Genomic DNA, 57,671 nt, shown 5'->3' with positions numbered 1-57,671 from the left:
TCAATGTGGGGGCGCCCGCGGCCCCTGGGGAGCGCCCTGGAGGGCACATTCCTGGACACCACTGGCCCCCCGCCCTCCCGGAACGAGGAGCAGCCAGGCGCTGATTTCCTGGCCTGGCCCGCTAGGCGCCGGGGGGCGTGCGCGGAAGTTCCGTGCCAAACACCACCTGGAGCAGGTCCATGAGCCCGGGCCAGGCCTCGGCGGCCAGCCACAAGCCCTCGGATTGGTGCTCGGCGGTCATGGCCAGGGAGGCCGAGTCGAACAGCCGGGCGGGCAGTACGCCCTCTTCGGGCAACGGCCCTTCCACTTGTAACACCTGACCGTCCCAACGAATGCCGGGGGGCAGCAGCCGCTCCGCCAACACCCGCATCGCGGCCCGGCCCGCCCCCGCGCGAAGTACGCCCATCATCAGCGACGAAGCCGTGCGGGACTCCTCCAGTTCCACCACGCCCGGCGTCTTCAACCACAGCCGGTAGCGCCCGGAGGCCAGCTCCACGCGCTCCAGCGCCGTCTCCACGCGCAGCTTCCAGCCGTGCACGGAGAAGCGGACGTCATAGACGTTCTCCCGCGCGGACCACTCCCGCAACTCGAAGTTCTTCAGCCGGGCCAGCAGCTGGCGCACCACGGTCTCCACGCGCGCATGCGACAGGCGCACCCGCTTGCGGCTCACGTCCACCGCCATGTCGTTGGCGAGCGCATTCGGCAATCGCTTCGCCCACTCCCGCGCCCCTTCCAGCATCTTCGCCGCCAGCGACTGACCCGACATCCGTGTCCTCCCGTGACGCCGCCTCCCTGGGCCCGGGGGCCTCGTACCGGCGGCCCAGCGTCGTGCGCGCAGCATGCACCGGATTCGGAGACCGCGCGCGTCCTGCTCGCAGGGCAGGCGGGCTGGCGCCGCCTGGCTGGCCCCGCGCCGCCTCCCCGGGGACGTGGACTTCACCTGGCCGCCTGCCCTCCCTGGGCACCCGCCAGCAGGGGCGGAAAGACGAGCGTCGGCGTGCCACAGCCCTCGGCGGTGGGGAAGAAGGTCAGGTCCGTCCCCACACCGCGCAGCGCGCGGAAGGTCTCCAGCACGGGGAGTTCCAGTTCCACCGGAGCAATGCGGCGCACGCGACGGCCGTCGCGCACCTCCCAGCCGCCCGCCACCAACGTAACGGTTCCGGGGCGCGGCATGGTGGTGAAGGTCTCCACGCGCGCGACGAGTTCCGTGTAGTGCGCGGGGAGCACGGCAAGCCCCCCAGGCACGAGGAAGGGATTCACGGCTTCGGGCGTGGGTGGTGACATGGTGGTGCGGAAGCCGCGCCCGTTGAGCGGCGCGCCGAGCCGCGATGCGGTGTCGGAGGCGTGAAGGAAGCCTCGCAGCACGCCCGCGTCGACCAGCGACAGCGTGTCCGTGGAGAGTCCTTCGTCATCCATGGATACGCGCCGCGTGCCCGTGGGGTGGTTCGGGTCGTCCACCACGCTCAGGACCGAGGGGAACAACTTGCGCCCCACGGCCCGGGCCAGCGCGGGTGTGGCCGCGGCCACGTCGCCCCGCAGCAACCAGATGAGCCCCGCCGCGAGCGGCGCGGCCACCGCCGGCCGCAGCACCAGGGGGAGGTCGCGGTCCAGCGACTCCGCGGGGCCCGTGAGGGCTTCCACCGCCTCCGCGAGTCGATGGCGCAGCGGAGCGATGACCGTGTCGTCCTCCGCTGTTTCGGGAAACGCCACCGCGTCCACCACGGCGCCTCGTGGCGTCTCACAGCGCACGAACAGTTCCTCGCGCCATTCCGTTCGAGCACGGCGCGCGCCACTCGCGCGCACCAGCGCGCGCCACGTGGACACCTGGGTGAGCAGCGCGGCCTGCACGACGCTGCCAGGAGGCACGGCGGTCTCGATGAAGTGTCTCATCCGGCGCGCCGCGCGCTCCGGCTGGAGCGGAGGAGGGCTCGAGACACTCGGGGAACCGCTCTGAGGTGGCAGCGCTGGCAGCGGACTCGCACGTCCTGAAGTGGCCTGCCTCGCGGTGCGCTCCAGGAGCAGCGGCAGCGCGCCTGCCTCACCCACCGGCGCGGTCTGCATCCCCTGCCGCGCGTCCCAGCTCACGCGCGCCATGGCATCCAGGGCCGCCCCCTGGTTGACGATGGAGCGCCCCGTCCCCGCGTCGTATTCGAACGACAGCCTGCGCTCCGCGGCGAGGAACAGCTCGGCCTGCGAGGGTGCGTGGTGCCGCGTGAAGGACTCCAGCGCTTCGCCAGCGGACGTCAGCCATTCGCGAGGCTGAAGGCCCGCAAATGCCGCCACCCCGCTGTCCTCCTCGGAACCGGAACCGCCCCGCATCCACTGCCTCCGCCGACACACGCTGGGACTGCTCGCGAGGATACCGGTCTCCATCCTCGCGTGGGGGCGCTCCGCGTCGTCGCGCGGAGTCCGCATCGGTGGTTCAACCGTCCGTCCGTGCGTGCACGCAATCCAGGCGCGTGCATGGGTCCGCCCCGCCGTCTGGCGTATGCTCCTGAACCTGTGCCCGCCGTTTCACGGTGGGCGTCACCGACGCCACGGCCAGCCCGCGTGGTGCCCGGCCGGAGGACACTCGCTTGGATTGGTTCGTGGAGCGGCGCGAAGTCACCGAGGTCCTCCTCCAGCGTTCCGGGCTCCGCGTCATCCCCCCCGTGCTCGACCAGGGCTGGTCCATGGGACAGGCCACCCCGGACAAGATGACCTGGCAATGGGCCCAGGTGGCCAGCCCCCGATGGAAGCACGGCCTCATGCCGGAGGCGCTGGCACACCAGGCCCGCCCCCTGTTCGACGCCGAGCCCCAGCTCGCGAGCGACGCGGAGGCCAGGGTGTCGCTCGTCCGCCAACTGGAGGCGACAGCGCGGGCGGCGGGCGCCCAGCACCTGGACGTGCTGCTGCGCGAAGTGGAGCGGCGCACGCTGTCCACCAGCGACGCGCACCAGAGAGAAGACCACCAGCGCCATGCCCTGCTCGAAGTGAAGGCCTTCCACGACACCGGCGCGGGCATGGCGGAGCTGTGGCGCTGCGCCGCCTGGCCGGACGTCACCGGGGCACGCACCGCGCTGCCCTCGTTGGAGGCGCTCGTGGAGGGCATGGCGCGGGAGCTGCGGGACACGACGCCCATGGTGCCCTGCCCCCGCGACGTGCTGCCCATCGTCTTTCCACCGGGCGCCGCCTCCGGCTGCTTCTTCCACGAGGTGTGCGGACATCCCCTGGAGGGAGACGTCGTCGCGCGCGGCGGCTCATACCTGGCGCGGAGGCTGGGGCAGCAGGTGGCTGGTGCGCACCTCAGCGTCTCGGACGACCCGACGGATGGCCACGGCGCGCTCGGCTTCGCCTGGGACGATGAAGGCCACGCCGCGCGCCCGGTGACACTCATCCGCGAGGGCCGGGTGGACGCGCCCCTGCTGGATGCTCGCAGCGCCGCCGCGCTGGGCCGCGTGCCCAACGGACACGGGCGGCGCGTCAGCTACCGGCACCCGCCCCTGCCTCGCATGGCCCACACGCGCGTGGACGCGCACCAGGGGCACCTGGAGGCGCTGATGGCGGACATTCCGCACGGGCTGCTGGTGCAGCACCTCACGCCCCGGCAGATGGACCTGCTGTCGGGCGACTTCAGCTTCTACATCGTGGAGGCGCGGGAGATTCGAAACGGACGGCCTGGGCGCCGCGTGGGCCCCGGCATCCTCCGGGGCAACGGGCTGGAGGCGCTGGCCGCCATCGACGCGGTGGGCGCTGACACGAAGAACCTCTTCGCCACGCGCGGCTGCCGGAAGCTGGACCACGGCCCGCTTCCGGTGTCCTTCGGGCAGCCCACGGTGCGCTTCCGCGGGCTCGCGGTGGAGCCCTCGCGGTGAGCGCCGTGGGCGCCAGGGTGCGTCACCCCTCCGGGTAGCAGAGGAAGCCGAAGTCCGGCGGCGGCGCGGGCTCCTCGTAGGGGTTCTCCTCCTCGGGCGGCGAGGCCTCCATGGCGAACAGGCGCGTGAAGGACACGCCCGGCGGCAGGCCCTCGACGAAGAAGGGAGGCACCTCCCAGGGCCGGCCCTCCTCCTCGTCCTCCAGGGTGTCCACGAAGCTCACCGTCAGCGCGCTCGGGGCGCCCGGTTGCACCACCAGGGCGTAGTAGCCCAGGCTGCTCATGCCGGCGGGGATGGCGAAGTAGCCCATCTCCGTCTGGCCCGGGAACGAGCCCGGCGGCGCCCAGTCAATGGCGTACAGCGTGCCCGCCGTCGTCTCCGCCGCGATGTCACCGCTGGGGAACAGGAACGCGTCCAGCACCGGGCTGGGCGAGTAGACCCACAGCAGCGCCACCGAGCGGCCCGACGAGGCATCCGCCAGGCTGGCCGGGGAGACGGACGTCCCCGTCTCCTCGGAAATCACCTGCGCCAGCGCGCCGAGCGCGCCTGCCTCGCCCACGATGGCCGGCGACTGGATGAGGCACTGCGTCCCGGTGGCCGCGATGGGCCGCAGGCTGGTGGTGGCGTAGTACGGCCCCGCGGGGATGGGCGCGTGGCCCTCCTCCTCCGGGAACATGTCGGCGGCCCCCACGGAGAGCCCGGGCGCGGGCTCGGCGCGCATGAGGTACGGCACCGTCGGGTCGGAGGGAATGCCCTCCGTCTGGAAGTTGCCCCAGGGCGGCATCGCGGGGCCGCTGGTGTCGACCACCTCGCCGGTGGGCCCCACCATGCTGACCTGCGCGCCCCACACGGACGCGCGCATCACCGTGGGCATGCCATACAGCAGCGCCGGCAGCGGCGGTCCGGCATCCGGGTCCTCCGGGTCGGGCGGCCACATGACGAAGGTATAGAACATCGCCTCCGGATCGAAGACGACGCCGGAGACGGGTACCCGCCGGGCGGGCAGGTCGGTGTAGGGCGCCTCGGCGTCCAGCTTGGGCGGAGGCGGTGCGCTGCTATCAGCGCACGCGCTCAGCACGGCGGCGGACAGGGTCGAGGCAATGAGAGAGCGAACCTTCATGGCGTTCCTCTGAGGGCTCAGCGGGGCGGGAGGATGTGCTCGGCCGGCGGCGTGGCGACGTGGCACGATTCGGCGCAGTTGCCGTAACCGTTGGGCGTGTTCTGCATGGGCTCGAAGCGAAGGTCGAAGTACTCCGTGCCGTGCGACGCCACGTGGCAGCCATTGCAGTTCATCAGGCTGGGCCACAGCGTGCTCTCCCGCGTCAGGTGACACATGGTGCAGTCACCCTTGTTCTGGTTGTACTTGCGCGAGCTGTTGTGGATGCGGTGGATGACGTCCGGCAGGTAGCCGTAGCCCTCCTCGATGTGGCACGTCTTGCACGCCTCCACGTGGTCCACGGACATGCCGTGGTGCACGTTGGAGAGCGAGTTCACCCCGTTGTGGCACACCTGGCAGTTGCCGACGCGGCCCGGGTACGTGGTGGGCTGGGCCTGGCCCACCTGGAAGAAGAAGGGGTCCAGCCGGTTGAGGCGCTCGCCCATGAAGGTGCGGTGCCCCTTGAGGATGATGGCGTAGGTGCCCGCCTTCGCGTTCGGCGGCAGCGTCACCGTGTAGTGCGTGGGCGGCTGGGCATCACCGCCGCCCGCGAGTTGGTGGGAGCCGGGCGGCAGGTAGAAGTGCGGCTCGCTGAAGAGCGGGAAGGAGAAGTACGGCAGCGTGTAGGAGCCGCGCGACACCTGCAGGTCCTGCAGCGGGCCCACCACCTTGAAGCCGGACTCCGAGGAGCTGGCCTCGCGGTAGGTCAGCAGCATCTCCTCGTTGAAGTACGCGAGGCCGTTGGAGGACTCGCCCATGTACTCGTTGTAGCTGGGCATCCGGTTGCGCGGATGCAGGCCGTTGCCGTCCCCGTCGCGCAGCGACACCATGAAGTCCACCGAGTCACCGGGCATGAAGTAGCTGCCGTTGGCCGGGCGGTTGACGCGCACCGCCTGCGTCAGGCCGAAGCCACAAGGCACCTGTTCGTCGGTGGCCAGCCCGCTCTCATCCAGCCGGTAGCAGGTGGCCGGACGCTCCGCCTCGGGGGTGAAGACGATGGGGAAGAGGAAGGGCTTGAGGGGCAGCAGGCTCCAGGTGACGCGGATGAGTCCCTCGCCGGAGAGCTGCGGCATGGTCAGCGTCTTGAACGGGTTGGTGGCGCCGGAGAAGGACGCCTTCACCATCGTCTTGTAGGTGGGCTCGGTGCCGTCCGGCAGCAGGCTCACCTCCGGGTCTCCCGGGAAGCGAGGCCGCGCCAGGTCCGCCACCAGCCAGCTGGCGCGCGTGCGGCCCGTGGTGGCGCTCTCACCCATGAAGTCACGGCGGCTGTAGGTCATGGAGGTGCGCACGGCGCCGTCCGCGTCGAGCACCTCGATGAGGAAGGTGTCGTCCAGCGAGCGCATCCACGCGGCGTTCTCGTAGTAGGTCTCGCGCTGGAAGGTGGAGTCGAAGTCGTTCGTCCACTCGTCCCGGCCCACCGTCACGCCCGACCAGTCCAGGTCCTTGAAGCGCGACTCCTTGCGCATCCAGAAGGACGGGGCGTGCTGGTTCTTGAAGTCGGTGTGGACGTCGGTGACGGCGTCCACCGCGGTGAACTCGCGGATGAAGTAGCTGACGCCCGGCGTCACCTCGAACCGCGCGGAGGGCGGCACCTGCTGGCCCATCCTGTTCATGGCCTCGCAGGTGGCCGGATAGTCCGGCAGGTCCAGCGAGCCGGCCGACACCGGCTCACCGCTGGGCAGGATGGCGCAGCCATTGAAGTACAGCAGGGACAGGGAGATGGCGCCGGAGGCCGAGCTCGAATACGGGTCGAACGCCCTCGCGCCGCGGCCACGGGTCCCTTCGGCGTCGCCGATGTTGAAGACGTCGCAGCCGGCGGAGCACACCAGCACGGACAGGAGCAGTCGCTTGAAAAGAGATTTCATGGGGGCACGCGTCACGCGCGACCCTGGGGGAAGGGCGCGCAACGATGGGCTTTCAGGGGACGCGCTGGGAGTCTACCGGACGCTCCCAGGTGGCGCCAGAATGGGTCATTTGCCAGACGCGGACGGCGCGGCGGGGGCCACGGCGGGCACCGTGCGCAGGTAACGGTAGAGGGCCTTGAGGTCCGCCTCCGCCAGTCCGGCGAAGAAACCCCAGGGCATGGTGAGCTTGTTCACCTGGCCCGCCCGCGCGGGCGCGGGTGCCAGGTCCTTGAAGGCGGTGAAGCGGGCGACGAAGGCCGCTTCGTCCACGGCGCCCAGTCCACGTGCATGCGGCGTGAGATTGGAGACGACTTCCGGGCCGTGCGGCGTGGGCAGCGGACGTCCTCCCACGAAGGGCGTGCCCGCCTCGTCCATGCCCGCGTGACACGCGGCGCACTGCGCCATGGTGGCCAGGTAGCGACCGCGAGAGACGTCATCCGCGGCGGGCTCCGGCACGGCTGTCTTCATGGGCGCCGCCATGTCCTTGTACTGCGCGTACACCTCGTCCGGGATGACCGAGCGGGCCGAAGCGCGCGGGGTGGCCGGGGCCTGACGCAGCCAGGCAATCACGGCATGGGCGTCCGCGTCCGACAGCTCGCGGTAGAGGAGGAACGGCATGAGTGGGAAGAGCGTCTTCCCATCGCGCCCGGTGCCGTCGCGCAGCGCGCGCATCAGCTCCTCATCCGTCCAGCGGCCGATGCCGTGCTCGGGATCGGAGGTGATGTTGGGCGCGCAGACGCGACCGGGCAGCTCCCAGGCCGGGTCGTCCCAGCAGGCGCCGGAGAGCGCGGGCCCGGAGGCGGGGCCTCCATACCGAGCCCAGTCGCGCGGCGTGTGGCAGGAGCCACAGGCGAGCACGTTCTCCACGAGGTACCGGCCCCGCTCCAGCTTCGCCGCGTCCGCGGACGCGGTGACGGGCGGGACGGCGGCAGCACGAGGTGCCGGCGCGGAGGCGGCCGGAGCCTTCGCGGGTGGCGGCGGCGATTCGTTGCGCTGGCAGGCGCTCAACGCCAGCAGCAGGAACAGGAGATGGGAGCGCATGGGGGTGTGGGTCCTCATTCCGGGGCGGGTCCGTCCACGGGCTTGCCCAGCCGCAGGGCGATGACGCGCCGGCGGTATTCGATGGGCAGGCGGTCTGCGGGCGTGTGGACCTCGCTGGCGAAGTCCAGGGGCTGGGCCCGGGGACGCACGCCCTCCAGCGTGCGCCGGTCCTGCTCCAGGATGGCCAGCTCACTCTTCACGAACATGTCCGGGAAGTGGTTGCGCAGCCGGGGGTGGTACGAGGCGAAGTAGAAGCACCGCATCTTCTCCTCAGAGAGCGGAGAGGCGATGGCGTAGACGGTGTGGACGTAGAAGAGCGTGGGCTTGAAGACCAGCTTCGCGGCGAAGGGCAGCGTCACGTCGTAGGTGAGCGTGGTGCGATCCACCCTGGGCGGCATGCCATCCGTCGCCGGAGCCAACGCCGGATAGACGATGCGCGCGCCGACGCCGGTGGCGCGCCGCTCCACTTCATAGGGAGGCACCTCCGGCTGCTCCGGGTTGCCGAAGGTGCCTTCGTGCACGAAGGACAGGTGCGCCACGTCCAGGACGACCTCAATCATCCGGCCCGCGGCGACGTCCCACTCCAGCACCGGCAGGGGCACGGTGGCCAGGGCGCCGTCCTCCAGCTCCGGCCACTCCGGCAGCGGCGCGGCGGGCTCCGGGGACAGGCAGACCCAGACGAGGCCATACCGCTCCGTGGCCTGGAAGGAGGAGACGCGTGCCCGGGCGGGAATGGGCGCGGCGGGCTGTGACGGCACCCGCACACAACGTCCGTCCGTGCCGTAGGTCCAGCCATGGAAGCCGCAGCGCAACCCCTCTGGGGTGACGACGCCCAGGCTGAGGTCGGCGCCCCGGTGTGCACATCGCCGGTGCGTCGCGGCCACGCCCGAGCCCGTCCGCCACAGCACCAGCTCCGTCCCCAGCAACTGCACGGGGAGCGGAACGGCCGTCAGCTCGCTGGAGAAGGCGACCGGGTGCCAGTACGGAGAGAAGGCGTCAACGTAGGAACGCACGACCCTTAAGCCAGCGCGAGCGGAGCAATCTTGCTCTCGATCTCCTCGAGCAGGAAGTCGATCTCCTCGATCTCATCCAGCTTCTCGGGCGCGGTGGAGACCTCGTTGTGCGCCGCCTCGGAAGTGGCGGGCTCGGAGTGGGCGGGCGCTGCGGACAGGGTCTCTTCCGAAGCCATGAGGCCTCCTGAGTCGGGGGTGGGGGCGCGATTGTGTCCGGCTGTCTGGGGGGCCTGTCAATCCGGAGTCCCCTTTCTTAAGAATTTTTCGACACATGTATCGCTGGTTGAGACTCGTATACGCTCAGGGGGCCCCTGCGATGATGCCCCCCTTGCCCGTTCGCGCCCTGGCCGCGGCCATCCTGTTCTGGAGTCTTGCCGCATCCGCCGAGCCCTGGAACGGCACGGAGCCGGGCACGACGACGCTCCAGCAGGTCCTGCTCTCCTTTGGCCCGCCCACCCGGCAGGTCCACGAGGACGGCGCGGTGGTGCTGACGTACCAGCGCAAGGCCGCGCCGGGAGGCACCCGGAGCACGCGCTTCCACTTCGACGCCCGGCAGGGCGTGCTGCGCCGCGTCGAGGTGGTGCCCACGAAGCCGCCGACGCAGGCCGGGCTCGTCGCGCTGTACGGCCCCGCGTGTGGCGCGGCGAAGTCCTCGGAGGGTGGTCCGGATTGTCACGAGGAGGAAGCCGCGCCCGCGCGCCAGCGCTGGTGGCACTACCGCGCGCGCGGGCTGAGCGTGCTCCTCGACAAGCAGCGGCGCGTGAAGTCGATGCGCTACACCGAGCCCCTGGCCTCCGCGAGCCCGACCCCGGCACGGGGCTCCATGGCTTCGGCCGGGAGTGAAGGCGCCACCATGCCGGCTGCGGCGGCGGCGCTCGATGTCCCGAGGGCGGCGCCCGCCACGGGGACGCTGCCGCCCGACACGGACTCCGCCTCCGGGCTCGCCACCGCCGCCGTGGACCCGAGCGGGGCCGGTGCGCCCGACGGTTTCGAGGACCTGCTGGACGCTCCCGCTCCCGCGCCTCCATCGGGCGCCATCGTGGAGGGCTGGCAGGGCCCGGAAGGCGAGGCCGCGGACCCCTGGCATGAGACGGCGCAGGAGCGTCAGCAGGACGTGCTCGCGGTGGGCGGCATCTACTTCCAGCGCGCGGAGCTGACGGGGCTGCGCTCCCAGGGGAAGACGTCGTACCAGCCCGTCCTGCCCGCGCTCGCGGACATCTACCTGGACGCGACGCCGTCGAAGCACGTGCGCGGCTTCATGATGGGTCGGCTGGCGTATGACCCGCTGTCCACGGAGGCGAACGGACCCGCCGCCGTGCTGGGCCAGATGTGGCTGAAGTTCGACGTCGCCCAGCGGCTGTTCGTCACCGCCGGGCGCCAGGAGATTCGCTGGGGCAGCTCGCAAATCTGGAACCCGACCGACTTCCTGCAGGCGCCCAACCCGGATCCACTCAACATCTTCGACCTGCGCACGGGCGTCGACATGGTCCGCCTCACGGTGCCGTGGGAGGCCATGGCCGCCAACCTGTCGCTCCTGGGCACGGCCAACGTGGAGGACGTCAGTGAGGACCTCCGGCGGGTGCGCTACGGCGGTGGCGTGCGCGCGGAGATGGCGGTGGGCACGGGCGAAATCGCCGCGACGGCGGTGTTCGACCAGTCGCGCCGGCCCCGGTACGGCCTGGACGCGACGATGGCCCTGGGCCTGCTGGACTTCAACGCCGAGGTGGCCTGGGTGGGCGACGGCAACACGCGGCTCTGGGCCCGCGATGGCGACAGCTTCGTGGAGCGCACGCTGGAGGGGCGCAAGCTGCTGGTCAGCGCGGGCGTATCGGCCACGTTCAACTTCGCCGAGCTCTACCGCGCCGTCATCCGGGTGGAGGGCTTCCACAACCCGCTGGGCTACGACGACCGCGCCTTCCTGCCCTGGCTGAGTTCGCAGGGGGACTTCCGGCCGCTCTTCCATGGCCGCTACTACGCACTGGGGCAGGTCAACATCGGCCGGCGCGGCGTGTCCCAGCTGTCGCTCATCTTCACCACCATCGCCAACGTGCAGGATGCGTCGTACCTGTCACGGCTGGCCTTCAACTCCTCGCCCTTCGACATCCGGGACATCTTCGTCCAGACCTTCGTCGAGGTGCCCTACGGCGAACGTGGCAGCGAGTTCCGCTTCGAGAGCATCCCCGCGGACCCCACCGTTTCCGGTTCGGGGCTGGGCGTCTTCCGCGCGGGCGTGAGCCTCTACGTTCGCATCTAGCCCACCGGGCCTTCCGGAATCCGACTTCATGACCTCGCGATCCGACTCCGACTCCCTCGCCGCCGCGAAGCGCGAGCAATTGCGCAAGTTGCTGGAGCAGCGCAAGAACCCCAGCGCGGGGAGCGCCGCGCCCTCCTCGCCACAGCGGAACGTGGTGGGCCCCTCGCGCCGCCCGGCGGGGACGGCCGACGTGCTGTCGCCCGCGCAGGAGCGCATGTGGTTCCTGCACCAGCTCCGCCCGGACACCGCGACCTACGTGGTGCCATGGGCCGCGATGCTGGAGTCCCCCGTGGACGCGGGCGCGCTCGACGCGGCGCTGCGAGCCCTGCTGTCGCGCCACCCCCTGCTGCGAGCCCGCTTCCCCGCCGAGGGCGGCCGTCCCCAGGTGCGCTACCTGGACCTGCCCGAGCGCGTCCTCGACGTGGAGGATGCGACGGGCGCGAGCGAGGCCCAGCTGTCTCGCAGGCTGCGCGAAGAAGCCTCCCGGCCGTTCGACCTGGAGCAGGGGCCGCTGTACCGCTTCCGGCTGCTGAACCTCTCCAGCCAGCGGCAGGTGCTGGTCCTGGTGTTCCACCACCTGGTCACCGACGGCGCGTCCATCAACGTGTTGATGCGCGAGCTGGGTGTGCTTCATGCCGCGCACGCCCGAGGTGAAGTCCCCGCGCTGACGGCGCTCCCGCTGGAGTACGCGGATGCCGCCGCCTGGCAGCACACGCCCGACGCCGCCGCGAATGAACCGGAGCTGATGGCCTTCTGGAAGCGGCAGCTCGAAGGCGCCGTGCAGGGGCTGGAGCTGCCCACCGACAAGCTTCGGCCCGTGCGGCGGTCGGACCGGGGGGCGCTGACGGAGCGCATCGCCCTCCCCTCCTCGCTCGTGGGCGCGCTGCGCGCATTTAGCCGGGAACGGCAGGTGTCGCCGTTCATGACGCTGTACGCGACCTTCGCGGCGCTGCTGTACCGGTACTCGCGGCAGGACGACTTCTGCGTCGGCACGCCGGTCTCCGGGCGCACGCACCCGTCCCTGGAGGGGCTGGTCGGTCTGTTCGTCAACACGGTGGTGCTGCGCACGCGCGTCACCGCGGCGGATGCCTTCACCGCGCTGCTCGACCAGGTCCGCGCCACCACGCTGGATGCGCTGGGCCACCAGGCCCTCCCCTTCGAGCGGTTGGTGCAGGCCCTGGGCGTGGAGCGGAGCCTCAGCCACTCCCCGCTGTTCCAGGTGATGTTCGACCTGTACCGCGTGGAGCATTCCCTGGCGGGCGCCTTCCCGGAGGCCCGCGACCTCCCCATGGACACGGGCGCGTGCGAGTTCGACCTGCACGTCACGCTCTTCGAGAGCGCGTCCGGCTTCGAGCTGTTCGCCCGCTACAGCACCGACCTCTTCGAGGCCGCCACGGTGCGGCGGATGCTGGGCCACTACCTCCAGTTCCTCGCGCATGCGCTGCGCGCGCCGGACACGCGCGTGGATGCGCTGTCGCTGCTGCCTGATGCGGAGTGCGCCCGCGTGCTGGCGGATTCGAACCCGCCGCGCCGGCCCTTCCCGCTGGAAGCCGCCTTCCCCGAGCACTTCTCCGCTCAAGCCGCGCGCACGCCGGACCAGGTGGCCCTGGCGTCCTCCAGCGCACGGTGGACCTACGCGGAGCTGGAAGCCCACACCAACCGCGCCGCGCGACAATTGGTGGCTCAGGGTGTCGGCCTGGAGTCCGTGGTCGCCGTGCTCGGGCGCCGCAGCGAAGCCACCGTGCGCGCGCTGCTGTCGATTCACAAGGCGGGGGGCGCGTACCTTCCGCTGGACGCGCAGCTCCCCGCGGCTCGGCTGGCCCGCCTCCTGGAGGAGAGCCGCGCGCCGTTCGTGCTCCCACTGGGCATGGACGAGGCCCTGCTATCGGAGGTGCTCGCGGGCGTGCCCGAAGCCCGGCGGCCTCGGGTGCTTTCGCTGGAGGGGCTCGAGTCGCAGAGCGCGGAGCGGCTGTTGCCGCGTGCCACGCCGGACTCGCTGGCCTACGTCCTCTTCACCTCCGGCTCCACCGGCACGCCCAAGGGCGTCATGGTGGACCACCGCGGCATGCTCAACCACCTGCTGGGCATGCGCGAGGCACTGGGCCTGGACGGGTATGACGTCGTGGCCCAGATTGCCGCGCTCAGCTTCGACATCTCCATCTGGCAGATGTTGGGCGCGCTGCCCGGTGGCGGCACCACGTACCTCATCGAAGACGACGTGATGAGGGACCCGCCCCGGCTCGCCGACGCGCTGGAGCAAGGCCGCGCCACCGTCATGGAGATGGTGCCCTCCGTCCTCCAGGCCATCCTGGAGGGCGCGCGTCCGGAGCAGGACTTCCCGGACATGCGCTGGGTGGTGCTCGGCGGCGAGCCCGTGCCACCCGCGCTGTGTCGTGCCTGGCTGGAGCGCTGCCCCGGCTGCCGGATGGCGGACGCCTACGGCCCGACGGAGAGCTCGGACGTCGCCAGCCTCCACTTCATCAACGAGGCCCCTGAAGGCAGCTTCACCCCCATCGGCACGCCCAAGGCCAACATGGAGGTGTACGTGCTGGACGACGCCCTCCAGCCTGTTCCGGTCGGCGTCGTGGGCGAGTTGTACCTGGGCGGCCTGGGCGTGGCCCGTGGGTACGTGGGACGCGCGGACCTCACCGCCGAGCGCTTCGTTCCACACCCTTTCAGCGCCACGCCGGGCGCCCGCCTCTACCGCTCGGGAGACCTGGGGCGCTGGCTGCCGGACGGCGTGCTCCAGTTCGTCTCTCGCGCCGACCTGCAGGTGAAGGTGCGCGGCATGCGCATCGAGCTAGGCGAAGTCGAAGCCGCCCTCGCCTCGCTCCCTGGCGTCCGCTCCGCCGCCGTCACCGTCCAGCGACGCGGGCCCTCCGACTCCTGGCTCGCCGCATGGGTCGTCCCCGCTTCTCCCGACGCCGACGTCCACTCCCTTCAGGCCGCCCTCGCTCGTCTCCTCCCCGCCTTCATGCTTCCCTCTCGCTGGGTCCTTCGGGCCCAGCTTCCTCTCACCTCCACCGGCAAGCTCGACCGCAAGGCCCTCGCCGCGCTTCCTCTCGACGAGGCACCTTCCCTCTCCGACGGTGGGCCTCCTCGCGGCCCCCTCGAGGAGCTCCTCGCTCAGCTCTTCTGCCAGGTCCTCGGCATCGAGCGCATCGAGCGGGAGGCCAGCTTCTTCCACCTCGGTGGCCATTCGCTCTCCGCCACCCGACTGGTGGCCCGCGTCCGCCACTCCCTGGGCGTCCAGCTTCCCCTCTCCTCCCTCTTCGCCTCACCTTCTGTCGCGGGCCTCGCGCGGGAAGTCGCGTCGCTTCAGCGAGACACCTCCTCGCTTCCGCCTCCGTCCCCTTCTGACTCGGCGCCTTCGCTCTCCCAGGCCCAGGAGCGGCTCTGGTTCATCCATCAGCTCCAGCCGGGTTCGGGCGCCTACCACATCCCTCAAGCCGTCGAGCTTCGCGGCACGGTGAGCGCCGACGCGCTGGATGCGGCGGTGCGATGGCTGCTGGAGCGCCATCCCGTGCTGCGCACCACCGTGGTTTCACAGCAGGGACAGGCGCGCGTCGAGGTGTCCTCCATTCCCGCGCGTGTGCTTCAAATGGAAGCGCTGCGCGCGGCCCCCGAGGCACTGGCGCTTCGGCTTCAGCAGGAGTCGTGGCGACCCTTCTCGCTGGAGCAGGGACCGCTGTACCGCTTTCTGCTGCTCGACGTAGGGGAGGACCGGCACGTGCTGCTGGCCGTGTTCCATCACCTGGTGGTGGACGGCCTCTCGCTGGACATCCTGCTGCGCGAGCTGGGTGAGGCCTATGCCGCGTTCCAGCAAGGGCATGCGCCCACGCTGGCCCCGGTGGCGCTGCACTACGCGGACGTGGCCAGTTGGCAGCGCTCCGCGCCTGTCCATGCGCGCGACACGGCCCAGCTCGACTACTGGAAGCAGCGGCTCTCCGGCACGCCGGAGCTGCTCCAACTGCCCACCGACAAGCCGCGCCCCGCAGTCCTCACGCACCAGGGCGCCTCCACGGGGACCCACGCACTGCCTGCCGCGCTGACGGACACCGTGCAGCGCGCTTGCCGTGAACACGAAGCCACGCCGTTCATGGTGCTGTACGCCGCATTCGCCGCGCTGCTGTACCGGTACTCTCAACAGGACGACTTCTGCGTCGGCACGCCCGTCTCCGGCCGCACCCACCCTTCACTCGAAGGTGTCGTGGGACTGCTCGCCAACACCGTGCCTCTGCGCACGCAGGTGGATGCGTCCACCTCCTTCGCTTCGCTCCTTGCCCAGGTCCGCGCCACCACGCTGGATGCGCTCTCTCATCAGGACGTGCCCTTCGAGCAGTTGGTCCATGCGCTCGGAGTGGAGCGCAGCCTCAGTCATGCGCCCCTGTACCAGGTGATGTTCGACCTGCACCGGGTGCAGGGTTCGCTCGCAGGCGCATTCGCGGGGCTGGATGCGCGTCCGGTCCCCGTCGACATTCGCGCCAGCCCGTTCGACCTCGCGTTGAGCGTCATCGAGCAGGCAGGGAGCTTCGAGCTCTTCCTCCGCTACAGCGGCGAGCTGTTCGAGCCGGAGACCGCTCAACGGATGATTGAGCACTATCAGCGCCTGCTCACCCAGGCGCTGGCCGAACCGCATCTGCCGCTGGCGCGGCTGTCCTTGCTGTCGTCCGACGAGCAGGCGCTGGTGCTTCGCCATGCCCGTCCCGCGCCGCTGGCTTTCGACCTGGATACCTGCCTGCCCGAGCGCATCAGCGCCCATGCGCGAAACACGCCCGAACGGCTGGCGCTTGCCTCCGCCGACGCGCAGTGGACCTATGCCCAACTGGAGGCCCTGAGTCTTCGCGCCGCGCGCACGCTGCGCGCCCAGGGCGTTGGGCACGAGTCCGTGGTGGCCGTCCTCGGCCGCCGCTCCGAGGCCACTGTTCGCGCGCTGCTGTCGCTGCACAAGGCCGGCGCCGCCTACCTCCCGCTGGACGCGCAACTGCCCGCGGCGCGCCTCGTACGGCTGCTGATGGAGAGCCGCGCGCCCTTCGTCCTTCCCCTGGGCCCCGTCGAGGCGCTGCTCACCGAGGTGCTCGCGGAGATACCGCTCGAGCATCGGCCGCGCGTGCTGACGCTCCAGAACCTGGACGCCGAGTCTGACGCGCCGTTGCCTTCCTTCACGACGCCGGACTCGCTGGCCTACGTCCTCTTCACCTCCGGCTCCACTGGCACGCCCAAGGGCGTCATGGTGGACCACCGCGGCATGCTCAACCACCTGCTGGGCATGCAGCACTCGCTGCAACTTGGCGCGTCCGACGTCCTCGCTCAGACGGCGCCGCTCTCCTTTGACATCTCCATCTGGCAGATGCTGGGAGCGCTGGCCGCCGGAGGGACGACCTCCGTCGTGGATGACGACGTGGTGCGTGAGCCCGCCCGGCTCATCGCGGCCTTGCAGCAAGCGGGGGCCACCACCGTGGAGCTGGTGCCTTCGCTGCTCCAGGCCCTGCTCGAAGAGCCTGGAGAGGCGCCACTGCCCGCCCTTCGCCAGATGCTCACCATTGGCGAGGCCCTGCCGCCTTCGACCTGCCGTGCGTGGTTCGAGCGCCACCCCGGCCTGCCATTGGTCAACGCCTACGGCCCCGCCGAGTGCGCGGACACCGCCACCCTCTGGCGCATGCAGGCATCGCCCGCGAGCGCCAGCACGCCCATCGGCACACCCAAGGCCAACATGGAGGTGTACGTCCTGGACGACGCGCTCCAGCCGCTGCCTCCGGGTGTCCCGGGTGAGCTCTACATCGGCGGCACGGGCGTCGGTCGCGGCTACGTGGGACGCGCGGACCTCACCGCCGAGCGCTTCATCCCGCATCCCTTCAGCACCACGCCGGGCGCCCGCCTCTACCGGACGGGAGACCGGGGCCGCTGGAATGCCGACGGAACACTGGGCTTCCTGGGCCGCGTCGACTTCCAGGTGAAGGTGCGCGGCATGCGCATCGAGCTGGGCGAGGTCGAAGCCGCCCTCGCCTCGCTCCCTGGCGTCCGCTCCGCCGCCGTCACCGTCCAGCGACGAGGGCCCTCCGACTCCTGGCTCGCCGCCTGGGTCGTCCCCGCTTCTCCCGACACCGACGTCCACTCCCTTCAGGCCGCCCTCGCTCGTCTCCTCCCGGCCTTCATGCTTCCCTCTCGCTGGGTCCTTCGGGCCCAGCTTCCTCTCACCTCCACCGGCAAGCTCGACCGCAAGGCCCTCGCCACGCTTCCTCTCGACGAGGCACCTTCCCTCTCCGACGGTGGGCCTCCTCGCGGCCCCCTCGAGGAGCTCCTCGCTCAGCTCTTCTGCCAGGTCCTCGGCATCGAGCGCATCGAGCGGGAGGCCAGCTTCTTCCACCTCGGTGGCCATTCGCTCTCCGCCACCCGGCTGGTAGCCCGCGTCCGCCACTCCCTGGGCGTCCAGCTTCCCCTCTCCTCCCTCTTCACCTCCCCTTCCGTCGCCGGCCTCGCGCGGGAAGTCGCTTCGCTTCAGCGAGATACCTCCTCGCTTCCGCTTCCGTCCCCTTCTGACTCGGCGCCTTCGCTCTCCCAGGCTCAGGAGCGGCTCTGGTTCATCCATCAGCTCCAGCCGGACTCCGGAGCTCATGTCGTCGGACAGGCCGCGGAGTGGACGGGCTCAGTGGACGTGGCCGCGCTGGATGCGGCGGCGCGGTGGTTGCTGGAGCGCCATCCGGTGCTGCGCACCACCGTGTCCTCACGACAGGGTCAGCCGCAGGCGAGCGTGTCCCCGGTCCCCGCCAGCGTGCTCCAGGTGGAGCCCCTGGCGCCGGGTGCGGACGCCCAGGCCCGTCAGGCTCGGCGCCTGACGGAAGAAGGCAATCGGCCGTTCGATGTGGAGCACGGTCCGCTGTATCGATTCCTGCTGCTCGAAGCCGAGCAAGCGCGGCATGTGCTGGTCGTCGTTTTCCACCACCTGGTGAGCGACGCGCTGTCCGCGGGCCTGCTCATGCGCGAACTGGGCGAGGCGTATGCCGCCTTCCAGCAGGGCCATGCGCCCACGCTGGCTCCGGTGGCCCTGCACTACGCGGACGTGGCCAGTTGGCAGCGCTCCGAGCCTGTCCGCGCTCGCGACACGGCCCAGCTCGACTACTGGAAGCAGCGGCTCTCCGATGCGCCGGAGCTGCTCCAACTCCCCACCGACAAGCCGCGCCCCCCCGTCCTCACGCACCGGGGCGACAACACCGGCTACCATCCGCTGCCGCCGTCTCTCTCCGAGAGCCTGCGAGCGTTGTGCCGGCAACAGCAGGTCACGCCGTTCATGGTGCTGTACGCCGCGTTCGCCGCGCTGCTGTACCGCTACTCCCAGCAGGACGACTTCTGCGTCGGCACGCCCGTCTCCGGCCGCACCCACCCTTCACTCGAAGGCGTCGTGGGACTGCTCGCCAACACCGTGCCTCTGCGCACGCAGGTGGACGCGTCCACCTCCTTCGCCTCGCTCCTTGCCCAGGTCCGCGCCACCACGCTGGATGCGCTCTCTCATCAGGACGTGCCCTTCGAGCAACTGGTGCGCGCCGTGGGCGTGGAGCGCAGCCCGGGGCACGCGCCGCTCGTGCAGGTGATGTTCGACCTGCATCGCACCGAGCTGTCCGCCGCCAGTGGCTTCCATGCCCTGGGTGCACGGCGCGTCCCCATCGAGACGTGGACGTGCGAGGTCGACCTCTTCCTCACCGCCATCGAGGTGGGCGAGGGCTTCGAGGTCTACTTCCAGTACAGCACCGACCTGTTCGAGCCCGGCACCGTGGAGCGGCTGCGCAACCACTACGTGCAGCTCCTGGCCCACGCGGTGGCCGCGCCTCGCACGTCCGTGGGTGAATTGTCCCTGCTCTCCGCCACCGAACACGAGCAGGTGCTCCAAGGCTTCAACGCCACCGAGCGCCCCTTCGACTCGGAGGGGACCATCGTGTCCCTCATCGAGGCCCAGGTGGCCCGCACGCCGGACGCGCCAGCGGTGGTGGCGCCGGAAGGCACGCTCACGTTCCGGGAGCTGTACACCCGGGCGTCGAGGCTCGCGGCACACCTGACCGCCTCGGGCGCGGGGCCCGAAGCCGTGGTGGGCCTGTGCCTGGAGCGCTCACTGGACGCGGTGGTGTCCCTGGTCGCCATCTTCATCAGTGGCGCGGGCTGCCTCCCCCTGGAGGCGTCGCATCCACCCGCTCGCCGCGCGGCGCTGCTGCGCCAGGCCCGTGCACGGCTCGTTGTCAGCCGCCCGGGACTCTTCGCGGGCGTGGAGCCTGGGGTTCCCCTCGTGTCGCCCGACGTGCGTGGAGACGTGGTGGCCGTCCCCCGCCCCCCGCGCGCCGAGCACCTCGCCTATCTGCTCTACACGTCCGGCTCCACTGGCGAGCCCAAGGGCGTGGAGCTCACCCACCGCAACGTCGTCCACTGCTTCGCGGCGTTCGACACGTACTACGCCACACTGCCGGGAGACTGCTGGGCGTCGTCGGGAAGCCTGTCCTTCGACATCCACCTGGAGGAGCTGCTCTTCAGCATCACCCGTGGCGCGCGCACCGTGTTGCGCGAAGTGGGCCCCCTGGGCCTGGGCCGCGACATCCTCGGCCACGGCATCACCCACGTCGTCATCACGCCGTCCTCGCTGGCCACCGCGCTGGAGGAGCCCGGCGCGGTGGAGGCGTTCCGCTCGCTCAAGGTGCTCGTGACGGGCGGCGAGGTGCTGCCAGACCCGTTGGTGCGGCAGCTCGCGCTCACCCACACGCGGCTGGTCAACACCTATGGCCCCACGGAGACGAGCATCAACGTCGCGGCGGAAATCACGCTGCCCGACCGTCCCGTGCGCCTGGGCCGTCCGCTGGACCGGTGCCGGCTGTACGTCCTGGATGCGAACGGCGCTCCGGTGCCGCCGGGAGTCCCCGGCGAGCTCTACATCGGCGGCACCTGCCTGGGCCGTGGCTACCGCGACCGGCCGGACCTCACCGCCGAGCGCTTCATCCCAGACGCCTTCTCCGGCAGGGAGGGTGACCGCCTGTACCGCACGGGTGACCGGGTGCGGTGGAACGGGGATGGCTCGCTCGGCTTCCTGGGGCGCACCGACTTCCAGGTGAAGGTGCGCGGCGTCCGCGTGGAGCTGGAGGAAGTGGAGGCCGCCCTCCTGCGCCAGCCCGGTGTGAGGCAGGCATCGGTGGTGGTGCGCGGCGCTCAGCGAGATGCACGCCTGGAGGCGTTCCTCGTTCTGGAAGACACGGCTGCCGGCGTCGAGTCCCGGCTCCGCGAAGGGCTGTCGCGCGCGCTGCCAGAGGCCCTGGTGCCCTCGCGCTTCACGGTGCTGACCGCCCTGCCGATGACGACCAGTGGCAAGGTGGACCGCAAGGCACTGGCGGCCCTGCCCATCCCGGACATCGAGCCGGAGGCCGCGCCCGAAGCGCGTCCCCGTGGCGCCGTCGAGGAGCTGCTCGCCCTGCTGTTCTGCCAGGTGCTGGGCCTGCCGCAGGTGCGGCGCGAGGACGACTTCTTCCACATCGGAGGTCACTCGCTGGCCGCCACGCGGCTGGTGGCGCGAGTGCGACAGGCGTTCGACGTGGAGTTCCCGCTCCAGGCGTTCTTCACCGAGCCCACCGTCGCGGGCCTCGCGCGCGAGTTGGAGACGCGACGTGACGGCGCGGCCCCGCTCCCCGCGCCCGTGCCACGTCCAGCGGACGCCGCGTTGGTCCTGTCTCCCACGCAGGAGCGACTGTGGTTCGTGCAGCAGCTCCATCCGGGCACCAGCGCCTATCACCTCGCGGAGGCGGTGGAGCTGGACGGTCCTCTGGACGTGGCGGCGATGGAAGACGCCTTGCGCTGGCTGGTGACGAGGCATCCGGTGCTGCGGCTCGCCGTGCCGGCGCGCGACGGCCTTCCGGCGCCCGTGCTGTGCCCCGCGCCTCCTCGCGTCCTGGAAGTGGAAGAAGCGCCGTCCGCGGCGCAGTGGGCCCGGGACGCGGTTCACGCGTCCTTCGACCTGGCGCGCGGCCCGCTCTATCGATTCCGGCTGCTGCGCACGGCGCCGGAGCAGCACGTCCTGCTGCTCGCCTTCCATCACCTCGTGGTGGACGGGCTGTCGCTGGACGTCCTGGTGCGCGAGCTGGGCGAAGCCTACGCGGCGTTCCATCAACGCCGCACGCCCACGCTGCCGACGCCCCGGCTGGAGCATGCGGACATCGCCGCGTGGCTGCGCACCCCTCCTGCTCGGGAACGGGACGAGGCTCAGCTCGCCTACTGGAAGCAGAAGCTCGAAGGCGTGCCCGGCCTTCTGCGGCTCACCCCGGACAAGCCTCGGCCCGCATCGCCACTGCTGACGGGCGCCATCACCCAGGGCCACGCCCTGTCCGCCGACACGGTGCGCGCGCTCCAGGCCTTCTGCCGCGAGCACCAGGCGACGCCGTACATGGTGCTGCTGTCCGCGTTCTCGGCGCTGCTCCATCGCTACTCCGGCCAGGAGGACTTCTGCGTCGGCACGCCTGTCTCCGGGCGCACGCATCCAGCGCTGGAGGGTGTGGTCGGGCTGATGCTCAACACCGTGGCGCTGCGCACGCCCGTGGCGCCGGATGCGTCCTTCGCCTCGCTGGTGGCCGGCGTGCGCGCCACCACGCTGGAAGCGCTGGCGCACCAGGACGTTCCGCTGGACCGGGTCGTCCAGGCCTTGGGCGTGGAGCGCTCCGCCGGGCACTCGCCGCTGTTCCAGGTGATGTTCGACCTGGTGCGCGCGGACCGCACGCTGGCGGACGCCTTCCCGGACCTGCGCGCCCGGCCGCTCCAGCCGGAGCTGCTCACCAGTCCGTTCGACCTGTCGCTGTGGGTCGCTGAATCCTCCACCGGCTACACCCTGGCGCTGCGCTACGGCACCGAGCTGTTCGAGCCCACCACCGCACAGCGACTCATGGGACATTACGTCCGGTTGCTCGAGCACGCGCTGGAAGCGCCGGACACCGCGGTGGCCGCGCTGGAGCTGCTGCCCGCGAATGAGCGAGTGCACCTGCTCCGGACGTGGAACGACACGGGCGCGGACTTCCCGCGCGAGCACACCGTCCATGCGCTGTTCGAGGCCCAGGCCGCGCGCGCGCCGGATGCCCCCGCCGTCCTGCACGACGGGGACGTGATGACCTACGGCCAACTGGATGCACGTGCCAACCAGCTCGCGCGGTACCTGCGGCGGATGGGCGTCCGGAGCCAGACGCTGGTGGGCCTGTGCCTCCGCCGTTCCGTGGACATGGTCGTGGCGGTGCTCGGCGTGCTGAAGGCGGGAGGCGCCTATGTTCCGATGGATGCGTCCCAGCCACCTGCCCGGCTGAGCTTCCTGCTGGAGGACACCGGCGCGCCCGTGCTCGTCACCGAGGACGCGGTGGCGGACACGCTGCCCGTCTCGCAGGCGCTCGTGCTGTGCCTGGACTCCGAATGGGAGCGCACCGCCGGGCGTGAGTCGGACGCGACGCTCGAATCCGCCGCTTCGGCGGAGGACCTCGCCTACCTCATCTACACCTCCGGCAGCACCGGGCGGCCCAAGGGCGTCATGGTGGAGCACCGGGGCGTGGTGAACTACCTGCACTGGGCCCGGAAGGCGTATGCCGTCGATGACGGCGCGGGCGCCCCCGTTCATTCCTCACTGGCCTTCGACCTCACCATCACCAGCCTGCTGCTGCCGCTCACCGCGGGCAGGCCCGTGACGCTCGTTCCGGAAGAGGACGGCGTGGACGGCCTGGCCACCGCGCTCCGCACGAGCGCGGACTTCAGCCTGGTGAAGCTGACGCCTGCGCACCTGCAGATGCTGGCCGCACAGCTTCCGCCCGAGGCGCGCGCGGGCCATACCCGCGCCTTCGTCATCGGTGGCGAGGCGCTCACCTCCGCCACCGTGGAGCCCTGGCGGCAGCACGCGCCGGGCACGCGGCTCATCAACGAGTACGGCCCCACGGAGACGGTGGTGGGCTGCTGCGTCTACACCGTGGAGGCAGACACGCCGGTGGAAGGCGCGGTGCCCATTGGCCGCCCCATCGCCAACACGCGCCTCTATGTCCTGGACGCCGCCCTCAGGCCGGTGCCCGCGGGTGTCCCTGGCGAGCTCTACATCGGAGGCGAAGGCGTCGCGCGTGGGTATTGGCGCAGGCCCGAGCTCACCGCCGAGCGCTTCGTGCCAGACCCGTTCTCCTCCGTTCCGGGCGCGCGGATGTACCGCACCGGCGACCGGGTGCGTCTGCGTCCGTCGAACGTGCTGGAGTACCTGGGCCGCGTGGACTTCCAGGTGAAGGTGCGTGGCCACCGCGTGGAGCCGGGCGAGGTGGAGGCCGCGCTCATCGAGCTGCCGGGTGTCGCTGCCGCGGTGGTGGTCCTCCGTGAGGACGGCACCACGGGCCCCCGGCTGGTGGGCTACGTCACCGGCCACGACGAGGTGCCAGAGACGGAGCCCCTGCGCGCATCACTGGCACAGCGGCTTCCCGCACACATGGTGCCCTCCGCGCTCGTCGCGCTGGCTCGGCTTCCGCTGACGGCCAATGGCAAGGTGGACCGGGAGGCACTGCCCGCGCCGGAAGCCCCCGCGGCGTCGGACGAGGACTTCGTTTCGCCGTCCACACCCACCGAGCACGCCCTGGCTCAGCTCTGGGAGGAGCTGCTGGGCGTGCAGCGAGTGGGTGCCCGGGACGACTTTTTTGAGTTGGGAGGCCACTCGCTGTTGTCCGTCCAGCTCGCCTCGCGTGTCCGGGAGCGGTTGGGCGTCGAGCTGCCCGTGGCCACGCTGTTCGCCACGCCCACACTGGCGGCGCTCGCGGCCCGTATCGATGCGTCCCCCAAGGTCTCGGAGCGTGTGGAGTCCATGCCCCAGGCGCGGCCGGAGCGCATCCCCGCGTCGCTGGTGCAGGAGCGCCTCTGGTACGCGATGCAGCTCCCGGAGGCGCCGCCCTTCGTCGTCGTCGCCGCGCTGGTGCTCGACGGCACGCTGGACGTCGCGTGTCTGGAGGCCGCCCTGGAAGCCGTGCTGGAGCGCAACGCCACGCTGCGCACCACCTTCCGACTGGAGCACGGAGCCGTCTTCACCCAGGAGCATCCCGTCATCCGGCCGGTGCTCGTGCAGACGGACCTGTCCCACCTGTCCGCCGCTGAGGCCCTGGACGCCGCGCGCGCCATCGCCACCCGGCATGACCGCGAGCCCTTCGCCGTGGACCAGGGCCCGCTGTACCGCTTCGAACTGGCACGGCTGGACGCCCATGGCACGCGCCATGTGCTCGTCGCGTCCATGAGCCATCTGGTCAACGACGGCATCGGGATGGGGGCCTTCCTGGAGGAACTCGCTCAGGCCTGGGCCGGAACCACAGCCCACGCGCGCACCACGCCGCTGCTGCCTCCGGCGGCGCGGACGTATGCGGACTTCGCGCTCTGGCAGCGGAGCCCCAAGCACCTGCTCGAAGTGGATGCCGCCGTGGCCTCATGGAAGGCCGCGCTGGCACACGCGCCGTCCGTCCTCGACCTGCCGCTGGACTTCCCTCGCCGCGCGCCCGCGCTGAACGCGAACATGCGGCCGGAGCCCCTGTCCCTCGACTCCGAGGCGATGTCGGCGCTCCACGCGCTGGCCCGCCGCGAGGGCGTGTCTCCCTTCACCGCGGTGCTCGCGCTGATGCAGCTGTGGCTGCACCGCCTCAGCTCACAGCCGCACGTCGTCGTCGCGTCACCCTTCTCGGGCCGCGTGCTGCCGGGCGCCGAGCGGCAGGTGGGCTACTTCGCCAACGTGCTGCCGCTGTGCACCGAGGTGGCGGGCACGCCGTCCTTCCGCGCGCTCCTGCGCCGCGCCTGGGACGTGGTGGGGCACGCCACGGCGAGCCAGGAAGTCCCCTTCAAGCGCATCGCGGACGCGGTGCAGCCGGATGCGCCTCGCACCGCCCCGCCGCTGGCCCAGGCCCTGCTGCTGCTGGACAGCCCCGCATCCCTGTCCTTCAACGGACTGGGGACCACGTACCTGGACGGCGAGAGCATCTTCCCCGCCTACGACGTGGTGCTGCACCTCATCGAACGGCCCGAGGGCGGGACGCTGGGCTTCCTCGCCACCGACAGCGCCCTCTTCACCTCCGCCACGGCGCAGCGCATGGCCCGCGCCTTCGAGCAACTGCTCACCGAGGCCGTGCGCACCCCGGACGCGCCTCTGACCCGGCTGTCGCTGCTGTCCTCGCAGCAGCGCGCGCAGGTGCTGGCCACGTTGAATGGTGGCCCGCAGGTCATTCCAGAGGGCGCCTGCATCCACACGCTCTTCGAGGCGCAGGTGCGCCGCTCGCCACACGCCCCCGCCGTGGCCCATGGTGATTCGACGTGGAGCTACGCGGAGCTCAACGCCCGCGCCAACGCGCTGGCCGCGCGCCTGCTCTCCCGGGGCATGCAGCCCGAAGAGCGCGTGGGCGTGGTGATGGAGCCCTCCAACCAGGGCATGGCCGCGCTGCTGGGTATCCTCAAGGCGGGTGGCGCCTACGTCCCGCTGGACGCCGGGTGGCCGGAGCCTCGCAAGCGCTCGGTGCTGACGCGCTCAGGCGTGCAGCGGCTGTGGGTGGATGCCGAGGCGCTGGAGGCACACGCGGGCCTGGTGCACGACGTGGAGGTGCCGCCCCAGCCCGCGCACATCGCCGAGGACCTGGAGCCCGGCCCCCGGCACGTCGCGGCCTCGCAAGTGGCGTACATCGTCTTCACGTCGGGCTCCACCGGCGAGCCCAAGGGCGTCATGGTGGAGCACCGCAGCGTGGTGAACCACAACGTCGCTCTGGCCGCGCGCTTCGGCTTGCGCCCGGGCGACCGGATGCTCCAGTTCGCGCCGCTCAGCTTCGACGCGGCGGCGGAGGACCTCTACCCGCCGCTCGTGGTGGGCGCCACGGTGGTGATGCGCAGCGGACTGGTGCCCGCGCACGTCATGACGCCGTACCTGGAGGAGACGGACATCACCCTCATCAGCCTGCCCCCCACGTACATCGAGGAGTGGATTCGCCAGATGGAGTCCCACGGCCAGCGAGTGCCCGCGCGGCTGCGCCTGCTGGCACCCGGTGGCGACGTGCTCAAGCGCGAGACGTATGAAGCCTGGGTGCGCGTGGGCGGTGGCCATGCACCGTGGCTCAACGTCTACGGCCCCACCGAGTGCACGATTACCTCCGCCACCTGTGACATCCCGGGCGCCGAGGGACTGGGCACCGACGCCACCTTCCCCATCGGCCGGCCCATCTCGCGCGTGCGCATCCACCTGCTCGACGAGCACCTGGAGCCGGTGCTGCCAGGGCTGCCCGGGCGCGTGTACATCGGCGGCGCGGCACCGGCTCGGGGCTACCTGGGCGCTCCGGACCTGACCGCCGAGCGCTTCATCCCCGACCCCTTCGCCACCGAGCCCGGCGCGCGCATGTACCACACGGGTGACCTGGCCCGGATGCTGCCGGACGGGCGGCTGCGCTTCCTCGGCCGCGCGGACCATCAAATCAAGATTCGAGGCTTCCGCGTCGAGCTGGCCGAAATCGAGGCCTGCTTGCGTCAGTTCCCAGGCGTCGAGGAAGCCGTGGTGCTGGCGCGTGCCGGCGGCTCCGGACAGACGCAGCTCCAGGCGTTCCTCCAGGCACCGCCCCAGCATGTGCGCGCGGACGCGCTGCGTGAGCACGTCGCGGCGCGGCTGCCCTCGTACATGGTGCCCGCGGCCCTCGTCGTCCTGGAGGCGCTGCCCATCAACGCCAACGGCAAGGTGGACCGGCAGGCACTGCCAGACCTGTCCGCGCAGCCTGCCGTGCCGCCCGCGCAGGAGACTCCGGGCGAGCACCTGGAGACGCCCTTCCGCACCACGCTGGAGATGGCCATGGAGCGGCTGTGGCGCGAGGTGCTGGGGCGCACGGACATCGGCGCGGGTGATGACTTCTTCCAGGTGGGCGGCGACTCCATCCTCGCGATGCGGCTGCTGAGCCGGCTGGAGGAGGAGCTGGGCGTGCCCGTCCCCCTGGCCACGCTCTTCCAGTACCCGGTGTTCCGTGAGACGGCCGATGCCGTGCATGAGCTGCTGGCCGAAGGGCCCCCGCGCTCCAGCGTGGTGTCCCTCTCCGGCAAGCAGACGCCGAAGTCAGCGCCGCCCTTCTTCGTGTTCCACCCCGCCGACGGCGAGCTGCACTACTACCGGAACCTCACCCCGCTGCTGGAGCCCGGCCTGCGGTGCTACGGCGTCCAGGCCCCCGAGACGCAGTCGAAGCACGGCCACGCCACCTTCGACGCGCGCATCGCCGCGTACGTGCGGGACATCCAGGAAGTGCAGCCACACGGCCCCTACCGCTTCGCGGGCTACTCGTTCGGCGGGTACCCGGCGCTGGGCGTCGCGGCGGCGCTGGAGGCGCAGGGCGAAACCGTGGAGCTGCTGGCCCTGGTGGATGCCCTGCCCGCGGTGGAAGGGCCCCAGGGGTCGGCGGAGGACCCGGTGCGCTCCATGGCGGAGGAGTTCGGCGTCCTGGACGCCACGCTGGAGGCGGAGCTGGCCCCGCTGGACGACGCCGCGCGCTGGGAGCGGGTGACGGCGCTGGGCCGTGAGCTGGGCATGCTGGCCCCCCACTCTCGCGCCGCCGACCTGCGCCGCATCTGGCACGTGCTGGGCGAGGTGCTGGTGCCGCAGGTGGTGGGCTGGAAGGTGCCGTCCGTACGCGCCCGGGTGCAGCTCTTCACGAGCGCGCCGTCACGGGCCCTGCACGGAGACACGCTGGGATGGGAGCGGCACCTGACGCGCGAGCAGCTCGACGTGGTGCCGCTGGCCAGCTCCCACTTCGGCACGCTCCAGCAGCCCTGCGTCCAGGAGTTGGCGAACCACCTCCTGGCGGTGCTGAAGCGGCAGGGAGGCTAATCAGCGCAGGCGGCTCTCCAGCCACGCCTTGGTGAAGATGTTGGCGTCCAGCGGCGCCAACACCACCTCGTCGTAGCGGACCACCATCTGCGTGCCTTCCTGCTCCTCCGTCTCCAGCACTTCCTTGTAGTGGAGGACATGCTTGCCGGAGAGCGGATCCTTGATGCGCTGGTAGCTGCGCACGATGTCGGTGCGCAGCGTGCGGCCGGACGCGGTGTAGCCCACCTTCTTGACGATGTTGTTCTGCGGGTCCACCCAGATGCGCATCAGCGGGAACGTCACCTGGTCGTTCTTCGCCGTCAGCAGCAGCTTGCGGTACGCCACGCCGTTGACGGTGTCGTCGCCCTCGTCCTTGCCGGCGTAGTCCTCGGCCAGCCGCGAGCGGTCGAAGTCCGCCTCGCAGGTGAAGGTGTTGAGCAGGTTGGTGCGCTGGGTGTTGCGCCGCCACGAGCCCGTCGTCGCCTCGTAGTCCCACAGGTTGCGGCCGATGCGCAGCGTCCCCATGCCCGCGAGGTGCCGCGGCTTGGTGGAAAGGAAGAGCAAGTCGTTGTCGGCCTCGCGCCGGTAGACATGGACCTCCATGGCCCGCTTGGCGCCGTCCTTGCGCGTCTCATAGAGGCGGATGACGCCCTTATAGTCGCTGGTGAAGGACATCTTCTCGTCGATGTGGCGCAGCAGCGCATCGGGCGCCAGCCTGGGCTCGGCCTCCGCGAGCGCCACCGCCGGAAGCAGCAGGGTCCAGCCGAGCAACAGGACGGACAGCGGGCGTCGTGCGTTCATCACAAGGACTCCATGGCGGAACGAGGAGGAAGCGAAGCGGCCCGGAAAGCCGGGACGATGGAAGCCAGGCCCGCGCCCAGCGTCACCAGGAGCACCGCGGCCACCACGTGCCCCAGGGTGGGCGCCAGCGGCAACGTGCCGCTGAAGAACAGGGTGGAGAGCGCGTCCGGCACTGGCAGCACGTCGCGCAGGAGCAGCCCCAGCCCCGCCGCCATGCCAGCGCCCACGAGCGAGGCCGCCCACCCCACCAGCAGCCCCTCCAGCATGAAGGCGGCCACCAGCGAGCGGCGCTGCATGCCCATGGCCCGCAGCGTTCCAATCTCCCGCGTGCGCTCGCGGACCGACACATTGAGCGAGACGAAGAGGCCCACCACCACGACGCCGAACACCACCGCGCCCACCAACACCAGCAGCAGCCCCAGTCCCTGGCCCACGAAGTCGAGGAAGGCCGCCTCGTCCTCCCAGGTGCTCACGTCCAGCTTCTGGCCCGCCCAGCCCTCGCGCAGCAGGGGCCCCAGCTTGTCGCCGTAGGCCTCGTGCGCGGGCGGCAGCACCTCGTAGCCGGCCTTCTGGAGCGCGCCACGCAGCGTCCCCGCCAGCGGCTCCAACTCCGTGCCGTCGCCGCAGAGGAGCTGAATCACGCTGGCCGAGTCCGGACGGAAGCCATACAGCTCGCGCAGCATCGCGTTGGACACCAGCAACCCCGCGGACTCGCCCAGGACACCCGCGCGCTCCAGCAGGGCCACCACCTCCACGTCCACCGCGTTGCGCTTGCCGCCCGGCATCTGCACGAAGAGCGTGGCCAGCTCGCCCACCTCCACCTGGAGCCGCTCCGCCAGCGACGTGGACAGCGCCACCGTGCGCGGCTGCGCGAGGGCTTCCAACGAGCCGGCGCGCACCCGGAAGCCCGCGGTGCCCTCGGCCGCGATGTCCAGGCTCATCAGGTACGAGCGCACGCGGTGCCGTCCCGCGCCCGCGGTGGCCGAGCCCCGGCCCCGCTCGCGCACCTGGCACTCCGCGGGCACGTGCGGTTGGAGGACGGAGCGAACCCGCGAGGTGTCCCCCACCACGGGGAAGATGGAGTCGGGATGCTCCTTGAAGTAGCCCCCGATGTTGAGGTCGCCCGCGAGGAAGGTCCGCACGGCCTCGCGCTGCGCCCGGGCGACGCCCGCGCTCACGGACATCACGCCCACCAGCACGGCGCTGGCGCCCGCGAGCACGATGAGCAGCAACAGTCCCCGCTCGCGGTGGGCCAGGAGGTTTCGGAAGGCAATTTGGAGAAGCGCGCGCATCGGTTCAGCCCTCGCCCTTCCGCATGGCTTCGATGGGCGCCACCGCGCTGCCTCGCCAGGCCGGCACCAGCGTCGCCAGCAGCACCACGGCCGTCACCGCCACCACCACGGCCACGGTTCCGCCCAGCGCCAGCGCCGGGCGCAGCACCGGCCCGCCCAGGAAGAACTGCAGGGAGCCATCCTCCACCGCCACGCCGTCTCCGGTCGCGAGCCACAGCAGCGCCGCGCCCAGCACCGCGCCCAGGACGCTGCCGATACCGCCCAGCAGCGACCCTTCCAGCAGCAGCGAGGTGAAGACCTCGCGACGTTGCATTCCCACCGCGCGCAGCGTGCCGACCTCCGCCACGCGTTCCCGCGCCAGCAGCAACAGCGTTCCAGCGGCGACCAGCGCGACGAAGGAGGACATCAGCAGCGCGAAGAGCAGCAGCACCGCCTGGAGCATCACCACCAGACCGCCCAGCAGCCCACCCGCATCCTGCCAACCCACCGTGGCCAGGGCTTCACCACCGGGCAGCGCGCGGATGCGGGCCGCGACGTCCTCGGCGGAGGCGCCGGGCGCCAGCACCACCGCGGCCTGCAACACCGTGCCGCGTGAGAGTTCGTCCTCGGAGAAGGTCTCCGGCAGGGCCCGAGCACGCTCGAAGACAGGGGCCTGTTCGGTGTGCGCCGTCTGCGCCTCCGCCTCCACGATGTCGGGCGGATGGAAGGCGTCCAGGGACTCGGGGGGCGCCATGGCCTCCCCTTCCATCCCAAAGGTCTCGAACAGCGCCCGCGCCTCGTCCTGCTGTGCCTGGGTGAAGCGGCCAGACAGGTGCCGCGCCGTGACGAGGTCCACCACGCTCATGGTGTTGACCCGGCCGTCGTCGCCGCCCAGGCCCCGGAAGCGGAAGGTGCCGAAGACTCGCACCGGCACGGCGGTGCCGCTCTCCAGCGGCGTCTTCAGTGACAGCACGTCCCCGGGCTTGAGCCGGTACAGCGGCAGCGAGGGCGCCAGCTCCCCGTAGAACTGTCCGAAGCGGGTGTCGAAGTTGGCGTCGTCCACCGAGAGGAAGCGCGCCAGCAGGGCCTCCAGTTCGCCCGGCTCGCCCAGCACGCGGGCCAGTCCTGCCTGGAGCGCCGTGGCGCGCTCGATGTCCAGGCGAGCCACCAGGTCCGGCACCTCCGCGACGTTGCGCTCCACCAGCGTGCGCAGCTGCTCGTCCTCCGCCAACGTGAGGCCCCGCTCGCGCTCGCGGCGCAGCGTGTCCATGCGCACGGCGATGGGGTGCTTGAAGTGCTGCTCGTACGTCGCGTGCCCCATGACGAGGCCCCGCGTCCCTGGCGGAGGAAGCTGCCCGGAGACGAGCTCGAAGCGCGGGAAGGCCCGGGCGAAGCGCGCCACGTCCGTGCCCAGGTAGTCCACCGGAAGCTCTTCCCCCTCGCCCGCTTGCCGCGCCACGCGGTTCTCCAGCACCTCCAGCAGGCCCTGTGGATCCTCGGTGAGCCGCTCCCAGAAAGGGGGCTCGGCCGCGTCCCGCAGCACGCGCAGGTCATCCGCGAAGGCGGGCTCCTCCGCGAAGGCTTCGCTCCGGCGATCCGCGTTGCGCGCCACGCGCGCCAACGTCAGCCGCAGGTCCTCCCCCAGACGGCGCAGCCGTGCGTCCCGTTCCTCGGAGGCCGGCGCCCGCGCCGCCTCGCGCAACACCGCCAGCTTTTCATCCAGGGCGTTGCCTCGGAACACAGCGCCCATGCCCAGCTCCAGCGGCACCACCGCCTGGACGCCGGGGAGGTCGCGCAGCCGGGGCTCCAGGGCGCCGTAGTCCGGAATGGGTTGCAGGTCCGGGACGCCCCCTGGCCCCACCACCACCTGGGGCGTTCCCGTGGAGGCGGCGGCGTAGACCTGGAGGTCCCCCGCGCCGCTCTCGATGAGACTTCGCCGCGTGCCGTCATGGATGGTGCCCATCAACGACACGCCCGGCGTCAGCAGCGCCGCCGCGCCTGCCGCCAGCAGCCCCACCACCCAGCTTCGGGGGCGGGCCAGCACACCTTGAACAGTGAGCGACCACAGCGTCACGCAGACTCCTCGGTCCGGTGCCAGGCCCGGACAAGGCGTATGCCCGGGTGGGTGGACGCTACAACGGACGGGACGGAGGGACTACCGGCTCGCTCACGTGGGCTCCAGCACGCGCAGGAGCAGGTCCACCTGCGCGTCGCTGAGCACCGAGACGTCCAACTGCGTCAGGTCCACCACGCGCCGCACGTGCTCCGCCAGCGCCGTGGCCGTGGGGTGCTCGAACAGGGCCACCTCGCGCAATTGCAGGCCGGTGCGCTCGTTGATGCGCGCCACCACCCGGGTGGCCTGGAGCGAGCTGCCGCCCAGCGTGAAGAAGTCAGAACCAATGCCCACGCCCTGGGCGCCGAGGACCTCATGGAAGGCGTCCATCACCACCCTCTCGAATGGCCCGGCGGCGGCTCCGTCCCCCGCCCCGGAGAGGTCGGCGGCCAGCGCCTCACGGTCCACCGCGCCGTCCGCTCGGCGGGGCCACTCCGGCAGAGGGTGAAGCACCGCGTCGGAGAGCCCCACGGGCGGGACGTCTCCCGGCCGCTGCACCAGGAAGACATGGGCCGTCTCCAGGCGCTGCCCCTCGCCCAATCCCGCCTGACGCCAGGGCCAGGCCGCCCCCACCACGCCCGACAGCAGGTGCGCGGGCGCGTGCTCCACCGCCAAGGCCACGGAGGCCAGGGCCTGGGATGGCTCCAGCACCCGGTAGCCCGGCGGCGCGGCCCCCAGTGAGCGCGCGAGCCCCGTCTCCCGCACCTGGCTCAGTGATACCGCCACCGCGTGGCGGCCCTGTGCGGTCAACCGCTCGGCGAACCGTTCGAGGAAGGCCGTACCGGCGCAGTAGGCCGCGTGGCGACCCGCGCCCAGCGTGCCCATCAACGACGCCGCGAAGACGCAGACGGCCTGGGGCCTGTCCCTCAAGACTGCCGCGAGGGCCCTCGCGCCCAGCGCATGTGCGGCGGCGCCTCGCACCAGCGTCTCCGGCGTCTCGTGCTCCAACGCGACGGGCGTCAGCGTGCCCGCGAAGTGGAAGGCGCCGTCGAGCGACTGACCGAAGTGCGCCTCCGCGTCCTGCACGGCCTTCCGAAGCGCGACCTCGTTCGTGACGTCCACGGAGACATACTTCGCGGTGCCCAGCTCGGACTCCAGCGCCATTGCCTCGGAACCATGAGGGCGCCGCCCCACGAGCAGCAGCCGGGCGTCCAGCCCCTGCCGCAGCTGACGCGCCCACTCACGTCCCAGGCCACCGAGCGCGCCTGTGACCAGGTAGAGCCCTCCCCGCGTCAAGCGCTGGGGTGCCGCGAGCGCTGGCGGCGTCCACGGGGTGAAGACGCGCTCCCACCGCGTGCCTTCCCGCCACGCCACCTCGCGCGCGGCATCCTGGGAGGCGAGTTCGCGGGCGACAACATGGGCGGTGGCGGACACGTCCGGAGGCGTCCACGCCACCCGCGCGTCCAGCCCCGGAACCTCCGCCACGGCGCTCCAGAGCAGGCCCGGCGTCAGCAAGGCGGCCAGCGAAGCCGCGTCGTCCCCTCCCGACTCCGGAAGCACCGCGAGCACGCGCACGACTGGAGCGCCCTCGTCTCGCCTGGCCAGGGACTGGAGCGCATGAAGCAGCGGCGCCATGCGAGCGACCACCGCCGCTTGCGGCGCGACATCCGAGACCGCCCCCTGGGCAGCTGCGGCAACGCCCCCGGAGACGCCTCCGCCAGGCGCGCTGGAGGCAGCGTCCTGGAAGCGCGCATCCGGAGCCGTCATCTCCCCGCGAAGCAAAGACTCACGAACCGCGGGCGCCTCCGGCAGCAGCACCACCACGTCGCCACAAGGCACACGGCGCTCCGCAAGGGCCTCAATGGCACGAACGAGCTCACCGCTCGCCTCCGGCGCCACCCGCACCACCTCGCGGCCGTCAGCCTGTTTGCGCAATGCCTCAGTGAAGGCTTCGTCCGCGACGACGACCACGGCACCGCGTGTTCCCGCCCTGGACGCCAGCGGCCGAGGCACCCACCGGGACACCGCCAGGCACGGCGGCATCGTGGCGGGTCCGCCCAGGACGCGCAGCGCGCGGTGGTACTCGGCCCCCAGCTCGCCCGCCTCGAAACGGCGACGCAATTCGGTGCGGCCCCGCTTCCCCAACTCCGTGCGCGGCACCTGCTCGCGCGCCAGGGGCAACAGGTGCGCGACATGGAAGCCGAGCACCCGGCCCACCTTCTCCCGGATGCTCCGCAGCAACTCCGCCAGCGGCGGCGCATCCGGCGTGGGCACGAAGCAGACAGCCAGTTCATCCGTCTGGGCCGTGCCGCTCCGCGTCGGGCAGGCCACGGTGTACGACGGCAGCACGCCAGGCACCGACTCCACCACCTCCTCGATGTCCTGCGGGTAGACGTTGTTGCCGTGGAGGATGAGGACCTCCTTCTGGCGGCCCGCGATGGACATCTGCCCGTCCTGAATCACGGCCATGTCCCCGGTGCGAAACCAGCCATCGGCGGTGAAGGAGCGCGCGTTGAGCTCCGCGTCATCCAGGTAGCCGGACAGCACCTGCGCCCCCCGGGCCTGCAGATGGCCGACCTGACCTTCGGGAACCACCGCGTCGGCGTCGTCCACCACACGCAGGGCCGCGCCCACCGGAGGCGGGCCCAGCTCCGTCGCCGCTTCCACGGGATGGGTCCGCACGCCCCGCGTCATCGAGAAGAAGGACGACGTCTCCGCCATGCCCCAGGCCGGACACACCGCGTCCTCGCGCAGTCCGCTGTCGCGAAGGGACTCGGAGAAGCGCCGGAGCGTCGCGGGCAACACGGACTCTCCACCAGAGGCCAGCACGCGCACCTGCTCCAGCCGCCACGCGCGGCGCTCCTCGCGCTCCAGCCGGTCCGCCACCAGGCCGTAGGCGAAGTTGGGGGCCCAGCTCATCGTCCCGCCGAACTCCGTGAGCAAATCCAGCCAGCGCAGCACGTCCGCCAGGACGTAGTCGCGCGCCACCAGCACATGGGGCGTGCGGGTGCGCAGCGCGAGCAGGTGGGGGTAGCTCGTCCCCGCCACGTGGTCCAAGGGCATCCAGCTCACGCCCAAGTCCCCAGGCAGATACCAACCGCCGGCCACCATCCCCTCGCCCATCGCCATCAGGTTGGCGTGCTTCAGCACCACGCCCTTGGGCCGCCCGGTGCTCCCAGATGTGAAGGAGAGGATGGCGGGCGCCTCCGGCTCCACGGCCGCGAGGGGCCCCGGCTCCGCGCCCGACAGGGATTGCAGCGCCAGGGCGCGCAGCCCCGCCTCCGACAGCGGCGCCGTGGCCCTCGCCTCCGTGAGCAGCCACGGTGTCTCCAGCCGCTCCGACACCGAGACGAGCCGCGCGACGCCAGGCTGCGAGCGCTCCAGCGACGCCGGCAGCGCCAGCGGCACCGGCACCACGCCGCCGAGCGTGCAGGCCCAGAAGCCACGCACGAAGTCGCCCGGGCGCTCCATCGCGAGCATCACCCTGTCACCCGACTTCGCGCCCCGCGCCCGCAGACCGCCCCACAGCCGGAGCGCCTCGTCCCAGAGCGCGGCGAACGTCAGCGTCTCCCGCTGCCCCTGTACATCGATGAAGGTGATGACATGACCGGGAGCGTGCGCCACGGCCTGCTGGAGCAACTCGACGAGCGTCCGCGGCGCGCCCGCGGGCATGCTGCGCGGTCCCGAATCGATGAGGGAAGGCCGGCTGCCCGCGTCATTCCGCGCCGGAGTCCGGGACGAAGACACAGGCGCCGCGCCACCCGCCTTCAGTCGCAGCGCGGCGGGAAGCAAGGCGTCCAGCGGCGTGTGGACCTCATCGTCCCGCCGGGCCCCCACGAGCGCCACCGCCTCGATGCCCTGTTGCCGGAGCGCGCCCTCCAGGGACTGAAGCCTCGCGGGCACGGGCGGCGTGCCCCGGCGCAGCGCCGCCGCGTCCACGTCACCGGAGTCGAGCCGGGGCAGCGCGTCCACCAGCGCCACTGCGGGCACATCCGGCCCCAGGCGCTCGTGAAGCAGTGCGTCCAGTTCAGCCGCTCGCACCGCGCGCCGAGGCACCACCCAGGCCACTTCGGGCGACACCCAGACGTCACGGACGCGCGCTTCCGCACGCAGGAACTCCTCGACGAGTTGCACCATCGACGCGCGTGATTCCATGTCTCAAGCGTATCAGAGCCGCTCCCGGCCCTGCCGCGAGGGCACCGGGTTGCACCCGGAGGACGGGTGGGAACAAGCTGTGGGTTCATGGCCGCCCCCCACGAGCCCGTCTCCCTCGCACAGTCACTCCACTTCTGGGCGCGCAACGCCTCCAACGAGTCCGCCCTCTTCCAGACAGCGCTCCGGGTGGGGCTCTTCGACGCACTCACCGTGGAGGGCCGTGGTGAACCACTGCCAGTGGAGACGCTGGCGGAGCGGCTCGGCTGTTCCGCGCGAGGACTCCGCTCACTGCTGGAGTTGCTGGTGTGCCTGGACTTCGTCCGCATGGACGACGCGCGCCGCTTCAGCCTCGCGCCCCACACCGCCACCCTCCTGGGCGACGCCGCCTTCCGCCAGCAGCTCCAAGCCGAGCTCCCCTGGTGGGGCCCCATGGGGCTGCTGGCCGACGCCGTGAAGTCCGGCGAGCCGGTGGACTTCGAGGGTCAGCGCTGGGACGTACTCAGCCACCTGCGCGAGCGACTGGTGGCGCCCACGCCGTTCGCCACTCCCGCGCACGAGGACTTCTTCGACCGCTTCACCCGCAGCGGCCTGCGCACCCAGGTCCTCCTGGCCGCGGGACAGAGCGGGTTGTTGGCGGCGCTCGCCGAGGACGTCCGCACGGAGCAGGCGCTGGGCGAGTCCACGTCCACGCGGGCCCCGGGGGTGCTGCTGGAAGCGCTGGCCGTGCTGGGAATGACGCGGCGTCAGGAGGATGGGTGGGCGCTGACACCTGAGGCGAAGACGCTGCTGGAAGGAAAGGCCCTGGCCTACCTGGTGCGCTCGCTGTCCGTGTCCGCGCGGTACTGGGAGGCCCTCGGGCGCCTGGACGAGACGGTGCGCCACGAGCGCTACGTGCTCGACCTGAAGGACCCCGAGGTGAGCGGGCGCTTCTACGCGGACAACTCCCAGCAAATCACCGCCGTGTTCGCCACCCACTTCCAGCTCAGCCGCCGCGCCGCGGCCACGCTCGCGGGCGTGCGTCCGCTGGAGGGCGCCGCGGTGCTGGACATCGGCACCGGCTCGGGCGTGTGGGGCGCGGCCTTCGCGCGCGCGTCGTCCTCCACACACGTCACGTACTTCGACCAGGCCATCGTGCTGGAGCAGGTGCGCCGCAACGTCGCGAAGCTGGAGGTCGCGGACCGGGCGCGCTTCTGGCCGGGGAACCTCTTCACCCAGGACTTCGGCGCCGCGGACTTCGACGTCATCATCCTCCCCCAGGTGCTCAACGTGCTGAGCCCGAAGGACGTCCCAGACATCTTCGCGCGCGTGGCCCGGGCACTGCGTCCGGACGGCATCCTCGTCATCGCCGAGTACGTGCTCAACGAGCGCCGCGACGGCCCCCTGGACCACCTCTACTTCGGCTTCCGTCGCTTCATGACGAACGAGGGCGACCTGCTGTCCGCCTCCGAGTACGCGAAGCTGCTCGCGGACGTGGGCCTCACCGCGTCCGTCTGCATCCCCCTGCCCACCCAGGAACTGGTGTTCGCCGCGCGAGACGGCGTGTCCCTGCCCACCGCGCTGGCCCCGCCGCCCCGGCCGCCTTCTGCCTGACACAGCGCGATACATCTGACACAGCGCGATACATCTCCCGCCCCTCGCCTTGCCCGGAGAAGGGTGCCCGGTTAGCGTTCCCTCTGTCCGCCCCCCTCGCCCCGAAAGGTCTCCCGTGAGCGCCGCGCCGCAGGAGGACAGCGACGCCCTGCCGTCCCCAGCCGCCCGGCCCGTGCGTGGCGTGCGCCCGACCTCCGTCGCCGCGAGACTGCGCGCCGAATACGCACGAGAGGTCGCCGCGCTCGGCTACCACGCGCACTCCGTGCCCGGCGCGTTGGCCCACCTGGCGCTGCACCTGGGCCTGGCCGTGGCCATGGCGGCGGCGTTCGAGCTGCTGCTGCCACACGCGCCGCGCGCCGCCTGGCTCGTGTACCCCCTGCTGGCCTTCCTCATCGCGACGCGCTTTCGCGCGGTGGGCAACATGCTCCATGAGGCGTGTCACGGCATGCTCGTGCGCGGCAAGCGCCACAACCGGAACCTGGGGCACCTGCTGGCGGTGCTCGACCTGACGGCCCTGGACCCGTATCGCAGGGACCACTTCAGCCACCATCTCCACCTGGGCGACGCGGAGAAGGACCTGGACTTCCAGCCGCGCCGCCGCTTCGGCTTCGCGGACCCGGACCGGCCCTTCGTGAAGTCACACCTGCTGCGGCCCCTGCTGCTCATCCACCTGCCCGCCTTCATCCGCCCGGTGTTGTTCCACCGCGAGGACCCGGTCTGGGTGACGCTGCTGCGCTGGAGCTTCATCGGCGGCCTGCTCGCCGTGGCGCACTTCGTCGTGGGTTGGGACGTGTTCCTGCGCGCCTACGTCATCCCCTACTTCGTCGCCTACCAGGTCATCCGCTACTGGTCGGACGCGGTGGACCACGCGGGCATCATCTCCTCCGCGGACGAGTTCCACCGCTCCCGCAATCACGTCTTCGCGTGGGGCTGGCTCAACCGGCTCGTCTTCCCGCGCAACGACGAGTACCACCTCACGCACCACCTCTTCCCCGCGGTGCCCACGCCCTTCCAGGGGCGCGTGCACCAACTGCTGCTGCGCGACGCGGACTATGCCGCGCGCGAGCATGCCTTCTCATCCCTGACGCGGTAGCGCGGGCGCTCAGCGCGCGGTGGCGCGCTCGATGGCGTCCAGCGCCTCGGAGAAGCGCTCCGGCGCGATGCCCAGTCCCAATCGGAAACCGTGCCCGCGCTCCAGCGGATGCGCTCCGTCCGGAGAGCCCGCCTCCATGGCGCTCAGCGGCAGGACGAACACGCCCGCGTCCGACAGGGCCTTGAGCAGCGTCTCCGCGCTGGCGTCGTCCCGGGCCTCCCGCAGGCCGATGCAGGTGACGAGCCCACCCTGGGGCGCGACGCCGTAGACACCGCGCGAGCGCGCCAGGAAGGCAGAGAGCGTGGCGCGATTGCGCAGCCAGTCCTCCCGAGCGCGGCGCAACGCGGGGCTGTCCAGGTCCCGCAACACCTCGCGCGCCACCCACTCCGTCACCGGATTCACGGTGTGCGTCGTGTAGTTCTTCTCGTTCTGCATCCGCGACAGCATGGCCGTGTCACCCACCGTCCAGCCGATGCGCAGCCCCGGGCAGCCCAGGCACTTGATGAAGGAGCCGGTGACGAAGTGCCGCGAACCCGGCCGGTACACGGACGCGCCCAGCACGGACGTCTCCGAGGACAGGAAGCGGTAGTGCTCGTCCCCCACCACGGTGGCGCCCGTCCGCTCCGCCCAGCGCTCCACCGCCGACAGCAGCTCCGCCGTCAGCACCAGGCCGCTGGGATTGTGCGGGTTGTTGATGATGACGGTGTCGGGCTGCTCGCGCTCCAGCCGCTCCAGCCACAGGTCCGCGTCCACGGACGGCACGCCGTTCACGTCCCATGTCACGGGCAGCCGCACCACCTCCGCGCCCTGCCGCTGGGGCAGCTCGTAGAGGAGCTGGAACGCCGGCCACGCCAGGGCCACCTTGCGCGGGCGGAGCTGGCGGAACAGCAGCAGCAAAGCCTCGCTGGTGCCGGTGGTGATGAGGACGTTGTCCCGCGAGGCGCCCGGGTGCATGGCCGCCACCGCGTCGCGCAGGTCCGCGCGGCCCCAGTTGGGGCTGTCATTCAAGGGCGTGGAGAGGAACACCTCGGCGGCGCGCTCGGCGCTGACGCCCGAGCCGAGGAGCAGCTCGCCCACGGTGACGGGGCGTCCACCGGACTCCCCCAGGTTGAAGCGCGCGGTGAAGCGCGAGCCCTCCAGATAGTCCTCCATGAAGAAGGTGCGCAGCGGTTCCATGATGCTCCCGAAAAGGAATCAGGCGGAGAGGGCGACGTCCGGCCACGCGACGTCTCCCCGATGAGCGATGACGACCTGCTGAATGGGCATGTCGAAGCCGCGGGCGTCCGTGAGGCCCACCGGCCCCAACAGCGCCCGGAACTCCGGCAGGGACAGCACGTCCCCCTCGTTCGTCACGTAGCGGCGCAGCGCGAAGTAGAGCGCGTCCAGCGGGCCGTCGCGCCGGTCCGTCAGCAGGTAGCCGGAGATGAGCAGCAGCCCGCCGGGACGCAGCGCCCGAGCCAGCCGGGCGAAGAAGCTCGGGAGCTCCGAGGGCGGCAGCGCGGGGATGATTTGCGGCAGCAGGATGACGTCGTAGCGGGACTCGCCGTAGTCCACCGACAGGCAGTCCCCCGCCCACAGCTCGGAGCGGGCCTCCAGCTTCAGCTTCGTCAGGTGGGGCCGCACCGCGTCCAGCACGTGCGGCGAATCCAGGTACGTGACGTGCGTGGTGGGGTCCGCCAACCCGAAGGCCGCGCCCCACACGCCCGAGCCCGTGCCCACGTCCAACACGCGCGCCTGTGCCAATGGCCGCATCGCCTTCACCAGCGTCGCGGCCTGCCGGCTCAGCCGCAGGTGCGAGGCGAAGATGCTGGAGATGCGTGAAGCGTTCTCCTGGTAGATACGCCGCGCCGTCTCCGGGTCACGCAAGTCCAACCGGAAGCGCTGCTCGCGCACCGCTTCGTCCAGGTGCCCCAGCGCCTCCCAGTAGGCCATGGTCGCCGGCAGCGCCCGCTGGAAGTACGGGAGGCTCTGGGCGTCCAGCGCGCGGCTCGCCGCCTCCGTGAAGCCCCAGCCTGTCTCCCGTGCCTGGACGATGCCCATCGCCGCCAGCGCGCCCAGGAGCACCTCCAGCGCCTCCGCCGACGCGCCCACTTCCCGCGCCAGCGCGTCCAGCGTCACAGGCCCACGCACCAGCTTCACCAGCACGTCCAGCTCCGCGGCCGTCACCAGCGCCAGCGTGCGCGCGGGGTTGCGGGCGAAGCGGTCATGGAAGTCCCGGGCCTCGGCGCTCGGGGTGGATGGCGCGGGCGACAGGAACAGCGCGCGGTACCACCCGAGCACGTCCCACGACGCCCCGCCCCACGCCACGGGGCCTCCAGCGCGCACGGCCTGGGGCAGCAGCGCCAGCGGATGCCACCACCGCCGCGCCTCCCGCAGCCCGTCAATGAACGCCTCATCCCGGAGAAAGGCCGCGGTCGACGCGGGCAGCGAATACCCCCGCCCCTCCTCCAGGTGGACGAAGCCCAACGCGACCAGCGGCTCGACGACGGAGCGCGTCCCTCGCCAGGTGCCGCCCACCCGCTTCGCGAGCACCGCCAAGGACACCGGCGCGCCCGAGCCCGTCTCCGGGAGGTGGCCGAAGAGGCCGAGCGCGAAGGCGGCCTGGAGCGCCGCCGCTTCGTTGCTGGCGTCTCGCGCGTAGAAGTTGAGCTGTTGAACGAAGGCGGGGGACGGCGCGGAAACGGGCTGAGACACGAAGCAACGCTCCTTTACGTCCAGCGGAACCAACGAAGGGCCAGCAGCAGCGGCACCACGGTCCACGCGGCCAGCACCAACATGGGCGCACCCAGTGAAGCCAGGCCCGCGCCCTCCAGCATGACGGCCCGCAGCGAGTCATTGATGGCCGTGAGCGGCAAGGCGCGGATGACCGGTTGCAACCAAGAGGGGAAGTTCCCGGACGCGAAGAAGACGCCGGAGACGAACATCATCGGCAGCGAGACGAGGTTGACGAGCCCGCCCACCGCCTCCTCCGTCCGCGCCCGGATGGCCACCAGCACGCCGAGCGCGGCGAAGCACAGCGCCCCCGCGAGCCCCACCAGCGTCAACGTGAAGTAGCTGCCGAACATCGGCACGCCGAAGAGCCAGCGCGCGAAGGCACAGAAGAAGAAGACCTCCGCCAGCGCGAACCCCGCGCGCGCCAGCATGTAGGACAGGAAGAACTGGGAGCGCCGCATGGGCGTCGCGGCCAGCCGCTTCAGCAGCTTGCCTCCGCGCATCGCCACCAGCGAGCCCGCCACCACCCACAGACTGCTGGACATCAACGAAAGGCCCAGCAGGCCGGGGATGAGGAAGTCGACGTAGCGGTTTCCCGGCTCCGACACCGGCGTGGCCTTCACCACGGCGGGACGCGCGGTGACTTCCGGCGCGGCGAGCGCCTGCTCCACCAGGAGCCGCGCGGTGCGGCCCGCCGCCTGGCTGGGGTCCACCAGCGCCTCGGGCACCGCCCCCGGCAACAGCACCAGGGAGAGCTGCCCGCGCGCCAGCCGCCGCCGGGCGGACGCTTCGTCCGCGACCTCGGCCGACAGCTCCGGCACGCCCTCCAGCTTCGCCATCAGCGCCGGTGCGCCCGGCCCCTCCGCCACGGCCACACGCACCGGGCCCAGGGAGTCATTCCGGAACGCCAGCCCCAGGAACAGCGAGGTGACGACGGGGAAGATGAACGTCCAGAACAGCACCTCCGGCTGCCGCATCAACATGCGCAGCCGCATCAACACCAGCTGGCCCAGGGCGTTCATCAGGCCGCCTTCTCTTCCGCGGACTCGCGCAGGGAGCGGCCCGTCATGTCGATGAAGACATCATCCAGCGTGGGGCGCCGGGTGGACAGGTGCAGCAACTGGCCGCCCCCCGCCGCCACCTCGCGCAGCACCTCCGGCAGCGCCAGGTGCAGCTCCCGCACCCGCAAGGTGATGCGGCCGGCGTGCCGCTGGGCGGCCACCACCGACGGCAGCGGGCGCAACCGCTCCAATTCCGGCGAGGGCTCCGCCTCCAGCTCGATGACCTGCTCCGCGCCCAGCGAGGTGATGATGTCCCGCGGCGTCCCGCGCGCAATCACCCGGCCCCGGTCGATGATGACCAGCCGGTCGCACAGCACCTCGGCCTCATCCATGTAATGCGTGGTCAACACCACGGTGCGCCCGCGCGCCTTGAGCTGCGCCACCACGTCCCACAAGGCGCGGCGCGACTGGGGGTCCAACCCGGTGGTGGGCTCGTCCAGGAAGAGCACGTCCGGGTCGCCCGCCAGCCCCAGCGCCAACGCCAGCCGCTGCTTCTGGCCGCCGGACAGCTTGCCCACCCGGGCATGGCGCTTCTCGCCCAGCTGCACCAGCCCGATGAGCGCCTCCACCTCCAGGGGGCGTGGGTAGAAGGAGGTGAACAAACGCACCATCTCCTCCACCGTGAGCTGGTCCACCAGCCGCGTCTCCTGGAGCGTCATGCCAATGCGCTCCCGCAGCACCGGCGCGTCCGTCTCCCAGCGCAACCCCAGGAGCCGCACCTCCCCCGAGGTGGCCGTCTGGAGGCCCTCGAGGATTTCCACGGTCGTCGTCTTGCCCGCGCCGTTGGGGCCCAGGAGGCCCACGCACTCGCCACGGCGGATGTCCAGGTCGATTCCGTCCACGGCGGTGACGTCGCCGAAACGTTTGACCAATCCCTTCACCTCGATGGCGAGCTCGTCCTGGTGTGTCATGGATGGGGGCTGGGGGCGCGCGGGCGAGTATCGCTCAACACCCGGCGGGTGCCCAACCGACCCGGTGTGGAAAGCGGCGGGGCCGGGCACGTCGGGGTGGTACGGTGCCCCCGTGGCCCTGACCGACTCATTGGAAGCCCGGGTGGACCGGCTGGAACTGCCTTTCAACGAATACGGCGTCGACCCGTACGGCATCTCCAAGTCTCATGTGAAACATGCGCTGCGCGTCTTTGGCGCCATCTACCGCTACTACTTCCGCGTGCGCTGTTACGGGGTGGAGCACATCCCCCCGCGGGGCCGCGGGATGCTGGTGGGCAACCACTCCGGCGGCGTGGCGGTGGACGGGGCCATGGTGCTGACGTCCACCATGTTGGAGATGGACCCGCCCCGGCTGGCGCAGGGCATGGTGGAGCGCTTCCTCCACAACTTCCCAGTGTCCTCGCTGTGGGCCAGCCGCACCGGCCAGTTCATCGGGCTGCCCGAGCACGCCAAGCGGCTGCTGGAGGATGACCGGCTGCTGATGATCTTCCCCGAGGGCGCGCGCGGCACGGCCAAGCTCTACAACGAGCGCTACTCGCTGGTGGACTTCGGCACCGGCTTCGTCCGCCTGGCGTTGCAGACGCGCTCGCCCATCATCCCCTTCGCGTTCCTGGGCGGCGGCTCGGCCGTCCCCACGGTGTTCAACGCGTACACGCTGGGGAAGCTGCTCGGCGTGCCCTACGTCCCGTTGACGCCCTACCTGTTGCCGCTGCCGTTGCCGGTGCAGTTGGAAATCCATTACGGCGAGCCGCTCGTCTTCCAGGGCACGGGAGACGAGGAGGACCACGTCATCGAGGGCTATGTGGAGAAGGTGAAGCAGCGCATCGCGGGGCTCATCGAGCGCGGCCGCGCGCAGCGGCACAGCCGGCGGATTGGGAGGAACCTGCTGCCATGAGGGTGCTGATTCCAGGCATCTCCGGAGGCATTGCCCGCCAGCTCGCGCTGCACCTGCACGCGCGCGGGCATCAGGTGGCGGGCATCGACACGCGCCCCTGGGCCGAGGCCAAGGAGGCCGGCATCCAGGTCTACCGGGGCGATGTGCGCAAGCGCGCCGCGGAGGACGTCTTCCGCCGCTGGCGTCCCGAAGCCGTGGTGCACATGGCCACCGTCACCGCCTTCACGGTGCCGGGCAAGGAGCGCGGGCGCATCAACCTGGACGGCACCAAGGCGGTGTTCGACCACTGCGCGGCCCATGGCGTGAAGCAGGTGCTCTTCGTGGGGCGGCACACCTTCTACGGCGCGGCGCCGGACTCGCCGCTGTACCACTCCGAGGACGAGCCGCCTCGCGCGCTGGAGGCCATTCCGGAGCTGGCGGACCTGGTGGCCGCCGACCTGTACGCGGCCACCGCGCTGTGGCGCCTGCCGAAGATGACGACGGCGGTGCTGCGGCTGCCCTACACCCTGGGGGCTCCCGGCACCGGCACGCTGTCCTCCTTCCTCAAGGGCCGTCGCGTGCCGCTGGTGCTCGGGTACGACCCCCTGTTCCACGTCCTCCAGGAGGAAGACGTGGTGACGGCGTTGACGCTGGCGCTGGAGAAGCAGGTCCGGGGCCTCTTCAACGTGGCGGGCCCTCCGCCGATTCCGCTGTCCGTCATCGTCCGGGAGACAGGGCGCAAGGCGGTGCCCTTGCCCGCGCCGCTGCTATCGATGCTGCTGGGCCGGGCCGGCCTCCCCCGCCTGTCGATGGGCGCCCTGGACCACCTGCGCTTCCCCATTGTCGTGGACAACCGCCGCTTCCTGGACGCCACGGGCTTCGAATACCGACACAGCGTGGCGGACTCGCTGCGCATCTTCCGCGAATCCTCGCCCGTCCTCCCCGCGGGGGGCCAAGGACGTTAGACTTCTCCCCGCAGCGGACCTGCTTCCGGGGGGAAGTCCATGTCGGCCGACATCGAGGAAGTGGATGTGGTCATCGCGGGAGGCGGGCCGGTGGGTGTGCTCACCGCCAACCTCCTGGGACTCCAGGGCGTGCGCGTGCTCGTCCTCGAACGGGAGGCCGCGCCGCATGGCCAACCCCGGGCCTTCTCCTGTGACGACGAGGCCCTGCGCATCTACCAGGCCGCGGGGCTGCTCGACGCGCTGAAGCCCGACCTGCGCCAGGGCCGCCACGTCACCTTCACCGGCGTGGGCGGCCAACCCATTGCCCAGGTCCAACTGGGCCAGGTGGACTTCGGCTACGGCCACGCGCCCATCTGGTTCTTCCACCAGCCGCTCCTGGAGAAGGCGCTGCGCGAGGGCCTCTCACGCTTCCCCGCCGCCGAGCTGCGCACGGGCACCGAGGTGGAGTCACTGGAACAGGACGGCGCGGGCGTCACCGTGCGGTACCGGACATCCGGAGTCCGGCACGGGGTGCGCGCCCGCTACCTGGTGGCCTGTGACGGTGGGCGGAGCACGGTGCGCGCGCTGCTGGGCATCCCCATGGAAGGCCGCGACGGCCAGGAGCCGTGGATTGCCATCTCCGGCACCGTGGCGGAAGAAGACGCCCCCGTCGAATGTCATGTCGTCTGCGACCCGGTCCGCCCCGGCTTCGTCGGGCGCGGCCCCGTGGGGCGGTTGCGCTGGGAGTTCCGCCTGCGCCTGGGCGAGACGGGCGAGGAGATGACGCAGCCGGGCACGATTCGCCGCCTGATTGGGCCTTATGTGAATCCAGACCGGGTGACGGTGGAGCGAGCGCAGCTCTACAGCTTTCATTCGGTAGTCGCGCAGCGCTGGCGCGTGGGCCGCACCTTCCTGGCGGGAGACGCGGCCCACCTGTTGCCGCCCTTCATGGGGCAGGGCCTGGTGTCCGGGCTGCGCGACGCGGCGAACCTCGCGTGGAAGCTGGCGTGGGTCCTCCAGGGCCGCGCCCCCGAGGCGCTGCTGGACACCTACGCCGTGGAGCGCCGTCCGCACGTGCGCGCCTTGCTGGAAGCCACCGCGCGGCTGGGCTCCGTGTTCACCGCGCGCAGCACGCCCATGGCCTGGGTCCGTGACACCGTGCTCCGGGGCCTCCAGGCCGTCCCGGCCGCGCGCCGCTTCGTGGAGGGGTTCCGCTTCAAGCCGGCGCCCGCCATCGAGGAGGGCTGGATGCTGGGCGGCCGCCGCTCCGGTCGGAAGGCCGCCGAAGGCAGCTACCTCCCCCAACCTCGCGTGCGTCGTGCGTCCGGAGAGGAACACCTGTTGGATGACAGCCTGGGCTCCGGCTTCGCCGTGCTGAGCCGGGGCGGCAGCCCGGGGACGGAGGTGGCCCGTGAGCTGGCCGAATCCCTGGGGGCCCGCGCCGTCACCGTGCGCTCCGCGGGCGTCCCGGGACTGGGCGACGACAGCGTGGAGGACCACACCGGCAGGCTGTCCGAGTGGTTCCGGGAGCACGGCGCGGACGTGGCCGTGGTGCGGCCGGACCGCTTCGTCTTCGGCGCGGTGCCCCTGGCCCGGATGCCCGAGCTGCGCGCGGCGCTGGGCGTGGAAGAGGCCTGAGCCGTTGCACAGACGACAGACATTACTCGCCCAAGCACAATCACTCTCAACTGTCCACACCTCCCCAGGGGGTTGCATCGAAGTCCATGAGAGGAGCAGGCTTCCAACCCTCCGCGAAGGCAGACCATCGCGCGACCTCGGGGGAAATGGCTTGCACCCACCATTGGATGCAGCGCTTCTCGGCTCACTGGACCGGCATGCCCGGAGACGCGCGCAAGGCATTGCAACGCTGAGCACGCTCGTCGGGCCGCCGGAGCGGGCGCTGTCCGTCTGGACGGAGTGGATTCAGCGCCGGGGCCTGAGCGTCGTTGTCGTGGACGGGGATGACGTGCGCGCCGTCGTCTCCGCGTGGGCGGCGGCGCTCGCCAGGGAACGGGACCTGATGGGTGACGCGGAGGTGTTCATCGTTCGCTCCCAGCCTCAGAACCAGGCACGGACGCTCCAGTTCCAAGGCAAGACGGCGCACCAGCGGCGCGTGTTGCTGGAAGGCCTGACGCCGCCGCAGGGACAGTCCGCCACCTGGGAGCTGTGCCGGGCCCTGCTGGAGAGCCCGGCCCCGCCGCCCTCCGGTGTGCTCCCAGACGCGGTGAGCCAGGCCATCGCGCGCGCGCCGCTGCCGGCACTCCAAACGCTGATGGCATTGGTCCCCGCTGGAAGCACGCCGGCCCTGCGCGTGCGGGCCGGCCCCTCTGACTTCCGGGCGCTCCGCACCGCCGCGGCCCTGTGCACCGCGGCCCCCGCGCTCACGACGGGCTGCGTGCTGACCGCCGAGGCACTCGCCGAGCACCTCCGGAGGGAGGAGTCCCACATCCTCGCCATGCTGCGGGAAGGCCGGCTGGACCTGGCCGAGCCGGAGCTCGACGAAGACACCCGCGAGCTCCCCGAGGCCGCGGTGGCGTCCACGCGCGTCCGGCTCCGGCAGGAAGGCTCGTCCGAACAGGTCGTCGCGCTCTATGACTCGGCGGTGCGCACCATCGCCTCGGCCTACCGGGACGCCAATGGCCGCGCCCGGAGCGAGGCGGAGAAGTTCCTGCACGCCCGGCTCCAGGACCATGCCTCCACGCGAGGCCTCTTCGTCCTCAATGGCCACGTGGACCCGGTCGGAGGTGGCCGGAGGCTGGAAGTGGACCTGCTCTGCACGGAGCTGAACCTGGCCGTGGAGATTGACGGCTACTTCCACTTCCGCAGCCCCGACGGCTTCCGCCGGGACCGGCGCAAGGACGTTGCACTCCAGTGCTCGGGCTACTGGGTGGTCCGCTTCCTCGCGGACGACGTGGTGACGCGACTGGAAGAGATTCTTGAAACCCTCGACACGTTGATTGCCACCCGCAGGGGTGAGCTCACCGGGAAGGAAGCATCGAATGGGAAGCGCTGACCACCGGCTGTCAGGCATTGCCTTGTCCTGGCTCATGACGCGCAGCGAGCGGCGAGGTACGCGCAAGGAATTGGAGGATGCGCTCCGGCCCTTCGTGGAGCATCAGCTCAGCCGTGCGGAATGGAAGCTCCGCTTCGAGGCGCTCATGGAGGCGCTGCTGGGCGGAGGAGCAGTGGCGGTGCGCGGGCGCAGCGGCTTGGAGCTGACGCCCAAGGGCCGGACAGAGGTGCTGCGCTTCCTTCAGTTGGACCAGCCGCCGCGGGGGCTGACGTGGAAGAGGCTGAAGGCCACGCACCTGGTGGCACGCAGCCTGGACCTGCCGCCATCGAAGGCGGTGGCGGCGCGAATGAAGAGCGCCGACGGCGTGCGCGCCGCCGCGCTTCAGCGCCAACATGGGCTGGACGCCGAGGAAGGCCTCACCCTGGCCCAGACGCGGGACCGGTTGTTGTGGCGGCAGCTCGGCGTCGAGACGGACCGGCCCTTCACCCTGGGCGCGGTGCAGGCGCACCTGCTCGGGCAGATGCTGGACGCGAAGACGACGGACCCGCGCAAGGGCGTGGAGCAGCTCGCGGCACGTGCGGCGGGCGCCCCCCGCGTGGATGCGGAGGCCGTGCGCCTGTCACTGATGCGACGGTGGGCTGTCGCGCAGGACGCCGGCGCCTCCGAGGACGCGCCGGCGGACCGTGCCTCCACGAGCCCGGGGGCCCCTCCCGCTCCGGCGGCCTTCGCCGAGCGCGTGCTGTCGGTCGCCCGCGCCCTGCCCACGGGCCGCTTCGGCGAGAACAAGGTCTTCATCTCCCACGTGTGGAAGGCCCTCCAACCGGAGTGGAGCACCCGTGAGGCCTTCGACGCGGCGCTCCTGGAGGCCAACCGAACCCAGCTGTTGTCCCTGACGCGCGCGGACCTCGTGTCCGCCATGGATCCGAAAGACGTCGCCGAGTCCGAGGTGCGGTCCTTCGGCGCCAGCTTCCACTTCGTCGTCGTCTAGCCCGACCCCAGGAGCGCCCCGTGGCCAACGACCCCCGCCTCGATATCTTCCTTGATGACTCTCGCGAGGTCTTCACCAGCGTCGAACAGGGCCAGCACATCTGGCAGGCGGACCCGTTCGACGTGGAGGCCCTCAACGCGCCGGCTCGCCGCGCCTTCAAGCGGCTGCTCGACAAGGCTTCGTCGGACACGCCCCCGAGCGCCGGCAAGCTGCTGCTCCTGCTCGGCGAATCAGGCAGCGGCAAGACGCACCTGGTGCGCGCCTTCCGCAACCTCGCGCATGGTCAGCGGAAGGGCTTCGTCGGCTACATGCCGATGACCGTCGATGCGACCCAGTACGACCGCTACATCCTGTCCAACCTCATCGACTCCCTGGACAAGCCGTTCATTCGGGCGGGAGGCGATGACGACAGCGGGCTGATGCACCTGTCGGACGCGCTCATGGCCCAGTGCACCAGCGCGTTCGTGCTGCACCTGCAGGACGAGAAGATTCTGGAGGACGAGGAGCTGCACGGCACCATCCGGGCCGTGGCGGACGAGCTGCTGCTGGACCCTCGCTTCCGGGAAGTGGAAGTCGACCTGCTGCGCGCCCTCATCTACCTGCATCGAAGAGACCCTCGGCTCAACCGCCGCATCTTCCACTGGCTGCGCTGCGAGGAGCTGTCCGAGGCGGACCAGCGCGTCATTGGCAACCTCATCCCCCGGACGGCCGACGATGCGCCGGCGCGGATGGTGGAACACCTGGGACGGCTGATGGGCGGCCTGGGCCAGGCGCTCGTGCTCTGCGTCGACCAGGTCGAGGACGTCAGCGACTTCGAACAGCGCCCGCAGATGGAGAACTCCTTCCGCCGCGCGATGAACAGCCTGGCGGCCATCGCGAGCAAGGTGCCTCGCGCGGTCGTGGTCTTCTGCTGCCTCGCCGACTACTGGGCGAAGATGAAGCCCCTGCTCAACCAGGGGACGGTGGATCGCATCGAGAACGACCCCGAGCCCGTGACGCTGGAGCGGACCGTGACGGCCGAAACGGCCAGGGACCTCGCGGCGCGGCGACTGCAAGACCTGTTCGAACAGCGAGGCTTCACGGTCTCCCCGTCGAACCCGACCTGGCCCATTCCTGCGAACGGCTTCGACGCGCTGGGCGGACACCGCGCCCGTGACGTCCTGGATGAGTGCCGCCGCTACCGCGACCGCGCCATCCAGGACGGCAAGCTGCCCGCCAGCTTCCCACTGCAACGTCCCCAGGGCCCGGGCGTGGCGAATTCACCTGTGGTTCAGCAGTCGCAAGCCGCCAAGCTGGATATGGACCAGCTGTGGACGGACTTCCGCGCCACCCTGCGAATTGACCCGCCCGAAGAGCCCGCGCGTGTCGCGGAACTGCTGGCCTGGGCCATTGAAGCCGGCGGCAAGGAGTTCGGAGACACGAAGCGCTTCGACGTCAAGCCCAAGGACAAGGAGATGCTGGACGTCCAGGTCCACCCGGAGGGAAGCAAGCTCCTCGTCGCGCTGTGTGAGAGGGACTCGCGTGGCGGCGGCCTCGGCAGGCAGATGACCGAAGCGCTCAAGAAGTCCTCGGGAAAGACACCCGTGGTTGTGCGGACCACCGACTTCCCTCCGGCCCGCCCCGGCGGTGTCGTCGCCGAGCAACTGGGCGCGCTGCTCCGCAAGGGCGGGCGCCGGGTCGTCGTCGGAGACACGGAGCTTCGGGACCTCATGGCCCTGCGCACCTTCCGTGAGAGGCACGCGGGTGAAGCCGCCCTTCAGGAATGGAGCCGGACGGCTCGCCCCATCACCCGGCTCAAGTCCGTGAGCGACATCCTGGGGCTGGAGAAGCCGGACGCCACGCCCCCGTCCTCCGGGCCAAAGACGTCCAAGACCGCCCCCAGGGCTAGCACGGGTGTCCCGACGGCCAATGTCGGAGCCCGGAGCACCGCAACCAAGGCACAGACAGAGCTGTTCAACAGCCCACCGACGTTGCCCTATGGAACGCCTGTCCCGGCCGAAGTCCTCTCGAGAGCGACGTCCACCCCTCCGGCCCATGCCGAAACGCGCGCACTGGAGGCGAGAGGCGTGCGCTCCGCGCGCGAGCCCATCGTCTCCCTGGGGGACAGACAAGGCCGGGCCCAATCCCTTTCGGATGACCCGTTGCAGGACATCACCATCGAATCGCCGATGCTGACGGGCCGCACCATGACACCGCCCCAGGGAATGAAGCCCCCCATCGGCTTCAGGGGCAACGAGAGACCCTCCGCCCCGCCTCTCTCGGAAACACTCACAGGACCGCTGCGGATTGGCGCCTCGGAAGGTGTGTTCAGCCAGGTGGTGACGGTGGACCCCTCCGAGCTGACCCGCCACAGCGCCTTCCTGGGCACCACGGGAAGCGGGAAGACGACGCTGGCGCTCAACGTCCTGGAGCAGCTGCTCCTCCGCGGCGTGCCCGCCATCCTCGTCGACCGGAAGGGGGACCTCGCCGCGTACGCGCGGGACCGCTCCTGGGAGGAACATCTGGACGACCCCGCCCTCATCGAGCGGCGCCGCCTGCTGCGCGAGCGCGTCGAGGTCGCGCTCTACACGCCGGGCCGCTCCGACGGCCGGCCGCTGGCCATCCCTGTGATTCCACGCGGCCTCGAAAGCCTGTCGCCGGAGGAGCGTGAGCAAGGTGTGCAGCAGGCCGCGGATGCCATCGCGGGCATGCTCGAATACAAGACCAGCCCCAATGACAAGGCAGCGCGGGCGCTGCTCACGCAGGCCTTGCGCCTGTTGGTCCAGCGGCCCCCCGGCACCGAACTGACCCTGGAGATGGTCCAGAAGTTCGTCGCGGAGCAGGACGAGTCGCTCCGGCAGGAAACGGGGGGCCTGCCAACCAAGACGTTCGCCAAGCTCGCCCAGGACCTCGAAGTGCTCCGGCTCGACCTCCGCCCCCTGCTGGCAACGGGCGGGGAACGTCTGGATATCAGCGAACTGCTGGGGCGCGGCGCCGCGAGCACACCGGGCAAGACGCGACTGAGCATCATCAGCACCAAGTACCTGGGAGACCTCAGCCGCGTCCGCTTCTGGGTGTCTCAACTGCTGCAGGAGGCGAACCGCTGGACCAGCCAGCACCCCGCCTCCAAGCTCCAGGCCGTCATGCTCTTCGACGAAGCCGACATCTATCTGCCCGCGACGAGCAAGCCCGCGACGAAGCAGCCGATGGAGAACCTGCTCAAGCGCGCGCGCTCGGCGGGCGTGGGCGTCATGCTGGGTACGCAGAGCCCGGGAGACCTGGACTACAAGTGCCGGGAGAACGTGCGCACCTGGTTCGTCGGCGGGGTGAAGGAAGACAACGCCCTGAAGAAGCTCAAGCCCATGTTCACCGAGGCCCGCATCGACGCCGAAACCCGGCTCCCCGGCCAGAAGCCGGGCCAGTTCCATGTCCTGCGCGAGGGGAAGGTCCAGCAACTGAAGGCGGACCGCTCCGCGATTCGCACCGACCAGCTCTCCGAGGACGAAATCCTCAAGGAGGCACGCCGCACGCTGGAACGCGGCTCACGCTGAGCGCACTGCCTACGGCAGGGCGCCCCAGAACGAGGCGCCGTGGACGGAACGTTCCTGGTATCAAGCGCCTCGACATGAGCCGCCCGCCCGCCCCCACGCGCTTCCCGGACCGGACGTCCTTCGAGACGTTCGTGGCCCAGGGCTACAACCAGGTGCCCGTGGTGCGGCGGCTCCCGCTCGGGGCGCTGCGTCCCGTGGACCTCCTGCGAGCCCTCCCAGCAGAGAGCCGGTTCCTGCTGGAGAGCACCCGGGTCAGTGCCGAGGGGCGCTATTCGTTACTCGGCGCGAAGCCCTTCCTGCGCTTCACCGCGAAAGAGGGACAGTGCTTCATGGATGGCGCGCGCCAGCAGGGCACGCCGCGGGAGGTGCTGCGCTCGCTGCTGCGCCGGTGGCGTGGCGTGCGGCATCCCGGGATGCCGCTCTTCTGCGGCGGCGCGGTGGGCTTCTTCGGCTACGAGGCCGCGCACTGCTTCGAGTCCCTGCCCCGCCACCCACGGGATGACCTGCACCTGCCCGAAATCGACCTGTCATTCATCGACACCTTCCTGACGGTGGACCACCACGAGGGCCAATTGCTCGCGGTGGCGACGGGCTCGGATTGGGAGGACTGTGAGCGCAGGTTGGATGCGTTGGAGGCCCACGTCCGCGCCGCGACGCCCACGGCGCCACACGTGCCACCCGCGATGGACGGGCCTACCTCGGCATACCGCTCCAACTTCACCCACGAGGCCTACCTGGACGCGGTCGAGCGCGTGCGCGAGTACATCCGCGCCGGTGACACGTATCAGGTCAATCTCTCACAGCGGCTGGAGGTGGACTTTCCCGGTGAGCCGCTCGCGCTCTACGAGACGCTGTCCGCCATCAACCCCGTCCACTTCGCCAGCTATCTCGAAGGTGACGGTTTCCACGTCGTCAGCGCCTCACCGGAGCGGCTGGTGCGCGTGGAGAACGGCCGAGCCACCACGCGGCCCATCGCCGGAACGCGCCGGCGGGGCACGCCCGAAGAGGAAGCGCGCTTCGTCCACGAGCTGCGCACCAACGAGAAGGAGCGCGCCGAGCACGCCATGCTGGTGGACCTGGAGCGCAACGACCTGGGCCGGGTCTGCACCTATGGCTCGGTCGAGGTGACGAAGCTGATGGACATCGTCGAGTACGCCCACGTCCTCCACATTGAATCGGAGGTCGTCGGCCAGCTCGCGCCGGGCGTGGAGCCGCTGGACGTGGTGGGCGCGCTCTTCCCAGGAGGGACGATTACGGGCGTGCCGAAGATACGCACGATGCAAATCATCACCGAGTTGGAGCCACATGCGCGGGGGCTCTACACGGGCTCGCTGGGGTACCTGTCCTTCACGGGTGATTTGGATTTGAACATCGTCATCCGCACGCTGGTGGTGAAGGACGGCCTGGCCTACGCGCAGGTGGGAGGCGGCATCGTCCACGACTCGCAGCCCCGGCAGGAATACAAGGAGACGCTCAACAAGGCGCGCTCGCAGCTCCTGGCCCTGGCATCGGTGGGGAGGCCGGGATGATTCTCGTCATCGACAACTTCGACTCCTTCACCTTCAACCTCGTGCAGGCGCTGGGCGCCCAGGGCGCCGAGTTGAAGGTGGTGCGCAATGACGCCATCACGGTCGCGCAGGTCGAAGCGCTCCGGCCCGACCACATCCTCATCTCGCCCGGCCCCTGCACGCCCCACGAAGCGGGCGTGTCCATGGACGTCATCCGGGCCCTGGGCGGGCGGGTCCCCATGCTCGGGGTGTGCCTGGGGCATCAGTGCCTGGGCCAGGTGTTCGGCGCGAAGGTGGTGCGCGCACCGGTGCCCGTGCATGGCAAGACGGCGGCCATCCAGCACTCGGGCCAGGGCGTCTTCCGAGGACTGCCCGCCCCCTTCACGGCGGCCCGCTATCACTCCCTGGTCGTGGACGCGGAGAGCCTGCCAGCGTGCCTGGAAGTGACGGCGTGGCAGGATGGGCTCATCATGGGCCTCAAGCACCGCGAGCTGCCGCGTCTGGAAGGCGTCCAGTTCCACCCCGAATCGTTCCTCACGCCCCAGGGGCCCCGGTTGCTCGCCAACTTCCTGGAGCCGGCGCACTGAGCGCACAGGAGGCCGCCATGTTCTCCACGGTCGCGGTGGACGGTGAGGTTCGGCGCTGGGAAGAGCTGCACCTGCGGGACTTCGCGCAGGGCTTCTTCTTCGGCGCGGGCTTCTTCTCCACCTTCCGCATCGAGGCCGGCGAGCCCTGGTTCCTCGCCCGGCACCTGGCGCGGCTGCGCGCGAGCCTGGCCACCTTCCCCGGCGCCGTCCGCGCGCCACCGTCGGAGCTCCTCGCTGAAGCGGCGGTGCGCGAAACGATTGAGCGCTGCCTGCGAGCCGACGCCGCGATGGGCCCCGCGTTCCGAGGTGTGGGCAAGTTGTCGGCAAGTGATGGCCGGGTGCTGCTCACCTTCCGCGAGCACGCCCCAGACCTGGAGCGGATGCACCGCGAGGGACGGGCCCTGGACAGTCAGGAGCCGGCGGCCTACCGCCGCGGCGAGCCCACGCTGAATCACAAGGGCCTCGCCTACTTCCGGCAGTACAGCCTGGTGGAGCGCCTGCCCCTGCTCGGCAATGAGGCCGGCGAGGTCTGCGAGCTGCCCACGGCCAACGTCTTCTTCCAGTGCGGCGGGGTCCTCGTCACGCCGCCGCTGTCCGCGCCGTGTCTCCCCGGCATCATCCGCGAAGTGCTCCTGGAGGCCGGACATGTGGGGACGCTGCCCATCGTGGAGCGGCCTGTCTCGTTCGCCCAGCTCGCGCAGGTGAGCGCCTGCGTCTTCACCAACTCCGCCCAGGTGGCCACCGGCGTGCCCAGCCTCCTCGGCCGGCCGCTCCCCACCAGTCTGGCGCTGGCCCAGGACATCCGGAGCCTCGTCGAGGCCGTCGCGGCGCGCGAGCGCTGAGACCTACGGCGCGGGTACCGCCTCGCGCCCGTCTATGGGAGACGCGCGGCCCACGGGACGGATTTCCCAGACGGTGCTCCACACGGTGGACCAGTAGGCATCCGTCTCCAACCCCGCGCCCAGCGCCAGTGCATGCACGGCATGCCGCCGCGCCCCCCCTTCCTCACGCGCCCGGACGAAGCGCCACACCAGGAGCCCGGGCAGGACGAACAGCGCCGCGTAGCGCGTCAACACCGCCAGACCCAGCAGCGCCCCCACCAGGAAGGAACGGCCGACACTGTCCGCGCCCCGGACCTCCCGCGCCAGGGCGAGCGCGAGCAATGCGACGCACAAGGGCTCGGACCACGCCGCCGCCGCCACGTGCCCGAAGGGACGGTAGAGGACGATGAGCACCGCGCACGCCCAGATGTAGCGCGCGCCCTGTCCCGCCGGCGCCATGGAGAAGAGCGCCGCGGCGAGCACGGCGAAGCACAGCAGGTGCAGGGTGATGACCGCCGCATCCGGTCCAAGCCACAACAGGACGGCCCAGGCCATGGGAAACAGGGGTGGCCACAAGTCCAGCGGCCGGGGCATCGCCGTGTCCACCGCGAGCAGCGTGCCCGACAGCCCCGAGCCCGACAGCAGCCCACGCGCCACGGAGAGGTAGTGCAGCGAGTCCGGCGTGTACTCGACGCCCAGGCAGAAGAGGCTGAAGGCCGCCGTGACGCCGCAGACACCAAGCCAGAAGGCCCGGGCGGGGAAGCCGCCACGCTCACGGGCCGCGGAATCGTCCACGGCCCTGAAGTCGACACGCGGCGGGCGCGCCCTCAGGAGACGGAGAAGGACAACCCCTGGGACACTTCCTCGTCCGTCAGCAACCGCCACGCGCCCTCGGGCACGTCCAGCGTCACGCCGCCCACGGCCTCGCGGTGCAGGGTCCTCACCGGATGTCCCACCGCCGCCAGCATGCGCTTCACCTGGTGGTTGCGCCCTTCCGTCAGAGTGAGCTCCACCACGTCCGGCGCGCGCAGCCGGGCCCTCGCGGGCCGCGTCGGGCCGTCCTCCAGCACCAGTCCCTCACGCAGCCGGCGGAGCGCATCCTCCGGTGGCGGCCCCACCACGCCCGCCACGTAGCGCTTGGGCAGGTGCCGCTCGGGTGACGTCCCGTGTTGGACCAGACGCTCGTCGTTGGTGAAGAGCAGCAACCCCGTGGTGTCCCGGTCCAGGCGGCCCACCGCGAGCCACTCATAGTCGCGCAGCGGAGGGGTGAGCCGCTCACGCAGACACTCGAACACGGTGCCCACGCCTTCCGCGTCCGAGCCGTGCACCACCAGCCCCGCTGGCTTGTGGAACATCAGCGCCAACACGGGCGCCGCCAGTTGCCGGACCAGCCCGTCCACCCGCACTTCCATCCCGGGACGCACCGGCGCGAAGGGCTCGTGCTCCACCCGCCCATCGAGCGTCACCCGTCCCTCACGGATGGCCGCTTCCGCCTGGGCGCGAGGCATCACTCCGGCCTTCCCCAGGGCCCTCGCCAACCAGTCCGACCTTCCGGACGCTTGCACGTCCTCCGGCCCCCGCCGCCGTGCCGCTTCCAGCCACCTCGGGGTCCGCTGCTTCCGCGCCATCTCCCCACGTCCTCTCTCATTCCACCCACCTTCGCCCGCGCCCTCCAC

Annotated in this window: 31 protein-coding genes; 14 read left to right on the top strand and 17 right to left on the bottom strand. The window is 71.2% G+C overall.

From position 1 onward, the window contains the following. Window positions 1-121: 121 nt before the first annotated feature. Window positions 122-766, bottom strand: a complete 645-nt coding sequence (locus HNV26_RS04840) for a hypothetical protein (protein ID WP_171440238.1) — start codon at window positions 764-766, stop codon at window positions 122-124. A 170-nt stretch (window positions 767-936) separates the two neighbouring features. Beyond that, window positions 937-2,283, bottom strand: coding sequence for a metallopeptidase TldD-related protein (locus HNV26_RS04835; RefSeq protein WP_366816754.1), 1,347 nt, complete (start codon window positions 2,281-2,283; stop codon window positions 937-939). Window positions 2,284-2,576: 293 nt separating this feature from the next. On the opposite strand from HNV26_RS04835, the gene HNV26_RS04830 reads away from it, so the two are divergent. Further along, window positions 2,577-3,854, top strand: a complete 1,278-nt coding sequence (locus tag HNV26_RS04830; protein ID WP_216611808.1) for a TldD/PmbA family protein — start codon at window positions 2,577-2,579, stop codon at window positions 3,852-3,854. A gap of 22 nt (window positions 3,855-3,876) precedes the next feature. Here HNV26_RS04830 and HNV26_RS04825 read toward each other — a convergent pair whose 3' ends face one another. The 5 genes from HNV26_RS04825 to HNV26_RS04805 all read right to left on the bottom strand — a co-directional run bounded on the left by HNV26_RS04825 (window position 3,877) and on the right by HNV26_RS04805 (window position 9,144). Beyond that, window positions 3,877-4,974 carry a hypothetical protein gene (locus tag HNV26_RS04825; RefSeq protein ID WP_171440236.1) on the bottom strand — a complete coding sequence of 366 codons (1,098 nt, stop codon included), beginning with the start codon at window positions 4,972-4,974 and terminating at the stop codon, window positions 3,877-3,879. A gap of 17 nt (window positions 4,975-4,991) precedes the next feature. Further along, the gene (locus HNV26_RS04820) at window positions 4,992-6,875 is read right to left on the bottom strand and encodes a hypothetical protein (protein ID WP_253816234.1); all 1,884 of its coding nucleotides are present in this window, start codon (window positions 6,873-6,875) and stop codon (window positions 4,992-4,994) included. A 105-nt stretch (window positions 6,876-6,980) separates the two neighbouring features. After that, the gene (locus tag HNV26_RS04815) at window positions 6,981-7,955 is read right to left on the bottom strand and encodes a c-type cytochrome (RefSeq protein ID WP_171440234.1); all 975 of its coding nucleotides are present in this window, start codon (window positions 7,953-7,955) and stop codon (window positions 6,981-6,983) included. 14 nt (window positions 7,956-7,969) lie between these two features. Continuing rightward, window positions 7,970-8,968, bottom strand: a complete 999-nt coding sequence (locus tag HNV26_RS39205; protein ID WP_171440233.1) for a Rieske 2Fe-2S domain-containing protein — start codon at window positions 8,966-8,968, stop codon at window positions 7,970-7,972. Window positions 8,969-8,973: 5 nt separating this feature from the next. Continuing rightward, entirely contained in the window at window positions 8,974-9,144 is a 171-nt protein-coding gene (locus HNV26_RS04805) for a Xan family putative trans-acting RiPP leader peptide (protein ID WP_143043095.1), read from the bottom strand. 140 nt (window positions 9,145-9,284) lie between these two features. Between HNV26_RS04805 and HNV26_RS04800 the strand changes: the two genes are divergently transcribed. Both HNV26_RS04800 and HNV26_RS04795 read left to right on the top strand, forming a co-directional pair. Next, window positions 9,285-11,222, top strand: coding sequence for a hypothetical protein (locus HNV26_RS04800; protein ID WP_253816233.1), 1,938 nt, complete (start codon window positions 9,285-9,287; stop codon window positions 11,220-11,222). 28 nt (window positions 11,223-11,250) lie between these two features. Continuing rightward, window positions 11,251-28,065, top strand: coding sequence for a non-ribosomal peptide synthetase (locus HNV26_RS04795; protein WP_171440232.1), 16,815 nt, complete (start codon window positions 11,251-11,253; stop codon window positions 28,063-28,065). On the opposite strand, the gene HNV26_RS04790 is transcribed toward HNV26_RS04795, so the two are convergent. The 4 genes from HNV26_RS04790 to HNV26_RS38885 all read right to left on the bottom strand — a co-directional run bounded on the left by HNV26_RS04790 (window position 28,066) and on the right by HNV26_RS38885 (window position 36,324). Next, a complete protein-coding gene (locus tag HNV26_RS04790) occupies window positions 28,066-28,845 on the bottom strand; it encodes an outer membrane lipoprotein-sorting protein (protein ID WP_216611807.1) in 780 nt (259 codons plus the stop codon). Continuing rightward, window positions 28,845-30,137, bottom strand: a complete 1,293-nt coding sequence (locus HNV26_RS04785) for an ABC transporter permease (protein ID WP_171440230.1) — start codon at window positions 30,135-30,137, stop codon at window positions 28,845-28,847. The genes HNV26_RS04790 and HNV26_RS04785 overlap by 1 nt, the downstream gene beginning before the upstream one ends. Before the next feature lie 4 nt (window positions 30,138-30,141). Beyond that, window positions 30,142-32,190: an FtsX-like permease family protein gene (locus tag HNV26_RS04780; RefSeq protein ID WP_171440229.1), complete on the bottom strand. Its 2,049-nt coding sequence runs from the start codon at window positions 32,188-32,190 to the stop codon at window positions 30,142-30,144. Between the two features lie 93 nt (window positions 32,191-32,283). Further along, entirely contained in the window at window positions 32,284-36,324 is a 4,041-nt protein-coding gene (locus HNV26_RS38885) for a non-ribosomal peptide synthetase (protein WP_301338432.1), read from the bottom strand. Between the two features lie 87 nt (window positions 36,325-36,411). Between HNV26_RS38885 and HNV26_RS04770 the strand changes: the two genes are divergently transcribed. Continuing rightward, window positions 36,412-37,914 (top strand): class I SAM-dependent methyltransferase, encoded by a 1,503-nt coding sequence (locus tag HNV26_RS04770; RefSeq protein ID WP_216611806.1) that lies wholly within the window; start codon window positions 36,412-36,414, stop codon window positions 37,912-37,914. Window positions 37,915-38,029: 115 nt separating this feature from the next. Next, complete coding sequence (locus tag HNV26_RS04765) at window positions 38,030-39,007, top strand: fatty acid desaturase (RefSeq protein ID WP_171440227.1); 978 nt, start codon at window positions 38,030-38,032, stop codon at window positions 39,005-39,007. 9 nt (window positions 39,008-39,016) lie between these two features. Here HNV26_RS04765 and HNV26_RS04760 read toward each other — a convergent pair whose 3' ends face one another. From HNV26_RS04760 to HNV26_RS04745, 4 genes are read right to left on the bottom strand one after another with little or no spacing between them, the layout of a single operon-like run. Continuing rightward, window positions 39,017-40,183: a pyridoxal phosphate-dependent aminotransferase gene (locus tag HNV26_RS04760; RefSeq protein WP_171440226.1), complete on the bottom strand. Its 1,167-nt coding sequence runs from the start codon at window positions 40,181-40,183 to the stop codon at window positions 39,017-39,019. A gap of 18 nt (window positions 40,184-40,201) precedes the next feature. Continuing rightward, a complete protein-coding gene (locus HNV26_RS04755) occupies window positions 40,202-41,701 on the bottom strand; it encodes a class I SAM-dependent methyltransferase (protein ID WP_171440225.1) in 1,500 nt (499 codons plus the stop codon). A gap of 14 nt (window positions 41,702-41,715) precedes the next feature. Then, the gene (locus HNV26_RS04750; RefSeq protein WP_171440224.1) at window positions 41,716-42,741 is read right to left on the bottom strand and encodes an ABC transporter permease; all 1,026 of its coding nucleotides are present in this window, start codon (window positions 42,739-42,741) and stop codon (window positions 41,716-41,718) included. Further along, window positions 42,741-43,691 (bottom strand): ABC transporter ATP-binding protein, encoded by a 951-nt coding sequence (locus HNV26_RS04745; protein WP_171440223.1) that lies wholly within the window; start codon window positions 43,689-43,691, stop codon window positions 42,741-42,743. The genes HNV26_RS04750 and HNV26_RS04745 overlap by 1 nt, the downstream gene beginning before the upstream one ends. Window positions 43,692-43,803: 112 nt before the next feature. Between HNV26_RS04745 and HNV26_RS04740 the strand changes: the two genes are divergently transcribed. From HNV26_RS04740 to HNV26_RS04700, 9 genes are all read left to right on the top strand, one after another. After that, a complete protein-coding gene (locus HNV26_RS04740) occupies window positions 43,804-44,625 on the top strand; it encodes a lysophospholipid acyltransferase family protein (RefSeq protein WP_171440222.1) in 822 nt (273 codons plus the stop codon). Beyond that, on the top strand, window positions 44,622-45,569 hold the full coding sequence (locus HNV26_RS04735) for an SDR family oxidoreductase (RefSeq protein ID WP_171440221.1): 948 nt from the start codon (window positions 44,622-44,624) through the stop codon (window positions 45,567-45,569). The genes HNV26_RS04740 and HNV26_RS04735 overlap by 4 nt, the downstream gene beginning before the upstream one ends. A 39-nt stretch (window positions 45,570-45,608) precedes the next feature. Then, entirely contained in the window at window positions 45,609-47,186 is a 1,578-nt protein-coding gene (gene mhpA, locus HNV26_RS04730) for a bifunctional 3-(3-hydroxy-phenyl)propionate/3-hydroxycinnamic acid hydroxylase MhpA (protein ID WP_171440220.1), read from the top strand. A gap of 163 nt (window positions 47,187-47,349) precedes the next feature. Then, window positions 47,350-48,561, top strand: coding sequence for an endonuclease domain-containing protein (locus HNV26_RS04725; protein ID WP_253816232.1), 1,212 nt, complete (start codon window positions 47,350-47,352; stop codon window positions 48,559-48,561). Next, the gene (locus HNV26_RS04720; protein ID WP_171440218.1) at window positions 48,548-49,549 is read left to right on the top strand and encodes a hypothetical protein; all 1,002 of its coding nucleotides are present in this window, start codon (window positions 48,548-48,550) and stop codon (window positions 49,547-49,549) included. The genes HNV26_RS04725 and HNV26_RS04720 overlap by 14 nt, the downstream gene beginning before the upstream one ends. A 20-nt stretch (window positions 49,550-49,569) precedes the next feature. Continuing rightward, window positions 49,570-53,079 carry an ATP-binding protein gene (locus HNV26_RS04715; protein WP_171440217.1) on the top strand — a complete coding sequence of 1,170 codons (3,510 nt, stop codon included), beginning with the start codon at window positions 49,570-49,572 and terminating at the stop codon, window positions 53,077-53,079. A gap of 74 nt (window positions 53,080-53,153) precedes the next feature. Continuing rightward, complete coding sequence (locus tag HNV26_RS04710) at window positions 53,154-54,608, top strand: anthranilate synthase component I family protein (protein WP_171440216.1); 1,455 nt, start codon at window positions 53,154-53,156, stop codon at window positions 54,606-54,608. Beyond that, window positions 54,605-55,174, top strand: coding sequence for an anthranilate synthase component II (locus HNV26_RS04705; RefSeq protein ID WP_171440215.1), 570 nt, complete (start codon window positions 54,605-54,607; stop codon window positions 55,172-55,174). The genes HNV26_RS04710 and HNV26_RS04705 overlap by 4 nt, the downstream gene beginning before the upstream one ends. Window positions 55,175-55,191: 17 nt before the next feature. Next, window positions 55,192-56,016: an aminotransferase class IV gene (locus tag HNV26_RS04700; protein WP_171440214.1), complete on the top strand. Its 825-nt coding sequence runs from the start codon at window positions 55,192-55,194 to the stop codon at window positions 56,014-56,016. A 3-nt stretch (window positions 56,017-56,019) separates the two neighbouring features. Here the strand turns inward: HNV26_RS04700 and HNV26_RS04695 are convergent, their stop codons facing one another. Together HNV26_RS04695 and HNV26_RS04690 are read right to left on the bottom strand one after the other, a co-directional pair. Then, complete coding sequence (locus tag HNV26_RS04695) at window positions 56,020-56,790, bottom strand: hypothetical protein (RefSeq protein WP_253816231.1); 771 nt, start codon at window positions 56,788-56,790, stop codon at window positions 56,020-56,022. Between the two features lie 32 nt (window positions 56,791-56,822). Beyond that, entirely contained in the window at window positions 56,823-57,623 is an 801-nt protein-coding gene (locus HNV26_RS04690; RefSeq protein WP_171440213.1) for a pseudouridine synthase, read from the bottom strand. Between the last annotated feature and the right edge of the window lie 48 nt (window positions 57,624-57,671).

Source organism: Myxococcus xanthus (assembly GCF_013116825.1).
Taxonomy (GTDB): domain Bacteria; phylum Myxococcota; class Myxococcia; order Myxococcales; family Myxococcaceae; genus Myxococcus; species Myxococcus xanthus_B.
Note: the sequence above shows the minus strand (reverse complement) of the source record. Positions and strands in the feature narration are given on the sequence as shown.

Coding starts and splice junctions, on each gene's coding strand:
- HNV26_RS04840 (WP_171440238.1), bottom strand. CDS start 766: ATGTCGGGTCAGTCGCTGGCGGCGAAGATGCTGGAAGGGGCGCGGGAG.
- HNV26_RS04825 (WP_171440236.1), bottom strand. CDS start 4,974: ATGAAGGTTCGCTCTCTCATTGCCTCGACCCTGTCCGCCGCCGTGCTG.
- HNV26_RS04820 (WP_253816234.1), bottom strand. CDS start 6,875: ATGAAATCTCTTTTCAAGCGACTGCTCCTGTCCGTGCTGGTGTGCTCC.
- HNV26_RS04815 (WP_171440234.1), bottom strand. CDS start 7,955: ATGCGCTCCCATCTCCTGTTCCTGCTGCTGGCGTTGAGCGCCTGCCAG.
- HNV26_RS04805 (WP_143043095.1), bottom strand. CDS start 9,144: ATGGCTTCGGAAGAGACCCTGTCCGCAGCGCCCGCCCACTCCGAGCCC.
- HNV26_RS04800 (WP_253816233.1), top strand. CDS start 9,285: ATGATGCCCCCCTTGCCCGTTCGCGCCCTGGCCGCGGCCATCCTGTTC.
- HNV26_RS04795 (WP_171440232.1), top strand. CDS start 11,251: ATGACCTCGCGATCCGACTCCGACTCCCTCGCCGCCGCGAAGCGCGAG.
- HNV26_RS04790 (WP_216611807.1), bottom strand. CDS start 28,845: ATGAACGCACGACGCCCGCTGTCCGTCCTGTTGCTCGGCTGGACCCTG.
- HNV26_RS04785 (WP_171440230.1), bottom strand. CDS start 30,137: ATGCGCGCGCTTCTCCAAATTGCCTTCCGAAACCTCCTGGCCCACCGC.
- HNV26_RS38885 (WP_301338432.1), bottom strand. CDS start 36,324: ATGGAATCACGCGCGTCGATGGTGCAACTCGTCGAGGAGTTCCTGCGT.
- HNV26_RS04770 (WP_216611806.1), top strand. CDS start 36,412: ATGGCCGCCCCCCACGAGCCCGTCTCCCTCGCACAGTCACTCCACTTC.
- HNV26_RS04760 (WP_171440226.1), bottom strand. CDS start 40,183: ATGGAACCGCTGCGCACCTTCTTCATGGAGGACTATCTGGAGGGCTCG.
- HNV26_RS04750 (WP_171440224.1), bottom strand. CDS start 42,741: ATGAACGCCCTGGGCCAGCTGGTGTTGATGCGGCTGCGCATGTTGATG.
- HNV26_RS04745 (WP_171440223.1), bottom strand. CDS start 43,691: ATGACACACCAGGACGAGCTCGCCATCGAGGTGAAGGGATTGGTCAAA.
- HNV26_RS04735 (WP_171440221.1), top strand. CDS start 44,622: ATGAGGGTGCTGATTCCAGGCATCTCCGGAGGCATTGCCCGCCAGCTC.
- mhpA (WP_171440220.1), top strand. CDS start 45,609: ATGTCGGCCGACATCGAGGAAGTGGATGTGGTCATCGCGGGAGGCGGG.
- HNV26_RS04720 (WP_171440218.1), top strand. CDS start 48,548: ATGGGAAGCGCTGACCACCGGCTGTCAGGCATTGCCTTGTCCTGGCTC.
- HNV26_RS04710 (WP_171440216.1), top strand. CDS start 53,154: ATGAGCCGCCCGCCCGCCCCCACGCGCTTCCCGGACCGGACGTCCTTC.
- HNV26_RS04705 (WP_171440215.1), top strand. CDS start 54,605: ATGATTCTCGTCATCGACAACTTCGACTCCTTCACCTTCAACCTCGTG.
- HNV26_RS04700 (WP_171440214.1), top strand. CDS start 55,192: ATGTTCTCCACGGTCGCGGTGGACGGTGAGGTTCGGCGCTGGGAAGAG.
- HNV26_RS04690 (WP_171440213.1), bottom strand. CDS start 57,623: ATGGCGCGGAAGCAGCGGACCCCGAGGTGGCTGGAAGCGGCACGGCGG.